At 60.5% G+C, this 57,671-nt stretch carries 48 protein-coding genes and 1 tRNA gene (2 of these 49 running past the window's edge); 14 read left to right on the top strand and 35 right to left on the bottom strand.

Annotated features, from left to right (window positions below):
- The 9 genes from B9N43_RS17460 to B9N43_RS00515 form a co-directional block, all read right to left on the bottom strand.
- Window positions 1–10,492, bottom strand: the 5' portion of a protein-coding gene (locus tag B9N43_RS17460) for a calcium-binding protein (RefSeq protein ID WP_145840404.1). The gene continues 431 nt to the left of window position 1, outside the view; 10,492 of the gene's 10,923 nt are visible here — the first part of the coding sequence; its start codon is at window positions 10,490–10,492; its stop codon lies beyond the left edge, outside the window.
- 23 nt (window positions 10,493–10,515) lie between these two features.
- Window positions 10,516–11,019 (bottom strand): hypothetical protein, encoded by a 504-nt coding sequence (locus B9N43_RS00550; protein WP_145840403.1) that lies wholly within the window; start codon window positions 11,017–11,019, stop codon window positions 10,516–10,518.
- Entirely contained in the window at window positions 11,001–15,938 is a 4,938-nt protein-coding gene (locus B9N43_RS17280; RefSeq protein ID WP_145840402.1) for a calcium-binding protein, read from the bottom strand. Before B9N43_RS17280 ends, B9N43_RS00550 begins: the two co-directional genes overlap by 19 nt.
- A gap of 25 nt (window positions 15,939–15,963) precedes the next feature.
- Window positions 15,964–16,692: a hypothetical protein gene (locus B9N43_RS00540; protein WP_145840401.1), complete on the bottom strand. Its 729-nt coding sequence runs from the start codon at window positions 16,690–16,692 to the stop codon at window positions 15,964–15,966.
- Between the two features lie 331 nt (window positions 16,693–17,023).
- Window positions 17,024–17,644, bottom strand: coding sequence for a transposase (locus B9N43_RS00535; protein WP_145840400.1), 621 nt, complete (start codon window positions 17,642–17,644; stop codon window positions 17,024–17,026).
- A complete protein-coding gene (locus tag B9N43_RS00530; protein ID WP_145840399.1) occupies window positions 17,631–18,518 on the bottom strand; it encodes a glycosyltransferase in 888 nt (295 codons plus the stop codon). The genes B9N43_RS00535 and B9N43_RS00530 overlap by 14 nt, the downstream gene beginning before the upstream one ends.
- Window positions 18,519–18,649: 131 nt before the next feature.
- Window positions 18,650–19,737 (bottom strand): IS3 family transposase gene (locus tag B9N43_RS00525; protein ID WP_145840398.1). Its coding sequence is split into 2 segments (ribosomal slippage): window positions 18,650–19,476 and window positions 19,476–19,737, totalling 1,089 coding nucleotides; the frame shifts between segments, so codons are not numbered across the junction.
- Window positions 19,738–19,795: 58 nt separating this feature from the next.
- Entirely contained in the window at window positions 19,796–20,095 is a 300-nt protein-coding gene (locus tag B9N43_RS00520; RefSeq protein WP_145840397.1) for a hypothetical protein, read from the bottom strand.
- Entirely contained in the window at window positions 20,080–20,835 is a 756-nt protein-coding gene (locus B9N43_RS00515) for a radical SAM protein (protein ID WP_186453904.1), read from the bottom strand. The genes B9N43_RS00520 and B9N43_RS00515 overlap by 16 nt, the downstream gene beginning before the upstream one ends.
- 492 nt (window positions 20,836–21,327) lie before the next feature.
- On the opposite strand from B9N43_RS00515, the gene B9N43_RS17275 reads away from it, so the two are divergent.
- The 3 genes from B9N43_RS17275 (at window position 21,328) to B9N43_RS00500 (ending at window position 23,313) form a co-directional block, all read left to right on the top strand.
- Complete coding sequence (locus B9N43_RS17275) at window positions 21,328–21,573, top strand: hypothetical protein (protein WP_145840395.1); 246 nt, start codon at window positions 21,328–21,330, stop codon at window positions 21,571–21,573.
- 145 nt (window positions 21,574–21,718) lie between these two features.
- Window positions 21,719–22,828: a DUF2325 domain-containing protein gene (locus B9N43_RS00505; RefSeq protein ID WP_222428769.1), complete on the top strand. Its 1,110-nt coding sequence runs from the start codon at window positions 21,719–21,721 to the stop codon at window positions 22,826–22,828.
- Between the two features lie 29 nt (window positions 22,829–22,857).
- Window positions 22,858–23,313 (top strand): bacterioferritin, encoded by a 456-nt coding sequence (locus B9N43_RS00500; protein WP_145840393.1) that lies wholly within the window; start codon window positions 22,858–22,860, stop codon window positions 23,311–23,313.
- 122 nt (window positions 23,314–23,435) lie between these two features.
- On the opposite strand, the gene B9N43_RS00495 is transcribed toward B9N43_RS00500, so the two are convergent.
- The 10 genes from B9N43_RS00495 to B9N43_RS00445 all read right to left on the bottom strand — a co-directional run bounded on the left by B9N43_RS00495 (window position 23,436) and on the right by B9N43_RS00445 (window position 34,361).
- Entirely contained in the window at window positions 23,436–23,792 is a 357-nt protein-coding gene (locus B9N43_RS00495) for a DUF2149 domain-containing protein (RefSeq protein WP_145840392.1), read from the bottom strand.
- Window positions 23,789–24,268, bottom strand: coding sequence for a MotA/TolQ/ExbB proton channel family protein (locus B9N43_RS00490; RefSeq protein ID WP_145840391.1), 480 nt, complete (start codon window positions 24,266–24,268; stop codon window positions 23,789–23,791). Before B9N43_RS00490 ends, B9N43_RS00495 begins: the two co-directional genes overlap by 4 nt.
- 243 nt (window positions 24,269–24,511) lie before the next feature.
- Window positions 24,512–28,468, bottom strand: a complete 3,957-nt coding sequence (gene cobN, locus B9N43_RS00480; protein WP_145840389.1) for a cobaltochelatase subunit CobN — start codon at window positions 28,466–28,468, stop codon at window positions 24,512–24,514.
- Between the two features lie 63 nt (window positions 28,469–28,531).
- Window positions 28,532–30,775, bottom strand: a complete 2,244-nt coding sequence (locus tag B9N43_RS00475; RefSeq protein WP_145840388.1) for a TonB-dependent hemoglobin/transferrin/lactoferrin family receptor — start codon at window positions 30,773–30,775, stop codon at window positions 28,532–28,534.
- A 179-nt stretch (window positions 30,776–30,954) separates the two neighbouring features.
- The gene (gene hemP / locus B9N43_RS00470; protein WP_261379361.1) at window positions 30,955–31,137 is read right to left on the bottom strand and encodes a hemin uptake protein HemP; all 183 of its coding nucleotides are present in this window, start codon (window positions 31,135–31,137) and stop codon (window positions 30,955–30,957) included.
- Window positions 31,124–31,513, bottom strand: coding sequence for an ExbD/TolR family protein (locus tag B9N43_RS00465; protein ID WP_261379360.1), 390 nt, complete (start codon window positions 31,511–31,513; stop codon window positions 31,124–31,126). Before B9N43_RS00465 ends, hemP begins: the two co-directional genes overlap by 14 nt.
- Before the next feature lie 43 nt (window positions 31,514–31,556).
- Window positions 31,557–32,276, bottom strand: coding sequence for a MotA/TolQ/ExbB proton channel family protein (locus B9N43_RS00460; RefSeq protein ID WP_145840386.1), 720 nt, complete (start codon window positions 32,274–32,276; stop codon window positions 31,557–31,559).
- Between the two features lie 3 nt (window positions 32,277–32,279).
- Window positions 32,280–32,975 (bottom strand): energy transducer TonB, encoded by a 696-nt coding sequence (locus B9N43_RS00455; RefSeq protein ID WP_222428768.1) that lies wholly within the window; start codon window positions 32,973–32,975, stop codon window positions 32,280–32,282.
- Window positions 32,968–33,255, bottom strand: coding sequence for a hypothetical protein (locus tag B9N43_RS00450; protein WP_145840384.1), 288 nt, complete (start codon window positions 33,253–33,255; stop codon window positions 32,968–32,970). Before B9N43_RS00450 ends, B9N43_RS00455 begins: the two co-directional genes overlap by 8 nt.
- A 1,031-nt stretch (window positions 33,256–34,286) precedes the next feature.
- Window positions 34,287–34,361: transfer RNA gene (locus B9N43_RS00445), tRNA-Val, on the bottom strand.
- Window positions 34,362–34,504: 143 nt separating this feature from the next.
- Between B9N43_RS00445 and folD the strand changes: the two genes are divergently transcribed.
- From folD to B9N43_RS00400, 9 genes are all read left to right on the top strand, one after another.
- A complete protein-coding gene (gene folD / locus B9N43_RS00440; RefSeq protein WP_145840383.1) occupies window positions 34,505–35,380 on the top strand; it encodes a bifunctional methylenetetrahydrofolate dehydrogenase/methenyltetrahydrofolate cyclohydrolase FolD in 876 nt (291 codons plus the stop codon).
- Window positions 35,377–35,886, top strand: a complete 510-nt coding sequence (gene purE / locus B9N43_RS00435) for a 5-(carboxyamino)imidazole ribonucleotide mutase (RefSeq protein WP_145840382.1) — start codon at window positions 35,377–35,379, stop codon at window positions 35,884–35,886. The genes folD and purE overlap by 4 nt, the downstream gene beginning before the upstream one ends.
- A gap of 23 nt (window positions 35,887–35,909) precedes the next feature.
- On the top strand, window positions 35,910–37,043 hold the full coding sequence (locus B9N43_RS00430) for a 5-(carboxyamino)imidazole ribonucleotide synthase (RefSeq protein WP_261379426.1): 1,134 nt from the start codon (window positions 35,910–35,912) through the stop codon (window positions 37,041–37,043).
- A 174-nt stretch (window positions 37,044–37,217) separates the two neighbouring features.
- On the top strand, window positions 37,218–38,204 hold the full coding sequence (locus B9N43_RS00425) for an L-threonylcarbamoyladenylate synthase (protein WP_261379359.1): 987 nt from the start codon (window positions 37,218–37,220) through the stop codon (window positions 38,202–38,204).
- A gap of 52 nt (window positions 38,205–38,256) precedes the next feature.
- Window positions 38,257–39,453 (top strand): DNA polymerase IV, encoded by a 1,197-nt coding sequence (gene dinB, locus B9N43_RS00420; RefSeq protein WP_145840379.1) that lies wholly within the window; start codon window positions 38,257–38,259, stop codon window positions 39,451–39,453.
- A gap of 14 nt (window positions 39,454–39,467) precedes the next feature.
- Window positions 39,468–39,677 carry a hypothetical protein gene (locus B9N43_RS00415; RefSeq protein WP_145840378.1) on the top strand — a complete coding sequence of 70 codons (210 nt, stop codon included), beginning with the start codon at window positions 39,468–39,470 and terminating at the stop codon, window positions 39,675–39,677.
- A gap of 55 nt (window positions 39,678–39,732) precedes the next feature.
- A complete protein-coding gene (locus B9N43_RS00410) occupies window positions 39,733–40,410 on the top strand; it encodes a Crp/Fnr family transcriptional regulator (protein WP_145840377.1) in 678 nt (225 codons plus the stop codon).
- A gap of 120 nt (window positions 40,411–40,530) precedes the next feature.
- On the top strand, window positions 40,531–42,903 hold the full coding sequence (locus B9N43_RS00405; RefSeq protein WP_145840376.1) for a PhnD/SsuA/transferrin family substrate-binding protein: 2,373 nt from the start codon (window positions 40,531–40,533) through the stop codon (window positions 42,901–42,903).
- A 188-nt stretch (window positions 42,904–43,091) separates the two neighbouring features.
- A complete protein-coding gene (locus tag B9N43_RS00400; RefSeq protein WP_145840375.1) occupies window positions 43,092–43,289 on the top strand; it encodes a DUF2892 domain-containing protein in 198 nt (65 codons plus the stop codon).
- Between the two features lies 1 nt (window position 43,290).
- On the opposite strand, the gene B9N43_RS00395 is transcribed toward B9N43_RS00400, so the two are convergent.
- The 12 genes from B9N43_RS00395 to B9N43_RS00340 form a co-directional block, all read right to left on the bottom strand.
- Window positions 43,291–44,067, bottom strand: a complete 777-nt coding sequence (locus B9N43_RS00395; protein WP_145840374.1) for a TatD family hydrolase — start codon at window positions 44,065–44,067, stop codon at window positions 43,291–43,293.
- A 158-nt stretch (window positions 44,068–44,225) separates the two neighbouring features.
- On the bottom strand, window positions 44,226–44,420 hold the full coding sequence (gene iscX, locus B9N43_RS00390; RefSeq protein WP_145840373.1) for a Fe-S cluster assembly protein IscX: 195 nt from the start codon (window positions 44,418–44,420) through the stop codon (window positions 44,226–44,228).
- A gap of 112 nt (window positions 44,421–44,532) precedes the next feature.
- Window positions 44,533–44,880 (bottom strand): ISC system 2Fe-2S type ferredoxin, encoded by a 348-nt coding sequence (gene fdx / locus B9N43_RS00385; RefSeq protein WP_145840372.1) that lies wholly within the window; start codon window positions 44,878–44,880, stop codon window positions 44,533–44,535.
- Window positions 44,877–46,745 (bottom strand): Fe-S protein assembly chaperone HscA, encoded by a 1,869-nt coding sequence (gene hscA / locus B9N43_RS00380; protein WP_145840371.1) that lies wholly within the window; start codon window positions 46,743–46,745, stop codon window positions 44,877–44,879. Before hscA ends, fdx begins: the two co-directional genes overlap by 4 nt.
- Window positions 46,746–46,908: 163 nt before the next feature.
- Window positions 46,909–47,451: a Fe-S protein assembly co-chaperone HscB gene (gene hscB / locus B9N43_RS00375; RefSeq protein ID WP_145840370.1), complete on the bottom strand. Its 543-nt coding sequence runs from the start codon at window positions 47,449–47,451 to the stop codon at window positions 46,909–46,911.
- Window positions 47,451–47,771, bottom strand: a complete 321-nt coding sequence (iscA, locus tag B9N43_RS00370) for an iron-sulfur cluster assembly protein IscA (protein ID WP_145840369.1) — start codon at window positions 47,769–47,771, stop codon at window positions 47,451–47,453. Before iscA ends, hscB begins: the two co-directional genes overlap by 1 nt.
- Before the next feature lies 1 nt (window position 47,772).
- Window positions 47,773–48,156, bottom strand: coding sequence for a Fe-S cluster assembly scaffold IscU (iscU, locus tag B9N43_RS00365; protein WP_145840368.1), 384 nt, complete (start codon window positions 48,154–48,156; stop codon window positions 47,773–47,775).
- A 98-nt stretch (window positions 48,157–48,254) separates the two neighbouring features.
- Window positions 48,255–49,469 (bottom strand): IscS subfamily cysteine desulfurase, encoded by a 1,215-nt coding sequence (locus B9N43_RS00360; protein WP_145840367.1) that lies wholly within the window; start codon window positions 49,467–49,469, stop codon window positions 48,255–48,257.
- A 27-nt stretch (window positions 49,470–49,496) separates the two neighbouring features.
- On the bottom strand, window positions 49,497–50,654 hold the full coding sequence (locus B9N43_RS00355; RefSeq protein ID WP_145840366.1) for a cysteine desulfurase family protein: 1,158 nt from the start codon (window positions 50,652–50,654) through the stop codon (window positions 49,497–49,499).
- 25 nt (window positions 50,655–50,679) lie between these two features.
- Window positions 50,680–51,168 (bottom strand): Fe-S cluster assembly transcriptional regulator IscR, encoded by a 489-nt coding sequence (gene iscR, locus B9N43_RS00350; protein ID WP_145840365.1) that lies wholly within the window; start codon window positions 51,166–51,168, stop codon window positions 50,680–50,682.
- 74 nt (window positions 51,169–51,242) lie between these two features.
- Window positions 51,243–52,001 (bottom strand): serine O-acetyltransferase, encoded by a 759-nt coding sequence (gene cysE, locus B9N43_RS00345; RefSeq protein WP_145840364.1) that lies wholly within the window; start codon window positions 51,999–52,001, stop codon window positions 51,243–51,245.
- 83 nt (window positions 52,002–52,084) lie between these two features.
- Window positions 52,085–52,840, bottom strand: a complete 756-nt coding sequence (locus tag B9N43_RS00340) for an RNA methyltransferase (protein WP_315904554.1) — start codon at window positions 52,838–52,840, stop codon at window positions 52,085–52,087.
- 26 nt (window positions 52,841–52,866) lie between these two features.
- On the opposite strand from B9N43_RS00340, the gene B9N43_RS00335 reads away from it, so the two are divergent.
- The gene (locus tag B9N43_RS00335) at window positions 52,867–53,664 is read left to right on the top strand and encodes an inositol monophosphatase family protein (protein WP_145840363.1); all 798 of its coding nucleotides are present in this window, start codon (window positions 52,867–52,869) and stop codon (window positions 53,662–53,664) included.
- A gap of 27 nt (window positions 53,665–53,691) precedes the next feature.
- On the opposite strand, the gene B9N43_RS00330 is transcribed toward B9N43_RS00335, so the two are convergent.
- Window positions 53,692–54,618 carry a LysR family transcriptional regulator gene (locus tag B9N43_RS00330; RefSeq protein WP_145840362.1) on the bottom strand — a complete coding sequence of 309 codons (927 nt, stop codon included), beginning with the start codon at window positions 54,616–54,618 and terminating at the stop codon, window positions 53,692–53,694.
- 102 nt (window positions 54,619–54,720) lie between these two features.
- Here B9N43_RS00330 and B9N43_RS00325 point away from each other — a divergent pair, with 102 nt between their 5' ends.
- A complete protein-coding gene (locus B9N43_RS00325) occupies window positions 54,721–55,515 on the top strand; it encodes a ferredoxin--NADP reductase (protein WP_145840361.1) in 795 nt (264 codons plus the stop codon).
- 88 nt (window positions 55,516–55,603) lie between these two features.
- On the opposite strand, the gene B9N43_RS00320 is transcribed toward B9N43_RS00325, so the two are convergent.
- The 3 genes in view from B9N43_RS00320 to B9N43_RS00310 are tightly spaced (at most 30 nt apart) and all read right to left on the bottom strand, a layout consistent with a single transcriptional unit that may run on beyond the window.
- Complete coding sequence (locus B9N43_RS00320) at window positions 55,604–56,779, bottom strand: lipid-transfer protein (protein WP_145840360.1); 1,176 nt, start codon at window positions 56,777–56,779, stop codon at window positions 55,604–55,606.
- 3 nt (window positions 56,780–56,782) lie between these two features.
- Complete coding sequence (locus B9N43_RS00315) at window positions 56,783–57,211, bottom strand: MaoC/PaaZ C-terminal domain-containing protein (protein WP_145840359.1); 429 nt, start codon at window positions 57,209–57,211, stop codon at window positions 56,783–56,785.
- A 30-nt stretch (window positions 57,212–57,241) separates the two neighbouring features.
- Window positions 57,242–57,671: the final stretch of a bifunctional MaoC family dehydratase N-terminal/OB-fold nucleic acid binding domain-containing protein gene (locus B9N43_RS00310; protein WP_145840358.1), read on the bottom strand. The gene runs 533 nt beyond the window's last position; 430 of the gene's 963 nt are visible here — the last part of the coding sequence; the start codon falls outside the window, past its right edge — the gene reads right to left on this strand; the stop codon is at window positions 57,242–57,244.

Here is a 57,671-nt window from a genome sequence, read left to right as displayed (position 1 = left end):
TACCGGCAGCGCCGTTGAGCGTATTGGCACCGCTGTTCCCGATGAGGATGTTGTCCAGCGCATTGCCTGTTCCCGCCAGCCCGCGGGTTCCCGTCAGAGTCAAATTCTCGACATTTGCCCCCAAGGTATAAGCAATGCTCGATTGAACCGTATCCGTGCCCTCATTGGCATTCTCGGTCACGACATCCCCGGCTCTCTCGACGACGTACGTATCATCGCCAGTCCCGCCAATCAGGGTATCCGCGCCCGTACCACCGTCCAGAATATCGTTGCCTGCTCCACCGGTCAGCGTATTGGCGCCGCTGTTCCCAATGAGAATGTTGTCCAACGCATTACCTGTGCCAGCCAGTCCGCTCGCCCCGGTCAGGGTCAGATTCTCGACATTCGAGCCCAAGGTATAGGCAACACTTGACTGCACCGTGTCCGTACCTTCATCAACCTCCTCAGTGACCACATCGCCCACGTTGTCCACCACATAGAGGTCATCGCCCAGACCGCCAATCAGGGTGTCGGCCCCCGTACCACCGTTCAGGGTGTTCGCGCCACTGTTGCCGATCAGTGTGTTGGCCAGGGTATTGCCTGTGCCATTGATTGAAAATTCACCCGTCAGAATCAAGTTCTCAACGTTGCGGTCCAACGTGTAGGTAATGCTCGACCTCACCGTATCGATACCCTCATTCGACGATTCGGTGACAACATCGCCCGCATCATCAACCACGTATGTGTCATCGCCCGCATCGCCAACCATCGTGTCGGCACCAGAGCCACCATCCAGGTAATTCGCTGCATTATTGCCAGTGAGCTTGTTATCCAATGCGTTCCCGGAACCATTGATCGCCGAGGATCCCAGCAGGGTTAGATTCTCGACATTATCGGGCAGCACAAAGCTGATGCTCGACTGCACCGTATCCGTACCCTCGTTCTCGTTCTCGGTAACAACGTCGCCCACATCGTCAACAACATAAGTGTCGTTCCCTGCTCCACCAGCCATGGCATCGGCACCAGAAGCGCCATTGAGCGTATTGGCCCCGCTGTTCCCAATGAGAATGTTGTCCAGCGCATTGCCCGTCCCCGCCAGACCGCGAGTTCCAGTCAGAGTCAAATTCTCAATATTTGCACTCAAGGTATAGGCAATGCTCGATTGAACCGTATCCGTGCCTTCATTGGCATTCTCGGTCACCACATCGCCGGCGCTGTTAATCACGTAGGTGTCGTCCCCCAGACCGCCTATCAAGGTATCCGTGCCCCCGCCACCATTCAGGGTGTCGTTACCGGCGCCTCCCGTCAATGTGTTGGCGCCGCTGTTTCCAGTCAGAATATTGTCCAGCTCATTACCTACTCCGGTGAGTTTGGCCGACCCTGTCAGGGTTAAATTCTCAACATTCGAACCCAGCGTATAGCTGACGCTCGCTTCCACTGTGTCAGTACCTTCACTTGCGCTCTCGATGACCACATCGCCCACGTTGTCCACCACATAGAGGTCATCGCCCAGACCGCCAATCAGGGTGTCGGCCCTCGTACCACCATTCAGCGTGTTGGCGGCGCTGTTTCCAATCAGTGTGTTGGCCAGCGTATTGCCCTTGCCGTCAATCGCCGTGGCACCCGTCAAAATCAAGTTCTCAACATTGCTGCCCAACGTGTAGGTAATGCTCGACCTCACCGTATCGACACCCGCATTCGACGATTCGGTGACAACATCGCCCGCATCGTCAACCACATACGTGTCATCGCCCGTACCGCCAACCATCGTATCAGCGCCAGAGCCGCCATCCAGGATGTCGTTGCCGCCCGCGCCTGTTAACGTGTTTGCGGAATTGTTGCCAGTCAAAAGATTGTCAGAGGCGTTTCCTGTGCCACTGATCGCGGCAATCCCCGTCAAGGTCAGGTTCTCGACATTCGTACCCAATGTATAGGTAATGCTTGACCGGACCGTATCGATACCTTCATTCGGGTTCTCAGTGACGACGTCGTTACCACTGTCGACGACATAAGTGTCATCACCCAACCCGCCGATCATGGTGTCGCCTCCCGTACCACCATCGAGGAAGTCGTTGCCATCAAGGCCAGAGAGTTGATCATGACCTCCCAAGCCACTAATGACGTCATCACCGGCAGTACCCACCAGCGTGTTGCCCAGATCGTCACCCGTAAGAAGACGAGCGACAAGATCGATTTTTGTCCAAACGGTGCCATCGCCAAATCGAATCTGCTCAATCTTGTGAGCATCATCGATAAACCAACCTGACAGGATCAGCCGATCAGCTCCGCCGTTCAAGGCGAGCAACAAATTATTCTGATCCTGGGTCACAACAACGTCCGATGGACTCACTCCATCAGAAAAACGGACCGTATCAATGCCACCCGATGCATCTATATCATTAACCGTATCGGTCCCTGATCCAGGCCCGAAGAGATAGACATCACTTCCCCAGCCCCCTTCCAAAGCGTCATCACCGCTGCCGCCATCCAGGGTGTCGTCACCTAATCCACCATTCAGATAATCGTTACCATCATCGCCTTTGAGGTAATCATTTCCATCCAATCCGTACAGTTGGTCCGCGCCACCTCGTCCACTAATCGTGTCGTCCTCACCGGTTCCAATGATCGTATTGTCTTGATCATCACTGGTATATAAAGCATCGACCAGATCTTGCTCATTCCATATCGTGCCATCGCTGAATTGAACTTGCTCGACTTTGAACTCAGGTCCTCGGAACCAACCCAATAATGTCAAACGATCGGTACCATTGTTCAAGCTCAGGTACAAATCTTCGGTGCTTCTGGTGACACGAACATCGAACGGAGAAACGCCGGCTGCCATCCTGACGGTATCCACATTCCCTGCGGTAGCGTCGTACTCATAGACCTCATCCTGGCCATAGCCAGAACCGAAGCAATAAATATCGTCCCCTGAACCACCGTTCAACCTGTCATCGCCGCTGCCTCCATCCAGGGTATCGTTGCCCCCGTATCCATAGACCCAATCCCGGCCGGCATGGGAACTCAACGTGTCATCTTTTGAACTGCCATAGAGCGATTCATCGGCGTCCGTTCCCTCCGTTCTGGCAAGCGCCTTGACAGCAGCTAAATCCCACACTGCTCCATTTGCAAATTTGATTTCCTCAATGGACGCCAGCACAGCGGCTTCCATCCCTCCGCCATATCCCCCACCGTAATAAAGCGGACTTCCTGAAAAATATTGGGCAATATCGACACGCCCTTGGCCGTCAGCCAGTAGTAGAGTGAGGTTGTCTCGCCCATTAACGCCTGCCAAAACAGAAACCGATTCCGGTGTGATTCCGTTGCCAAACGTCAGTGAGTCCATGTCCTGCATCGATGGATCGTCCCCTTCCCATATCAAATCCCATCCATCCCCGGCATTGAATTGGTAGGTATCGTTCCCGTCTCCGCCCTCAAGCCTGTCATTACCCGCCAAACCCGCCAATACGTCATCCCCTGACGTGCCCATCAGATGATCGTCACCCGTGGTAGCGATGGACGTCAGCGCCTGAAGGTGTGCGATATCCCACTCCGTTCCATCCGAAAAGACAACTCTTTCTATCCTGGAATCATTGTTGGCAAACCAACCCGCAAGGGTCAAACGATCGTTGCCATGATCAAGGTCCAAATACAGATTCTGCTGATCGCGAGACACATGAACGTCCGCCGGGGTCGTCCCCGCTTCCATATGGACCGTATCAAGATTTCCGACAGTGCTGTCGCTGTCGGAAATATAGTCATGCCCAAAACCCAGGCCGAATATGTAGATATCGTTGCCCAGTCCTCCGTATAGATAATCATTGCCGGCGCCGCCCTTCAGGACATCGTTGCCGCCATTCCCCAAGATAAGGTCATCCCCGCCAGCTCCATCAAGGATGTCGCCGTCCTCTGTTCCAAATAGCACGTCACTCAATTCACTCCCGGAATTTGCCATAGCTCGCATTGTCGCCTGTGTCCATCGCGTGCCATCGGAAAACTCCACTTCTGTGTTGCCGAGTGTCACTCGGTCGGCGTAGTGGTTCAAACCAAGGTAGAGAATCCCATTGCCGTAGAACTTAACATGAACATCCGACGGCAGTACGCCTTCTGCCAAACGGACCTTATTGATAGCACCATACGTTGCAACAGCGTCAACAATGACGTCCTGACCCGAGCCCGGCCCAAACAGGTATGTGTCACTACCGCCCCCCCCTTCGAGATAATCATCACCAGAGCCACCATCCAGTACATCATTCCCTTCGCCGCCATAGAGTCGGTCGCTACCGACGCCACCTAGCAAAGTGTCATTGCCTCCCAGCCCGTATATTGCGTCGTTGCCACCCAAACCTTCCAACACATCATCGGCGGAAGTACCTGTAACAATGTTATTTCCTTGCCCGACGCCAGCCCGCAAAAGAAGCCGAGCCACATCCCAAACCGTGCCATCGCCAAATTCGATACGTTCAACCTTGTGGGAATCCGTGGACATCCATTCCGAAAGCGTCAGCTGGTCAGCCCCACCGTTCATACGCAGGTAAAGGTTGATCGAGTCCCGATCTACCGTCACTTGTTCGGGCAAGACCCCGTCGGTCATTCGTACCATATCCCCGCTTCCTGCCGTGTCTGACACAGAGTCCCAGCCGGAGCCTAATCCGAAAAGATAGGTATCGTTTCCCTCGCCACCATACAGAAAGTCATTTCCGGTGCCGCCGTCCAAAACGTCATCGCCGCCCTGGCCGTAAAGCACATCGTTCCCACTCAGTCCACTGATAGTATCGTTGGCTGCTGTTCCAACCAGCACATCGTCGCCGTTGGTGGCGCTAGGCATTCGAGCCAGGATATCGGGCTCTGTCCATTCGGTACCATCGGCAAAGACCAATCGCTCGACTTTAGTCGAACTGCTAAACCAGTTGGTCAATGTAAGTTGGTCGGTGCTGGTATGCAAGCTCAGGTACAGATTATTCAAATCCCGCTTGAATGCCACATCTGCTGGCAATACCCCTGCCGCCAGCCGAAGCGTATCCACGTTGCCGGGCGTAGTGTCGTAGTCGTAGATCGAATCTTGCCCGGCGCCTGATCCAAACAAGTAGATGTCATTGCCGACCTCCCCTTGCAACGAATCATTCCCGGCACCGCCATCCAGGATATCCTCCCCGCTACCACCATAGAGCCTATCGTTGCCCGCCCCACCACTGAGTGTGTCATTGCCTGCATTGCCATAAACCAGATCATCGCCAGCCAGCGCATCCACCACATCAGCACTGTCAAAACCGTAGATGACATCGCCAGCCTCGGTTCCCAGCAGCGACCTCGCCTTCACAGCGGCCAGATTCCAGGTCGTGCCATCGGCAAATTGAATCGACTCGATGCCGTAGGGATTGAAGGCACCGTCGTAGGCAAAGTAATTGTGGACCGTAATCTGATCCTGGGCGCCCGCAACCTTCAGGATCAGATTGATTCCCTGCCGGCTCACCACTACGTCGGTCGGTGATATCCCTGTCTTGAAGCGCAGAACATCCTGTTTCCCCTGCGTCGAGTCGTAGCTGGATATCGTGTCCTGCCCATCATCCCGACCGAACAGATAGATATCGTTGCCGGGGCCACCGTCCAGATTATCGGTTCCGCCACCGCCCACTAGTGAGTCATTACCGTCTTCGCCACTGAGGTGATCATTTCCCGTGCCACCACTGAGCGTGTCGTTCCCGGCTCCACCGAGAATTTGATCATTGCCGCCCAAGCCATCCAGCACGTCATCCGAAGCAAATCCATACAGGCTGTCGTCACCCTCCGTCGCCAACAGCGACTTGGCTTTTACCGCCGCATAGTCCCAGGCGGGCGATCCATCCTCGAACTGAATCGATTCGAGGCCGTAGGCATTGAAGGCCCCGTCGTTGGAGAAATAATTCTGGACCATGACCTGGTCCTGGGTGCCCGCAATCTTCAGGATCAAGTTGTTCGATTGCCGGCTCACCACCACGTCGGCCGGCGCGATTCCCGTCTTGAAGCGCAGGACATCCTGCTTGCCTTGCGTGATGTCGTAGTTGGATATCGTGTCCTGTCCATCGCCGCGCCCGAACAGATAAATATCGTTGCCGGCATCCCCACCGAGATAGTCATTCCCTACCCCACCGCTGAGCGTATCGTTTCCGCCTTGACCATACAGCGTGTCGTTCCCTCCACGACCCTCCAGCACGTCGTCCGAGCCAAACCCATACAGGGTGTCGTCGCTCCCCGTCGCCAGCAGCGACTTGGCTTTTACCGCCGCATAATCCCAGGCAGGTGATCCATCTTCGAATTGAATCGATTCAAGGCCGTAGGCATTGAAGGCCCCGTCGTTGGAGAAATAACTCTGGACCGTGATCTGGTCCTGGGTACCGGCAATCTTGAGAATCAGGTTGTCTGATTGCCGACTCACCACCACGTCGGCCGATGAGATTCCCGTCTTGAACCTCAAAACGTCCTGTTTGCTGGTGTTCCACTCGTAGCTCGAAATCGTGTCCTGTCCGTCGCCCCGACCGAACAGATAGGTGTCATTGCCGGTATCCCCACTAAGATAGTCATTCCCTATCCCACCGCTGAGCATATCGTTCCCTGCCCCGCCATAGATATGGTCATTTCCACCCAGGCCATCGAGTACGTCATCCGCTGGGGTCGCCTGAATATAGTCCGAGTAAGCGGTCGGTATATTAGACAAGGCTTGCATCGCTGCTGCATTCCATTCCGTACCATCGGCAAACCGCACCCGTTCAATTTGATACGAGTTTCCCGAAAACCAGTTTTGCAATGTCAGCCAGTCCGTACCATTGTTCAGCCTCAGATATAGATTGCTGACATCGCGGGTCGCGACCACATCGTCCGGCACAACTCCATCCAGCATCTGGATCGTATCGACATTGCCAAAAGTAGAGTCAAGATCGTTAATCACATCTTGACCGGAACCGAAGCCAAATCGGTAGATATCGTTACCAGCACCGCCGTACAGGATGTCATTTCCGGCCCCTCCATCGAGAACGTCATCGCCACCCAACCCTTCGATCACATCATTCCCACCCAATCCTGCAATCACCTCTGCCGAGCCGTATCCCCGAATCCGGTCATCCCCCTCGGTCCCGATAGGCGGCAGCAAGTCCCTGATAGCCGTAAAGTTCCAACTCGTTCCATCGGTAAACTCGATCACATCCAATCGGCTGAATGCGGTGCCATCATTGGTGAAATATCCTGCCACAGTGATTCGGTCGCCGCTGTCCTTGATCGTCAGGATCAAATCATCCGCATTGCGTTCCAGGGTCAGGTTGCCCGCGACAATACCGTCACCCAGCTTCAGTACATCGTGCTTGTTCGCTGTGACATCCTGACTCCAGATCGTGTCCTGCCCACCACCCCGGCCGAAGCGGTAGGTGTCGTTGCCCGCACCTCCGTCTAGCAGGTCGTTGCCGGCACCACCTTCCAGGGTATCGTTGCCGTCCTGGCCGTAGAGCCGATCGTCACCATCGTTACCGAGCAGATGGTCGTTGCCACCTGCACCCTGGATGACGTCATTACCGCCCAAGCCCGCGATAGTCTCATCCGTGCCATCCCCGGTCAGTTGGTCGTTACCCCACGTCGCCACCATGCCGCGCCAAGCCAGATTGGCGACATTGACAACGTCCTCGCCATAGCTCGCCAACGCTGCCTGGAACGACAGCGTGTCAAGTTCATTGAGCTTGTTGGTGTAGGTCAAATTAGTAATGAACGCCGACAGTTCTGCCTTGCCTTGTTCCCGATTCGCCGCGAGTTTTCTGGCAATCAGTGGTAGCACTCCACTCAGGTCGCCGGTCACCGCACCGGTCGTGGGGGCGATGTTGTAGGCGATGGCGTCGTAAAGTTCCTTAAACTGCGTTTGCTGCATGAGCTGGGCGGCGATGCCGCTGGCAAATTCGTCAAAGGCCTTGAGCAGGATAGCCGCCGCCGGGCCGTGAGGGTTGGGGTCTTTCTCTTGCCAGCACCAAGTACCTTCGTAGCCTTGGCCGAGTAGGGCTTCCATGGCGTAGAGCTTCCGGGCATCGCCGATGGGGTTGTTGTAAATCTTCGTCGTAGCACGGCTCAAGGGATCTTTGTCTTCAACGCCTGCCCAGGCATAGATGATCTGGGTGATGAGATTTTCTCTTGCCAATGGGTCGGCTTCGCTGGCGAATTGGCCGATCAGATCTTTAAGCCGATCGCTGCCTTCAGCTTCCTGCTTTGCCATGACCTGCCAGAGACTGCCGACGTTGCCCATGCCGGCGACGTTGGGCAGGGTGCGAATGTCCTCGGGAACGTCGAGGGGGTGGTCCTGCCGGGTGCTGGCGGGGTTGGTAAGGAACCAGACATCTTCGGCCTGACCGCTGCTGCCGGCGGTTTTGGTGTAGGTGCTTTGTTGGAGGTGCTGGTTACCGTGGGTGTCGGTGTTTGGGGTGCTGACGTAGGCGGTATTGAGGCTTCGGATGCCGGCGGCTTCGAGGGTCTTGAGTTCGCCAGCCTGGCTGATGCCGTCGCTGTTGGTGTCTTGCCAGAGTTTGATCTCTTGCCAGGCGGCATCCTGGAGATCGATCTTCTCATCGCGGTTGTCGTCGAGGTCGGCGAGGGCCAGAAAACCGTTGGCGGCAAGACTGCCATCCTTGAGGCGGGTCTGGTTGCCGAAGAGTTCGGCACCGGTGCTGATCTTGCCGTCCTGATTGAGGTCGCGCACCAGCAGGCCGTCGCCGGAGCTGACCCAGCCAGTGCGCTGGGCAAAGCCGTTGCCGTCGTAGTCGAAGTAAGCGCCTTCACCGATGCCCCGAGTGGCGATGCCGTTGCCGTCCAGGTCGAGGACAATGGGGGAAAGGGTGGCTTCGGCTTTGTCGAAGGGAGCTTTGAGGGGGGGATTGCCGGGGTCGTCGGGATCGCTTTCTTCTTTGAGTTCGAGACCGAGGTCGCCGGAGCTGAATTTTTCAATGACGAGGGGATCGTTGATCTGGAGGGTGGTGCCGGTCAGGATATAGGTGTTTCCCTGGTTATCGTGGTAGGCAGTTTCGCCTTTGTGGCGGGTGGCGAGGGTAAGTTGCTTTCCGTTGAGATAAACGGTGCCTTTGCCATCCGCGTCTCGGATGGTGTCGCCTTCTTCCGCGTAATACGTATCGGTGCTGTTCCCTGTTTTGGTGAGGCTGCTTTGCTGTCCATCCGCAGTATGGATGGCAGTTTTGATCGAGGTGGGATCGATACCGTTTTCGGCCTGGACGTTCAGCGTCGAGGTGGAAACGCCCGAGGGAAGGCTGATGTCGATCTGGGCATTTTCAACGTAGACGGTGACATCGATGGTGGCCGTCGTTCCGTCGGCGCTGATGTCGAGCAGAGTTTTATCTACGCGTTTCTGGGATACATCGGGATTGCTGAGACCTTGGTAGCGGGTTATTTCTTTCCTTACGCTTCCGTCGGCATTTGTCCAGGTGTGCTCGACCGTTTCGGTATCGCTCCCTGTGGGCGTGACCGTGATTTTGCTGCCGTCGTAGAGGGTAAATTCAGTGCCGGGTGCGGAAGCATTGTCCTGAAAATTAGTATTCGATAGACGAACATCGTTGTAGTTGAAACCGTCCTGATAACTGACATTCCACTGTGTGCCACTATAGTTGTCGTATTCCTCAGAGTGAATCTTGATCACGTTGACGAGATTTTCTGGGGTAACGGAATAATCGAATGCCCGATCTGCCGGAACGTCGCTAACCGTCAGGCCAGCATTCTGAAAGTAGCGGGTTGCCGCCTCCAGTGAGATTGCACCGATACCTTCGATATTGGGGTCATAGCCACCACCAATATCGCCGTGATTACCGTACATACCGACGGTGGTGACCCCAGGCTGGCTGTAATTCGAGAAACTGAAGAAATTGCGGTATTCGTTCAACGCCTTGACAACGACCACATTGCTCACGTTGGGCGCAAATGCCAGGTTTCCACTGACCCCTTCGGTCACAGGGTCGAAGATCACGCCGCCACAAATGCCAACCTGACCAGGCGGAACCAGCACCTTGCCGTTGTCGTTTGGGTCGATCACGCCACGCTCGTACACCAACTGGCTGAAAATGGCCGCCGAGGCTCCACCACGACTAAAGGAGGTGAGGGCAATTGATACGGGTTTTCCGGGGTTGGCTTTGACCCAATTGGAAGCTTCAACGGCAAACTGCGTATAAGCCAGATCCGCCGTATTTATGACCTGTTGAGTCACGGCAGAGGGCAACCAGGAGGAATGCCGCAAGGCAGCCGATGTACCAGGACCGGGGTAGTAGCGTGCCTTAAGGTTATTGCTCTGAGTGACCTGATTGAACAACTGCCACACATTGGTGCTCTGTTCACCCAGCAGTGCATTATCTTGATCGTTGTTCGTGCCGTCGAACGCAGCGAAGAACACAAACTGGTTGCTGGCCACGCTTTGCGCAGCACCGGTAATAGTCTGCATTACCTGCACGTTGTGATCGTAGATGCTCTGGACTTGCGTTGGGTTGAGGTCGATCTCTGTCGTCATGGTGTTTACTCCCCAGCAGGAATTCAGTTTTTTGGTGAATCGGGATAGATCGTCAGAATGTGGCGAAAGGACCACTTACTGGGACCATTAGGTGGTTCGTCCTTGGCACGTTTTTTGGGTGTGATGAGGTAGACATAGAGTTGTGGCCCACGAACCAAAAAATAGATTTCTGAGCCTCGAATATCTTTGGAAAGGCGATTACGCAAGTCGATGGTTTCTTCAAATACCTCACCCGTGGCCTTCAATCGCCATTTGACGTATAGGTCATCGCCTCTCCGTATTTCTCCAAAGATGCCCTTCCCTTGACTCACCCTACCGAGGCTTTGTCTCTCCGACTTGCCATAGTACGAAGTGCCATATCGGTAATCGAGTAATTCGGCCTCGGGGCTGTCGTCGATGAAATCAAAAGCGAAGCCGTGGCTGACCAGTTCCGGTGTGCTGGCGCAACCCGCCAGCACCATCACCGCGATGACAGCGATCAGCCAGCGTAGAAATTGATGTGGTCGTTTCATGCCGAAACCTTCCATTGCTTCTCATTCGCTGCATCGACCCAATCCTGGGAATACGTATTGCCATCACTCTCTTGCTGAACTATGACTTGCCAAAAGCTGCCACCGGTGCCCATGCCAATAATGTTGGGCAGGGTGCGTATTTCTTCAGGAATACCGATGTGGGAGGATTGCTGGATGCTAGTGGGGCTGTCGATCGAAGCCAAAGGGGTCAGAGACATTTCATCCTCGAACTGAATCGATTCGAGGCCGTAGGCATTGAAGGCCCCGTCGTTGGAGAAATAATTCTGGACCGTGATCTGGTCTTGGGTACCCGCAATCTTCAGGATCAGGTTGTCCGATTGCCGACTCACCACCACGTCGGCTGACGCAATTCCCGTCTTGAAGCGCAGGACATCCTGCTTGCCTTGCGTGGCGTCGTAGTTGGATATCGTGTCCTGGCCATCGCCGCGCCCGAACAGATAAATGTCATTGCCGGCATCTCCACTGAGATAGTCATTCCCCGCTCCGCCACTGAGCGTGTCGTTTCCGGCTCCACCGAAAATCTGGTCTTGGCCTTCACCACCCGACAGTACGTCATCGCCGGCCAATCCACTGATTCGATCATTTCCGCTGAGTCCGTCAAGAATGTCGTTCCCAGCCATGCCATCAATGACATCGTCCCCCGCCGTCGGCGTGTTTGCCATCGCGATGAGTTGAGCGGTATCCCAAACAGTGCCGTCGCCGAACACAACTTGCTCCACCCGGTAGGTGTCGCCCTGAAACCAATTGGAGATCGTCAGCCGATCCGCACCGCCATTGACGCTGAGATACAGATTGTAATAGTCACGAGAAACGGTAATGTCGGCAGGCAAGACGCCATCAGCGATTTGAACCGTATCGACATTGCCCGCCGTGGCATCGAAATCAACTATCCGGTCTTGCCCTGCGCCGGCTCCGAAGCGGTAGGTATCGTTGCCGCCTTCACCATAAAGGGTGTCATTGCCGGCGCCTCCATCGAGAATATCGTTTCCGTTCCCTCCATAAAGCTGGTCGTTGCCGCTGCCGCCGAGGATGAAGTCGTTACCCGCCAACCCCTTGATCTGGTCGTTGCCGCCAAGCCCATCGAGCGTATCGTCACCGGCGGTTCCCTCGAAATAGTCATTCCCTGCCGAAGGCGTATTCGCCGTGTTCTTCAACGTTGCCACATCCCAAACCGTGCCGTCGCCGAATACCACCTGTTCCACCCGATAGGCATCGCCGCGAAACCAGTTCGACAGGGTCAATTGATCCGAGCTACCGTTCAGACTGAGATACAGATTGGACGCATCACGCGTCACCGTCACATCCGTCGGCGCCACGCCATCGGCCATGCGCACCTTGTCCAAATTTCCAACCGTCGCGTCGTTCTCAATGACAACATCTTTCCCCGCCCCGGGGCCAAAGCGATAGACATCGTCGCCCACCCCGCCTTCCAGAGTGTCGTTGCCGCTCCCGCCGTCCAGGGTATCGTTGCCCGCCAATCCCTTGATCGTATCGTTGCCACCCAAGCCGTTGAGTACGTCGTTGCCGGCAGTGCCCTCGAAATAGTCGTTGCCCTCCGTGGGCGTATTGGCGAGCGCCTGAATCTGCACCGCATCCCAGACCGTGCCATTGGCAAAGACCACCTGCTCGACCCGATTGGCGCTGTTGGCGAACCAATTCGAAATCGTCAGCCGGTCATTGCCGCCGCTCAGCGTCAGATACAGGTGATTTGCATCACGCGAAACCTTGACATCCCCGGGTGACAGGTTGCCCGTGATGAGCACCTTGTCCACATTCCCCGCCGTGGTGTCGTAGTCATAAACGGTGTCCCGTCCGGAGCCCGAGCCAAAGACATACACATCGTTTCCTGCGCCCCCCGTCAGAGCGTCGTTTCCGTCCGACCCGGCCACAAACCAACCGCCGCCGGGCGTTACATAGCTACCTGCCGTTGCCGCGGCCATGACGCTGTTGCCGGTGAAGTCCAGCGCCGTTCCGTAGAGCCCGGCATAGGCCGATCCACTCACGCCCTGCTTGAGTGCCGCTGCATCCAGCGCCACCCCATCCGCCTTGAGTTGCGCCAACATCAGGGTGGCGAACAGGGCGTCGTCCTGATTGGTCACCGCATTGAGATGGGTCAGCAGCGAAGTCTGCAACTGCGCAGCATCCGTCACCACGAAGCGATCCTGGTTGAGGGAGTAATAGGCACCGGCAATCCAGTCCTTCGCCGTAGCCTGGATGGCGAAGCTCAGGGCTTCCCGTTGGACAAAACGCTGGTAATTCGCTTCGATGTAGGCCGTGTCCCAGGCCCGGCCGCCGGGATTGATGGCGCCAAAGTTCGCGGCCTCGATGGCCGCCTTCTGCACGCTCTGCCCCATCAGGGTTTCCAGTATCCAGACCTTGTCTTCGGTGGTCAGGGTGGTACGCGTGACACCCTTGGCGGCATGGGCTGCCGTCAGCCCGGTCCATTGGGCCAGGAAGCTGTCGAAGTGCTTGAGGATGCCGTCGCGGCCCTGGGCGATGAGATCGGTGGCCGCCTGCTTGAGTGCGGCGCTCTCCTGATAGGCGATGGGCAGGCTCTTGACATTGCCGTAGCCCCGCAGCCAGGGTAGATCGAAGATGTCACCCTCCAGGCTGGGCGGGAGGTCCAGGGGGCGGTTGGGGTTGGCGTTGGTGAGGGCGGAGTTGTAGGCGAACTCGATGTCGACAGCGAGGTGTTCTTCGCCGTTGCGGGTATAGCCGGCGGTGGCGACGATGGCGTTGCCGTTGGGGGTGCGTTGCGAAGCGGCGGCGGCAATGGCGTCCAGAGCGGTGATGCCCAGCTCGGCGAGGGTGTGCAGTTCGCCACTTTGGCTGATGCCGTCGCTGTTGCTGTCTTGCCAGACGCGCAATTCGCCGAAGAGGGGATCGGCGGTATCAATGATGCTATCCTGGTTGCTATCCACGAGTTCCCGGAGGCGGTCGAAGGCGGTGTGGGCGGGGTCGGTGCCGAAGAGTTCGTTGCGGTCGTCGATGACGCCGTTGCCGTTCATGTCCATGGCGACGAGCCCGTCATCGGGCGCGAGCCAGCCGGACTTTTCCGCAATGCCGTCGTTGGTGAGATCGAAGTAGACGTTGGAAGTGGCCAGTCCGATATCGTCGATGATCCCGTTGTTGTTCAGGTCCAGAGCCAGGGGGCTGCTGGAGACGCGCAGGGCGTTGTTGGGGTTGTAGCCGGGGGGCTTGGGGCTGCCCTTGGGGTCGTTGGGATTTTCTTCTTCGTCGAGGTAGATGCCGAGTTGGCCGTTGGCGAAGCCTTCGATGGTGAGCGGGTCGTTGATCGACAGCGTGGTGCCGCTGAGGGTGTAGGTGTTGCCGACGCTGTCCTGGTAAGTGGTTTCGCCGGGCTTGCGGGTGGCGAAAGTCAACTGTTTGCCGTGAAGGTAGATGGTGCCTTTGCCGTCACTGTCGCGGATGGTGTCGCCTTCGTCGGCGTAGTAGGTGTCGGAACCCGATCCGCCATCCAGGATGTCGCCGCCGGCGTTGTCGTCGCCGTGGAGAATGTCGGCGCCGGCGCCGCCGAGCAGGGTGTCTTGGCCGGCGCCGCCGGTCAAGGTATCGGCACCATTGTCGCCAAGCATGAAGGTGCCTTGGTTCTTGCTGTCGGTGGCAGTCATGCCAGTGGTGCCGACGGCGATACTCCAGTCGGGGAGATCGCTAATCTTTTGCCGGATTAGGCCGACGTCCGTACCCAGGAATGAGAGGTTGTCCAGATAGCTGGAGAAGAACTGGACATAGCCTTTGGCGGTGGTGATGTCGCCAGTGATTTCCGTGGTGTCGAATTGCAGGCCGCCCGTGATGGCGGTGAAGAGTTGCTGTTGCTGCTTGGGTGGCAGGCCGGAGTTTTCTGTGTAGTAGCGCTCCATGGCGAAGGCGACCAGGGCCTTGACGAGGTCACGGTAGCCTCCCGTGCCGCCATTGGCGGTGACCACCTTGTCCAGATCGGCGGTGAAACGATCCAGCATGGCATCGCCGCCGGGAGGAACGCCGGAGACTCCGCCGACTTCGTGGCGGATTAGGTGGTCGAGGAGGTTTCTTTCTCCTGTGTTGGGGTCAGTCTCGCGTTTGAAGAGACCACTATCGAAAATCATCCCCAACAGTTCCGGCAGTCGACTGGTCATCTCCCGGAAGGCATTGCTCTCAATGAAAGAGGTCAGCAAGGCCTGAGAATGAAGGTCAAACGGAGCGAAATAATCGCCGTGAGTCAGGGACAGTGGGCTCGTGCCGATAGTGCTCAACGGCAGCGCTCCCAGAAACTCTCCATCTACCCGGATATTGCTGACCAGGCTGGCATTGGGTATACCGCCATAGGTTTCGCGCAACGTCAGGAAATTGCTCAGGCTCCCTACCAGGGCATCGCGTGCGGCGATCTGTGCGGCATCGGTGAGACTCTTGTTGAGAAGGTATTGCTTGAGATCGGCCGCAACGTCTGGATGCAGAAGGCTGGATTCCGCCGATTTAGCGAAAGGCGCCTGATCGAAGGTGACGGCCTGCCGGTTGAAGAACACACCCATCAGGGCGGCAAGGCCGCCTCCCAGACTGTGACCGGTGAAAGTGATATCGGCATTAAGATTGGCTGCCCGGATGGCTAGGTAGTAGTCCGCAGCCTGTGTGAGTTGGTTAGAGCCAAAGCCTGTCGCCAAGCCAAAATTGGCAAACTGGTCAATGGTCAATAATCCGTCCGTGCCGGCATAGGAGATGACGATTTGATTTGGATTGTCGATATTCCTGAACGCAACTGCCTCGAAGCCGTCCGTTGTGGGGAATCCCGGATTCAGTGGATCAGGCGCATGGAAAAATTCTGTCCATCCCGATGAGATGGGAAACTGATTCACGGAAGCACGATTTGACTGGTAGGCCCGGCCCGCCATCAGAGCGTATTCGATATCGGTCGTCATGATTTATTTCCCCTTGAATCCGCGATCACTTGGAATTGGTTTGCTTGCGTTGCAGCTTTTTATCCAGCCAGTCCTGCGCTAAAGGCCACCAGTTGTAGTAAAGCGGTTTTCCATCTACCTCTGGCGCGATCAATTTCCCCGTTGCATCGGACGGTATCGGACAACTCGTTGAACCCTCACCGCCAACTGGCTCTCTCAGGATGCTTTTGTATTCGGGTTGAGTCAGACTGCTATTGATCCTTTGGATTCGCTCTGTGGACAGGGGGCTAAACTCCAGCATGCCAACGTGATTATCCGGCGATGAAATTATTAGGTTGGGCTTTTTGATATCGGTAGGTAGTTCTTGCAGCGCAATGCGCTGCCACTTATCGTTGTCGCGCCTGAATACAACGTAAGGTGGGTTGGGACGACCCCATTTGTTATAGGCAAGGCACCCCACAGGAGTGGAAATTACATAGGTCACGCTTTGAACAATATCCACAGCTAGAGGCGTTAAGTCCGCTAGGCCGACGTCTTCGCTGAATTCGCTTTTCCAGGTAAGACGTTGGTCCGTTCCAGGGACATCCCAGATCAAGGTTTGCTCTTTGATCGGTGGCTGTTGACCAATTTCGTGCCGACCGCCTCTCTTCACGGATCGATCAACCACAATGGTTTTTCCATCGTGCAGCAGAACTTCCTCTTTCCAACTGTTTCCGCATGCGCTCATGCTAGTTCCCATCATCAACAGCACTCCGAAATTGACCATCTGCTTCAACGAAAAACTACCAGATCTCACGCCGCAATCCTCCATTTACCTTTTACATACCCGTAATAGATATTCCGAACGGTAGCAGTCATTCCATTAGGAAGTAAATATGACTATGTCTTTTACATTAGGCCAAAGGGGTCAGGGACATTTCGTTTTTCCTTTTCCATTGCAATTTTTTTCCAATATCAAAAGCCAAGCCCTTGTTGGTCTGTGAGAGAGGCTTGTAGTTCTTTCGTTTCTCCCACTGATCGACCGCGTTTTCCAGTATTGCGACGTATGCTTAGCTGGGCGCAAATCGATTCTGAAAAGCGCTCATTTCCCAGCGGCATTCCAAGTCTCAGAGCTTCTCGGATTTCACACGCGGCTCCGCATCTAATTGCGGGTGAAACAACGCCCGATAGGCTTGGCAGCGTCGGTCCTGCTGGGTATCCAAAGCTAGGTAGAGCGGATGTGGGGTAAGGCGTGGGTCTGTCTTTAGTAGGCCGTTGGCGTGATAGCTTGTTCGTCCCCACTTACCGGTATTGCGCCGTATGCCCAACCGAGCACAGATCGTTTCGGCGAACCTTTCACTACCAAGTGGCATGCCCAGTTTCAGCGCCTCGCGAACTTCGCAGGCTGCCTCCGCGTCCAGTTTCGGTCGAAACAGTGCCCGGTAGGCTTGGCGGCGCAATGCAGCATCGGCGTCCAGTCCAAGGTAGAGCGGGTGCGGGGTCAGGCGGGCGTCGGGCTGGGCCAATCCGTTGGCCCGGTAGCCCGACCAGCGGTAGTCGCCAGGGTCGGCAACCATCGCAGCCCGTACCGGATTCAGTTCGATGTAGCGCATGCACACCAGGAGATAGGTTTCTGCCTGAACCACGCTCGATTTGTAGCGGCCTTCCCACAGGCTGCCCGTGCGGCGGTAGAAGCGATTGGTGTATTGCACATAGCCTTTCAGCATTGTTTTTTTAATGCAGTGCATCGCGCTTCATCCCGGTGTATGAGGAATGGCCCCGATCGACTTCTTGGCCTACCGCAATTCCGAGGTCTTTATTCAGGATTGCGTTCGCAGCCCGTTCCGCAGAGTCTTCGGGTGTGTCAGCCAGATGGCGCAGCGCGAATTCCTTGGCTGACTTTCGGTATTGGGGATTGGTAAGAATATGCTCCATCGCAACTGAGACACCTTTCTTATCTGTGCCCGGTTCCAGCAAAATCCCAGCGCCAAGGGATTCCACGCGCTTGGCGTTCAGGTATTGCTCCACGGTTGTCGGAATCAATAGCAGCGGTACCCCGGCCAGTAATGATTGCGCGATGGTGCCGGCCCCACCATGACAGAGGGTCAATCCGCTTTGGCGCCCGAGTTCGGAGAATTCAACCGGGTGTGCTACGACCTTGAGCAACGGTGATTCGTACTTCTTGATTTGCGCTTCATTGATGCCGGGGATGGCGCAAATGGCGGTAATGCCTGATTCCGTCAGGGCAGAAAGCACCGGGATACAGCATTGATGTGCGGGGCGGAGATAAACCATGGCCTTTCGCTCTGCTTCCGTGGGCCACCTGATATCCGCAGCCTGGCCGACGCCGTGGATTGAACCGAGGTAGATACCTTTATTCCTGGATGGGTAGGGGTCCAGCTCCGGAAAAGTCGTGAGCAGCGGTTGGGAGGGGAACAGTTCGAGAAGCGTGCGTAGTGGAATTACGGATAACGATTTGCACACCTGGTTGGCGATGGCCAATACTCGATTTTCGGAATTTACAAGCTGCTCAGCCGCGTGCTGTTCCCAAGGACGGATCGAAGGAAAGGGAGTTTCAGCCGGGGGAATCTCAAACCCGGAACCTAGCGCAAAACGCTTCAAGTCATCTACGTGCGCAGCCAGCAATGCGGTAGGTGCGTGATCCGCAATCACAACGTCACAGCGGGTCAGGGTGTATAGCGTCAGCCATGCCTTGGTAATCCCCCCATTTCTAAGGGCGCCCGGAAGTAGAGTCACGCGGCCATGGCCAACCGCTGCTTTGGTGTGAATCCGCCCAATGCCATGTGTGGGCGATGGTGATTGTAGTGGTCCATCCACTGGGTAGCGAACAACCTGACCTCATCAAGGTCTTCCCAGTAGTACTGCGACAGCCATTCGTAGCGCACGGTGCGATTGAAGCGTTCGACGTAGGCGTTCTGTTGCGGCTTGCCAGGTTGGATGTAATCCAATCGAATCGCGTGTCTACCAGCCCAGGCCTGGATCAGCCCACTGATATTCTCCGGACCGTTATCACACCGAATGACAGCAGGGTGTCCGCGCCATTCGATGATCTGGTCCAGCGCCCGGATGACACGGGCCGACGGCAGGGAGAAGTCGATCTCCATGCCCAGTGCTTCCCGGTTGAAGTCGTCAATGACATTGAACAGACGGAAGTTCCGACCATCCGCCAACTGATCATGCATGAAATCCATCGACCAGACAGCATTGATGGCCGCAGGCACCACGAGCGGTTCCGGCTTTTCCCGCTGCAGACGCTTCTTGGGCTTGATCCGCAGGTTCAGTTCCAACTCCCGGTAAATGCGATAGACCCGTTTGTGATTCCAGCGGTAGCCCTTGACGTTGCGCAGGTACAGATAGCACAGGCCAAACCCCCAGTTGCGTTGATTGCTCGTCAGCCGCACCAGCCAGTCCGCAATCTCGGCGTTCTCGGCGCGATGCTTGGCCTCGTACCGGTAGCACGTCTCGCTGATGCTGAAGATTTCGCAGACCAGTCGAATCGATGCCTGCCTGGCCTGCACGACTTCCTTGGCCATCTCGCGCCGGCGGGATGGCCTCACCACTTTTTTGCCATCGCCTCCTTGAGAATCTCGGCCTTGAGGCGCTCCTCGGCGTACATCTTCTTGAGCCGGGCGTTCTCCTGCTCCAACTCCTTCATGCGCGCGATCATCGACGTATCCATGCCGCCGTACTTCGCCCGCCACTTGTAAAACGTCGCCGAGCTGATTCCCAGGTCCCGGCATATCTCCGGCACCGCCAGCCCAGATTCCGCCCTCTTGAGCGCCTCCATGATCTGGCTGTCCGTGAATTTCGACTTCTTCATGCAGAACTTCCCCTTTCGAGAAAATTCTACTTCCGACCACCTTCAATTTCAGGGGGGATTACCCCTTGACCATGCCCAACAGTGTCAAAGGGCTACCCCAGCCTTCCGCCACCAGCAGTTCCGCGTAGTTGGCTGGCGGCCGTGCCAGGCGGGGTGGTGTTATGCAAAATGGCGCTTGAACGTAGGGAAAGCATTGTCTGCCCAGCAGTTCGGCAGCGGCTTTTGTATCGCGCACAGCAAACAGAACCTGATGCCCCTTGTTCCGAAGCTTGATCGCCACCGGTATATCCCGCGCCAGGTGCCCATAATTCGCGCCCAGTTCCCAGGCAAAGAGGAATCGGGTCATTGCGACGCCCATTCAATTTCCCGGCATCCTGCACAGACGACGGGCACTTTTCCAACCGCAAATTCTTCCTGCATTACCTGGATGGACTGAAATTCGTTGGCATCCTTGATATAAGCACAAGGCATTCCAATGCCATCAATGTTGAAGAACCGCACATTGGGCTGGGTGATATACCGGCATGGACGAGGCCTACCGCTCGTAGCAGGAATACTGATTGGAATTGAGTAGTTTCGCCGGTAATCGGCTTTGGTCTGCAAGGGTTGGACAATGTGCCGCTTTATTCCGAGTCGACCGAGATATTTTCGCAGTGACTCCAGTGACTGCCCCATGTCTACGGTGTGTATGGATACTCTGTCTGGGCCTGCGACAGCGGCTATATGCTCCACATTTGAAAGGACTCGACTGAGTTGACGACGACCAACTCGCTCTGCTTCGTCGGCATCCACGGTATCCAACGAAATACCGATCATGGGGAAGACAGTAGGCAAGTTTCTCGATTTAGCCAGGCTGCCGTTGGTGATTACATAGGGAATATGACCCGCCTGCCAGACTTTGGCGGCTAGACTGAAAAACTTTGGGTGAACAAGCGGTTCTCCTTCACCTTGCAGAGAAACCACATGCTGTCCTATTGGTAATTTTTGGAGTAGTGCATCGAATAGAGCCATCGACATGCTACGTCCCTGACTCTTGGGGCTAGCACAATAAATGCAACGAAAATTACATAGCGTCGTGATCTCTATCTGGATGAACACATGCTTCCTTCTATGACAAATAGACGCCTATTCCCCTTGATGGGCGAGATGCTCATCGTTGAATAATTCGCATGATCATGCTTCCGAATTCAAATAGTATTAATTTCGGAAGCATTTTCTAGTGATCATGGATAATGCAAAAAGAATACTTGTCATTGGCATTGCAGTCAATCACTGTCGAAAGATATATGACTAAGGCAATGCCAAAAGGCTTTGACTGAGTGCGCCATTGTCATGCTGACCTAGATTTCAGACTCCTTTACTGTTTGCCTTCAGAACATCAAAGATGCGCGACCTAGGTTCGGTAAGCCGCTTTCCGACACTCAAGCGGCAGCGCTTTTCGAGAAGCCACGTCGCAATACCAAGCAAGACATCGTTCGCCATGCGTTAAGTACTCGAGGGGAGGGGGCGCAAGTATTCTTCCAGACTGCCTTTTATTGAAAATAATTCTCATTTATAATTTTGCTCATGTCCACTTCGCAGGAGGTTCGCATGGAGCGCTCACCTATTTCGTCTGCCTGCCAGCACGCCTTGCTGGCTCGTAGCCCTGTCGGGCATGTGTCTATGTGCCCTGAATGCGGGATCGTGCATGTTTCACTCAACTGCGTCTCGGTCCGGCTGGAGGTCACGGCCTTCCTGGCATTGGCCGAAATGCTGTCGAAAGCGCAAAAACGCTTGCACAGTGCCGAGCCACAGGAAAGCCACTGCGGCAACGGTCAAGCACCTGTCGTTCACTGAAAACAAGACTGTCAAGCAAGGAGGTCGCATGTGTGATGAATGCTCCACCACCCTTCTGGCAACCAACGGGTCGCGGCGGCGGCGGCTTTGGGACCTGCCACACCAGTGCCACTGTCCAGTGGTTGGCGTGTGCTTTCCGCTAACCATGCTGCGCCATCTGGTCAACAAGGCACTGGGTGGTAAGGCTATCGCGGATGACTACGAGGTCCATGTCGGCGCAGTGGCTGAATGCACGCAACGCAACCGGCTTTCAGAGTTGCTGCAAAAGGATCTGGAAGCGCGGTACGCCAGGGCCATTCATGCATTCAAGGCCGCCAAGAATACAAAGGCTGTGGCGGACCTGTGGGCAGATGCGGTACTCAGAGGCGATGTCGCTGGCGCATTCTGGGCCACGTTGACGCACCCTTGCTGCGACGAAGTGCTGCAAGAGGTGGTTTTGAGGGATATGCACATGCTGCAACACCAAGCAGGGGCTGCCGTCCGTATCGACGTGACCAAGTTCAATGCGCTGATCAAGGAAAATGGCGTTCTGACTCGAGAACTGGGCAAGGCTCAGGAGCGTTGCACCCGTGTGATCTCGGAAAAATCTGTCGAAATTGAGAAACTCAACGCCCAGTTGATGCAGCAGCGAGCTATTGCCATCAATCAGGAATCTCGAATTTCATTCCTTACGCAAGACCTGGAGCAACTTAAATCATCGCTGCCCGACTTCGAGAATGCTTCAAGATTGCGCAAAAAGTTTGAACAACTCACTGCCCGCCAAGCCGAGCTGGAGGCGCACAATGCGCAGTTGCGCCAGCAGCTCGGCGAAATGCAGCGCTCGCCGAGTCCGCGCGAAAAAGAGAGTACGCTTGTACTGGCGGCCGAGCGTCAGAGCGATGCCGTCAAGGAAGTTCCCATCACCTTTCATCTTCGGGAAAAGACGGTTCTTTGTGTCGGCGGTCGCAATGGAAATGTGGCGAACTATCGGGATGTCATTGAGAGGGCTGGCGGACATTTTGCTCATCACGACGGTGGGCTGGAGGACAACCAGGGCGCACTCGACTCCGTACTGGCCGCAGCCGACCTGGTCATCTGCCAAACTGGCTGCATCAGTCACAATGCCTACTGGCGTGTCAAGGATTTCTGCAAGCGCACAGGCAAACAATGCGTTTTTGTCGAAAACCCCAGCACTTCCTCGTTGACACGTTCCCTGCAACAAATTGCCGCAAGAAACGCGACCGCAAAACTCACGGAGAATCCATCCATCTCGTGATTTCATCCGCCATCAAAAAGGAGACCATCATGGACGAATCCAAGAACAAAGCAGCTATCGATGCCCTCAACCGCATCATGGAACTGGAACTTGCTGGTGTGGTGAAGTACACCCACTATGCGCTCATGGTGTACGGCTATCACCGCATTCCGATCGTGTCCTGGATGAAAAGCAACGCTGACGAAAGTTTGGCCCATGCACACAAAGCCGGTGAATTGGTCACGCTGCTGGGCGGGCATCCTTCGTTAAAAATTGGCTCCTTGCTGGAAACCGAAAAGCACGATATCGGCGACATTCTGCGCGAAAGCCTGGAACATGAGAAAAGCGCTCTGGCCGCTTACTATGGCTTACTGAAAATCGTGGAGGGCCACTCAGTGCTGCTGGAGGAGTATGCCCGCGATATGATCGTCAATGAAGAACTGCACCAGGACGAAGTCAACAAGATGCTGCGCCGTCCTGGGGAAACCGCCGCGTTCAAGGAATAAGCTGGCTGGCCGGTTTTACTCGTTTCTCTCGGTGAATTTTTGAGAATAAGGAGATTGGCCTTCGGCCAATCTCCTTGACACCCATCAAAGGTGCCAACCATCGGGAACGTAATCAAAATCCATCAAGGGTTGTTCGCGTTGGTCTGTTGGGCTTCGTCCTCTGGAACATAGACGATCGACCCATCTTTCATGCGATACGCGACGCCCGCCTTCTCTCCTTCGCCCTGACCGATCGATCCGCTCGCCTTGTAGTGCTCGATCTTTTCCCCCTTCTTGACGATCATCTCCATGGAGGGCTTTCCCGGATCGGCGATAACGGTGACATCCTGCTTTGAAAAGGCGTTCAGCATCGGGTTTTGCGCAACGGTGACGAGCAGGGCCGCGATGATCACAAGAAAGATGTCGATCAGGTTCACGACGGAGAGGATCGGATCCTCGCTCTCCGGTTCGTGTAACAGCTTGAGTTTTCCTTGACTCATGCCTTGCTCCGTCGGTTTTCGATGTCGAGAATCTCCTCGGCCAGCCAGCGCCGGCGCACGTTCACCACCCAGTAGGTGATACTGGCGGCGATCAACGCAAGGATTACCGCGGAGAATGCGACGGTCAGGTTTTCGGACACCGAAGCCATATTCCCATCGGACAGGGATTTCAACGCCGGACCCATGGGGATCATCGTGGCCACGAGACCCATCATCGGAGTCACCCGGCTGGTAATGCGGGGCGCTTCCAGGAGTCGATGGGCAAGAAGGTCCAGGCTATCGGCATCAAGAGACGGTGAGGCCTGCCATGCCAGAAGCAGAGGACGACCTCTGCCTTGACGGCGGCGCCAGGCATCCATGGCAAAAGCCCCTAGAACCCAAAATGCGTAGAGGAAAAGCAGAATGATCAACGCCAGTACCGGGAACAGAAATACCTGGCTCAGGCCATACATGGATCGTTCAAGAAAGCTCGACATGGAAATATCCTTTCGTTATCAGATGCGTGTAGCGTAAAACTCGACGATCCGCTGGAGGTCGAGCGGAAAACTTTTGCTTCTCGATGAGCTGCTGGCCGTACTCGGATTTGCGGCTGGCCCGCTTGAGGACGCCGTGTCGTCCAGGCGGATGGGCTCGATTGCCGGGCGACTTTCGTGTCAGACCCGTAAGACCACTCCCCAAGGCGCGGACGATTCCGAGTCGGGGTCCGGTATGACGCGGCATCAGATTCTTCCTTCTGAAGAGAAATGTGTTGGGACTACCGGCCGTGCTTGTCGCCAAGCACCTCCTGTGAGCGCCAGCAGCAGTAACGCCAGCCCGACGTCGGTGGTCGGATCATGGGGCTGCGACGCAGGAGGGGCCACCTTCTCCAATTGCATTCCGCGAACAGGTGGCGGCGCGGGTGGCGGAAGAGGTTTTGCTGCCGCAGTTTGTTTGGTTTGCGCGGAAGAAGAGAGGGGCGAGGTGGGCTGCGCGAGCCCATAGCCAACGTAGTGGGAGAACTTGTCGTTGTCGCTCTTGACGTCGAACCGCTGCGCCAGGTCCTTGTAGCGCCGCTTCAGCTCATCCAGGGTTGCGGCATCCGTTTGCCAGTATCCTTGACGAGCCGCTTCCAGCATGCGCTCCATGACTTGGGCCAGGGCGGCGGGATTGTCGCGTTCGAACCATTGGCGTATCCCAAGCTTGTGTTTGTCCCGAACATAGACATCCACCAACTCCTGCCATTGGTCATCCCGTACGATTTCACGGGCGACGGCGGTCCACCCCCAGAAATTGTTGGTGGCGTCCAGGACTTGCAGGGTGCCTGAATAGCCTTCCGCCATCAGTCCCTTGATATAGCCGGGATGAAACTGACGGGTCGCCATTTCCTTGGCGAGGAACTGGGCCGCTCCTTCCACTGTTCCGGCGCCGTTGCCGCGTAGATTGGAGATGTAGAGCTCAGGAGCCTTTCCATCCAGGTGACGTACCGCGAGGGCGATGCCACCCAGGTATTGGAAGGGGTCGTCGGTGGTCAGCATTCCGTAGAGGTTGGATGTCCGGGATAACACCGCGCCTTCGGTGCCTTTAAGGTGCTCGGCGTAGAGGTTGACGCCGGGGAGGGTCTTGCCCCACTCCTTCTCATAGGTGCCGACGGCATACTGCATTTTTGAAAGATAAAGCTCCGCGAGCTTGCGGTCTCCCTCTTTCTTCCCTTGCCAAGTATCTGTCGCCAGGGCCGCATCATCCAAGCCGGTCCCGTAACTACCTTCTCCGGAGGTAAAGATGCGGGTTTGCCCTGCCCGCAAGGCGACATCCGGGGCGAGACCGCGCTGTTCGAGTCGCTGGGCGATCGCTCGAGAATTGGCCGCTACCGGATTGTCGGGCTCGTCGGCCTCGGCCGCCAGTTTTGCGGCCAAAGCCAGCCACTTCATGACGTTGGGAAAATGGTCGCGATACAGGCCCGTAGCGGAAAGAACCACGTCAACCCGAGGGCGCCCCAATTGGTTGCGGGGTATGAGTTTGACGCCCGTTATTTGGCCACCCACATCCCATTGCGGCTCCACACCCAAGGCCCAGAATGCCTGTGCCTCCAGCAGACCCATGTGGCGCATGGTTTCAACAGACCACAGCGCAAAAGTGAGTTTTTTAGGAACCTTGCCGCTCTGTCGGCGATGGGTGGCAAGCAAGTTCTCCAGTGCCTCTTTACCCGCGGCCCAGGCTTGTTTGGTGGGAACGCGGGATGGGTCGAAGCCGTACAGATTCTTCCCCGTGGGGAACGCGTCCGGGTTTTTAATGGGATCGCCACCGTACGACGTTTGAAGGTACTGCCCGTTCAACACCGTCAGCAGGCCATGCAGTTCCTCCTGGGCGCCGAGATTACGGTACCAGACGCGCGCTTTTTCAATGCCTTCCTTGAGAATCGGCGACAGTCCCGCGGTGCTGGCGTCGGAGGCGAGATAGGTCCGCAGGAATCGATACGGCTCGGTACCGGCGATCTTTTCATAGTCACCGACCAGGGCTTCGTCCGCATCCTCGGGCTTGACGCCAGCATGGAGGGCGGCCGCCTCCCAAAAGGGTTTACCCAGCATCATCAGCACGGTCCCCACGCGATGAATGTCCTTGGGCGCTTGACCGAAGGTATGCAGTCCTGCGGGCTGCGCCGTCTGCGACAATTCGTGGAGATGGCCGTGGAGTTCATCGATGAATGTCGGGAACTGGGCTTTGATCCGCTCGGGCGTCCACCCCATATCCTTATCGATGCGCTCCTTGGCGACGCCGGAGATCACGTCGGCCTTGAGCTTTTCCTTCACGGCGCCTTCGTCCTGGGCCAGCCAGGCATGCAGCAGATCGTGCAGCCTGGTCAGGGCATCGTGCAAGCCCGCGGGGCTGAAGGGCGGCGTCTGGTGACTGATGACCACCGCGCGGCCTCGGCGCTTGGCCTGAATGGCCTCACCGACGTCATCCATGATATAGGGGTAGGCCACTGGCACGTCTCCGACAGCCAGCATCGGATAGTCGTAAACGGACAGGCCGCGCTCCTTGCCGGGGAGCCACTCCTGGTTCCCATGGGTACCGTAGTGCACGAAGGCGTCTGCGCCAAAACCACCCTGCGGCGCGTTGGGTTTCTGGCGAGCCCATAGATAGACCGCCAGGTAGAAGTGGGAGGGGCCCGCCTTCATGGAGTGATAGATGGCCTTTTCTTTCCCTTCCCACTTTTCACCGCGCGGAGGCTGGCTGAAAAGCGCCACCTTGCCCAGCTTGAGGCGCGGAATGACGAAATAGTCCCGGCCATTGCGTCGAACCACCATCGCTGATTTCTCCGGTTCCCCCCAGCGATCCAGCATTTCCTTCTTCAGGAAAACGGGTTGCTTATCCAGCCAGGCGCGATAGTCGACGACGGGAAACAACTCGGCCAAGTCGTCCCGCAAGAGTCCATCGATTTCGCCATCCCGGTAGTACGGAGCCAGGAGGCGCTGCAAGAGATTGGTCAATTCCTTTTCTCCCGGGACGGCTGTGTCGAAGCCTTCGGCCTTCATGAAGGAAAGGGTTTTGACCAGGCTGGCCGGCAGGTTCATGAAGGAAGCCGTCAGGTTTTTCTCACCCGGCGGGTAGTTCCAGTAGATCACGGCGACCTTTTTGTCCTGGTTGGACAACCGCTGGAGGCGGACGAGATTCAGTGCCTTGTTCACCACCGCCGCCGCCTGGGGCGCAATGGATACCAGTTGCTCGTCCCCCTTGCGGACTGCCCCGGCGATCTGGATATCGGTAACGCCGGCATATTCCGCCTGGGCCAGAAAGAACGGCACGTCCATCAGGTTGATCCCTCCGGGATCGGCGGCCCAGTCTGCCTCGTCGCCCCGCCGGTAGGGAATCGCCTGGATGACCGGGATGCCGAGACCTTCATAGATTTTCCTGCGCCCTTCGGCATCCAGCATGATCTGGGTGTTGATCACCACATCCGCAATGGGTTTTCCCTGCAAGGTCAAAGTCGGCGACAGGGTATCGTGACCGTTCAGTGTGCTGTAGACGGGAAGCGGAAGAACCCCGGCGGCTTCGATGCGGGCGATCAGGTCGTCGATGAAGGCCGTTTGTTCCGCTGAAATGTACTGCTGCAGCATCGCAATCGCGATCGTTGGAGGCCGGTGCGCGGGATCGACGCCTTTCCAGCGCAGATAAGCGGCCGGATCCGTAAACACCAGGCCGGGCGCCTTGGGGTGATAAATACCCGCCTTGGGGAAGATGATGGGGGCCTCGATATCGGAAGTCGTCTTGCCCTGGAGTTGGGCTGTTACCGTGCGGAAAAAGCCTTCGAAATTACGGCGACCTCCGTTTGCGTAGTAGCTCACCAATCGTTTGGCGACGTCCTTTGGGATTCCCTGCCAGGAAGGGTTGCTCTCCCACGCCCACAGGAAGGGAGCCTTGAGACCCGGCAGCGCCTTGATCAGGCGGCCGCGTACATAGTCCTCTTGATAACTGTCGATGACGACAAGGTCCTGACCGCGGAAAAGTCCGGCATCGACGTCAGCCGGCAGCTTCTCCACATAGCGAAATTCAACGGTATGGCCCAAGGGACGTGCGACTTCGGTCAACAGGCGGAACTTTCCGGCTGGCACGTTCCCGGTGGCAATGAAAAGGATGTTTCCCGCCCAGGCAGGAAAGGCTGCCAGCGCGAGCAGCAGTAGTAGAAGCTTCTGTTTCATGGTTACCTGAGCGTCCTCCCTCCAAGGCCAATGGCCTTGGAGGGAGGACAACGTTGCTGCACGTCAGAAATCCGCCTGGATGGCGAAGCTAAGGGTGCGACCCGGCTGCGAGTAGAAGTCGACGCCGGCTGGGCGGGTTGCATCGGCCTGGCGGATATCGCTCCACAGCCAATGCTTGCGATCGAAGAGATTGCTGATGGCGACGGTTGCACGCAGGTTGCGGTTGAATTTGACCCAGGCAGATAGATCGACGACGCTGTAGCCGGGCGGACGGAACCAAACGCCGCTACTGTCATCCACTTGATCCTTTTTGGAGGCGGCCCTCAGTCGGCCTTCCAGGCCCCAATGCCCCGCGTCACGAGCCACGATCAGGCTCAGCCGAGTCGGTTCCACGCTATTGATGGGGGCGCCGGTATCTTCGTTGGCTCCTTTGGCATAGGCAATGGAACCGTCGGCCCGCCATCCCGGCGCGAAGTCCCAACCACCACGCAGCTCTGCGCCATGGATACGGACCCGGCTCAGGTTCTGCGACATATAGGTCACCGCGATGCCGGGGATGCATTGCGGACTGCCAGGACAGCCAAGCCGGACACTGTCGATGAAATCCTTGTATCTGTTGTCGTACAGGGCGACTTGGCCACGAAGAGCCCCTTGCTGGTACTTGAGTCCGACTTCCCCTCCAATCCCGGTCTCGGGCTTCAGGTCCGGATTCGGTGTGATGCCGTAGCTTTGTACCGTATTCCGGAAAGCGCCATTGACTTCGTTGTAGTTCGGCGCCCGGAAAGACCGGGCGATCTGGCCATATGCGGCGAAAGCCGGGGTGAATCGCCACATGGCGCCGAGCTTGGGTGACCATGAGCCGTCGTTCTTGCTGGCGACCTGGCGACCAATCGCCGTAAGCACGGATTGCGCAAGCGCATCGGGCTCGGGTTTGAGCGTGCGCCGGTCGTAGCGTATCCCCGGCGTCAGGGAGAGCGCTCCTCCGGCAAGCCCGGAAACCTCGTCCTGGAGAAAGAGTCCGATGGTGTTCGTGGTGCCATTGGCAAAGTCGCGTTGGGGGAAGATATCGCCTGCGAGCGTTTTGGTGGAGGTTCCGCTGGTGAGGTTGTAGACCGTCGCATCCCGGAAGTTCTCGGTCTTCTGGCGGGAGTAATCGATGCCGCCGGTTACCAGGTGCGTCAGCTCCCCGGACTTCAGCATTTTCTCGAGCTGGAGACTGGTGCCGGTCGTGTCTTGACTGAAGGTGAAGTACTGCTGGATGTAGCAGTTGTTGGTTCCACCCGCCGAGGCCGAACACGAAGCGGAGGTGCTGGTACGACGTTGGTCGTTGTGGTTCCTGGTTTCGGCATCCTGGTGGTAAACCCGGGCCAGCAGGCGGTCGTACAGGCCGTTCTCCGGCTTGTGTTCCCACTCCACGCTGCCCCTGAAGCGACGCGCATTGTCGTCACCCTGCATCCAGCTCACCCTGGGCAGGGAGGTGGACAGCCGATACACGTCGGTACCGATCGACTGATCGCGTCCTTCCAGACCCAATGTCACCTTATGGCCGGCGGCGGGCTGGAATATCCATTTCGCCAGGACCCCTTGATCGTCGATCGACTGGGGATTGGCCTTGGTCCGGGTCGCGGAAATCGTGTTGTCGCTGCCCTTGCCATCGGTCTCCTTTGCGGTCGCACTGGATACGCCGATGAGGAATTCCCCCGCGTCACCCCGGAAGGCGCCCAGGGCCGTGAGACGCCGCTCGCTGTTGGCACCCAGCACGCTTGCACGTACCCGGCCCCCGGATTGTTCTCCAGTAGCCAGGATGTCGCTGGGGTCGAGGGTCAGGAACCCGATGACGCCGCCGATTGCATCGGAACCGTACAGGCTGGACGACGATCCGCGCAGAACTTCAACGCGTTTGAGGAAGTCGGGAACCACCGAGAGCGGGGCGCTCATGGTGAAGTTGGTAGGGCCGCCGCCGTTGTAATAGTCCGTCAGGCGTACCCCATCCACCAGTTGCATGACCCGGTTGTCTTCAAGGCCGCGAATGTTGGGGCGTGTCGCCCCGAATCGACGGGCATCACGGGATACGGCCAAATCAGGATCATCCACAAACAGATCCGCTTCATTTGCAGGCAGGCGGCGGTCCATCTGGTCGCGGCCGATGCTTGTCACGGTCGCCGGAACGTTCGCCGCCTCCGTTTCATAGCGGGTTGCGGTGACCACGATGTTCGAGAGCTTTGTATCAGCCAGGGCGGCTGATGCAGGGATTGCGATCGCAGCCAGCGCTAGCGCGATCTGCTTTTTCTTGCGGTGGGGCGTCATGCGGCAAAACCTCCATTTCAAAATGTCGGAATGGCTGGCTGCCTTGGAGCGTCCCCCTAGGTGGCTGGCTTGTAACGGAAGACTCCGTCGGTCAGGATTTCATTGATGAATGATGCTTTTGGTATGTTGCTTTGGCGAATCGTGCGGCCGCGCATTTACCATCGTTTTTTGTAAGGCGGTTACTTGGTCAGGATCAGTTTGTTTTCGCGGGTAATCCGCAGGCAGTAAATTTGGTCCCTATGGACGATCCGTATCTCTTTTTCTCCGCCAAACAGGTCTTTGGAGGAAAGCATTGGAATTGCCTCTGTAGGCCTTTTAGGCGGCATGGCGGGCGTCATTTTGTGACCCTTACTGTTCAGCATGATCACTCCCGGGCAAGGTGACGAATCTGAGATGGGCGGCTCCCGCTTTCCGCGCAGCGGCAAGAAACGCGGCGATGTGTTCGTATGCGGTCGCCCGATCCGCTGACAGATGGATATCCGCCTGAGGCGTCTTGGATGCAATGGATTTGAGCTTGCCGGGGAGTTCAGCCGCCGCGATCGGAACACCATCCCAGTACGCCTGCCCATTGATATCAATGGCGACCCTGACTATTTCAGGCTTGTGTTCGACGGCGGCAGACGTGACGTGGGGCAGATCAATCTTGACCGCTTGCACGAGGAGCGGCGCCGTCACCAGCATGATGACCAGCAGCACGAGCATGACGTCCACCAAAGGAGTGGTATTGATTTCACTCATGGGCCCTGGGGATTCGCCGCGGACGAAGCTGCCTATCGCCATTTCAGTTCCCCTTTGGCGCAAGGTGAGCCCGTTGCGGCTGATGGTGATGGTAGTGTTTTCCCCTCAATGGGCGCCCCGTCATGAGAAAGGCGTGCAAATCGTGAGCGAACGCGTCCAAGTTGGCGAGCAGCACGCGATTGGAACGTGTGAAGGCGTTGTAGGCAAACACGGCGGGCAGTGCGACCGCCAGCCCCGCTGCCGTCATGATCAACGCTTCACCGACGGGACCGGCCACCTTTTCCAGGGAGGCTTGGCCTGAAAGACCGATCGCCGACAGTGCATGGTAGATCCCCCAGACGGTACCGAACAACCCAACGAACGGCGCTGTCGCACCCGTGGTCGCGAGCCAGGTCAACCCGCTTTCTATGTGTCCCTGGGTGTGCGCATACTGCTGACGGAGCGCTCGTTCGATCTGCTCGGAAGGATCGAGACGGGTCGCCAGTGCTCCCCCGGTGTCACAGTGGTCGGCGCACTCCTTGGCTTGCATGGCCATTTCCTGAAACGGCCCATTGCCCAGGCTATCCATGCCCTCTTGGTAAGCCTGTGCCTGCCAGAACTTCTTTACGATACCCGCGGCCTGACGAAGCTTCCAGCCTTCCCAGATCTTTGCCAATATCAGATACCAGGATATGAACGACAGAAATGTCAGCGTGACGAGAACGATCTTGGCGACGGCGTCGCCCATCGTCCATACGTTGACCAGAACTTCTGTAACAGCCATGACTTAGCCTTCTAGATTGAATACGACGAGAACGGTGACCCAGCTCTGAACCGGCATGCTGCCTTGGCGGGCCGGTACGAATCTCCAGCGCCGAACGGCCTCCAGCGCGGCTTCGTCCAGCCGACGGCTTCCCGAAGATGCCTTGAGGGTGATCGACTCGGGCTGTCCCGCTGCATTGACGAGCACTTGCAACTGCACCTCCCCATGCTCGCCCAAACGTCGCGCATACGAGGGATACACGGGTTTGGGGTTGTTCAGGTAGTCGGCGTCAAAACGGGCCGGCACCGTCATCAGGGCTTCCGATGCTCGAGCAGTGGCCGTATTGGACGGGGGCGGGGAGGCCGTTGGATTTTCGATGGCCTCCGCTTGCTGCGTTGAGTGCGTGTTGCTGACCGTTTCCACTGCGGAGGAGGTTGGCGTGGACTTGGCCACCGCCATAGGCACCGAGGCGAGTTTGTAGGGCTCCGTGGATTCGTGACGGACCGCCGGGGCTATTGTCGAATCGGCCTCGACAACGTCTACCGCCATCGTTACCGCGTCCGTCAGCTGATCCGCGTGTTGTGCCGCCGTGGTGGCAAGCAACCCAGCGACAGCCAGATGGCCGCCGGCGCTTGCAGTCGCAATCAATGCTCTGCGAAAGCCGGCCGAGGCTATCCACGAGTGACTCTGGGACAGGCCGGGAAACATATATTCAGACATGCGCGCCAACATACGATGGCGTTGGTTTGGTCGAGTGAATACGCCCTATACCCTTGGCTTGCATCCAGTTACTCGTGAGCGCATCGAAATCATTGCACTGCAGCGTTTCGACCAGCTCTGCCGCCTGAGTGCGGAGGGAATCTTCAACGTTCTCATCCTCCGCCAACCGACAGAGGATAAGTTCGGCAAGATAAAGCGATTGATGGCAGCCGAACTCCAAGCCCCGCGTCAAATGGGCCAGTAGAGCCGCAATCGTTCTGTAGGGGGTAGGGGCATCCATGCAAGTATCTCCCGTGCAATGTCATCCATGAATGGCTGGCTTGCACGAGGCTGGCTTGCCCTGCGGTTAAAGGAGGCGACCTCGAGTAACCATGATTTGGGGAAGCTTGAAGCCGCCCTCAATTGATAATAATTATCATTAATATAATTTGAACTGTCAACACTTCTCCTCGTCAATCCGGCATTTCCGGCGCCGGACATCGTGGAACGGGTCGAAGCGGGAGCGCAGCCGATCGGACTGGTCTCGAAGGTCCTGCGTTGATTCTTGCCCTTGCCCAGCGTGGGGACGCGCAGCGGCGGGCATTGGGATTTTCTTGACCGCCTGCAAATCCCGATAGAGACCGCACCCTGGCGTGGTTGTGATTTCCGGACGAGTGCTCAGTCCAGCGGCGAATCCCGCTCAAGCGAAGAAATAGCCCAACGCGCGATACCGAAACAGGAAAAAGGACAAATCAAAGCAGGATCCGAACGGCCACACGCGATGACATGGACGTGGGAGGCCTTGAACAACGGAGTCGAAGGGTCGTCGCCGATACCGATCAGGATAAGCGTCTTGCCGCCGTCACTGCTTCGGCGCATGGAAACCAGCACCCAGCCCGAAGACAAAAATATCCAATACGGCAACGAATGGTTGCAGTCAAGTTTGTCGCGGAGAAATCTAGAGATGAGACAAGCTCAAACAGGTTGAATCGTTTTGCCCAATACATTGGAACAGTGGTTATTACTGTCGTAATTTCGTTCGTATTTTTCTTTGCGGTAATTCCAGCGAGTGGATGGGCGGCAGGTCAATCTGACTCCGGGGATGGCGGGCTGGACCACGATTGGAGTCAAATCCGGATCGGCGTCGAGATCAACCAGACCCGCATCGCCAGAGGCGGGACGACAGGGACGGAGGCGAGGGTCAGGGTTGGTGTGGTAGGGGCCAAGGACGGGCCAAAGCAAAAAGGCCCGCCAAAGCGGGTCTTTTTACACCTGGATCTACACCGGAATTTGCTTTGGGTTTCGTTGCCGCCTTGAAACCCACACCATTACTGGTGGGTGGTACAGGGATTGAACCTGTGACCCCTGCCGTGTGAAGGCAGTGCTCTACCGCTGAGCTAACCACCCGTCGAAGAGGACGCGCATTAGACCATATTCGGTGTACCGGGTCAAATCGAGCGCACTCGATTATCGAGCGGTTATTGACCCGGCGTCTGGACGATGGGGCGGCGAACCCGGATAATCCGCCCTTTTTCCCTGACCGGATCATCATGTCTGCCAGAATCATCGACGGCAACGCCCTTTCCGCCACCGTGCGGGGGCGGCTGGCCGAGCGCGCCGCGGCCCTCACGGCCCGGGGCGTCACCCCCTGTCTCGCCGTCATCCTGGTCGGCGAGGATCCCGCCTCCGCCGTCTATGTGCGCAACAAGGTCGCCGGCTGCGAAAAGGCCGGGATGCGCTCGCTCAAGGACACCTACCCGGCCGACGTGGATCCGGCCGTGGTGCTGGCGCGCATCGCCGAACTGAATGCCGATCCCACGGTGCACGGCATCCTGGTGCAACTGCCGCTGCCCAAACAGTTCGACGCCGACGCGGTGCTGGAAGCCATCGCCCCCGAGAAGGACGTAGACGGTTTCCATGCCGACAACGTGGGCGCCTTGATGCAGGGCAATCCCCGCTTCATCCCCTGCACACCCTACGGCGTGATGGAAATGCTGAAAAGCGAGAACGTCCCGCTGAAGGGCGCCGAGGCAGTGATCGTCGGCCGCAGCAACATCGTCGGCAAGCCGATGGCGATGCTGTTGCTGGCCGCCGGCTGCACGGTCACGGTGTGCCATTCGCAAACCAGGGACTTGGCCTTCCACACTCGCCGCGCCGACATCCTGGTAGCCGCCGTGGGCCGGCCGAAGATGATCACCGGCGACATGGTGAAGCCCGGCGCGACGGTGATCGACGTCGGCATCAACCGCCTGCAATCGGGGCCGGATGCGGGCAAGCTCTGCGGCGACGTCGACTTCGCCTCGGCCAGGGAAGTCGCCGGCCTGATCACCCCGGTGCCCGGCGGCGTCGGACCCATGACCATCACCATGCTGCTGGCCAACACCCTGGAATCGGCGGAACGGGCCGCGGCGGAGGCCCGGCCATGAACCCGCATCCCCTGGTCGGCATCGTGATGGGCTCGGATTCCGACTGGCCCACGATGCAGGCGGCCGCCAGGATTCTGGAAGAGTTCGGCGTCCCCCACGAAGCCAAGGTGGTGTCCGCCCATCGCACCCCGGACCTGCTCTTCGACTACGCGGCGACCGCTCGGGAGCGGGGCCTGCGAGCCATCATCGCCGGCGCCGGCGGCGCCGCCCACCTGCCGGGCATGCTGGCCTCCAAGACCATCGTGCCGGTGCTGGGCGTGCCGGTCCAGTCCAAGGCCCTGAACGGCCTGGACTCGCTGCTCTCCATCGTCCAGATGCCCCGCGGCATCCCGGTCGCCACCTTCGCCATCGGTGAAGCCGGCGCCGCCAATGCGGCCCTCGCCGCGGTGGCCATGCTGGCCGCCACCAACGACGAGCTGGGCCGGGCGCTTTCCGAAAAACTGCTCGCCTTCCGCGCCCGTCAAAGCGAGAAGGTGATGCAGATGAGTCTCGACGCCCCGCAATGATCCTGCCTCCCGCCACCCTCGGCATGCTCGGGGGCGGCCAATTGGGCCGCTTCTTCGTCATGGCCACCCATGAGCTGGGCTACCGGGTCATGGTGCTCGACCCGGACCCCCACAGCCCGGCAGGCCGCATCGCCGACCATCACCTGGTCGCCGCCTACGAGGATTCGGAGGCCCTGGCGCGGATGGCGGACCAATGCGCCGCCGTCACCACCGAGTTCGAGAACGTGCCGGCGCAGACCCTGGCCTATCTGTCCAAGTTCCTTCCCGTGCGTCCGGGGGCCGAGGCCGTCGCCATCTGCCAGAACCGCATGGCGGAAAAAGGCTTCCTGCGCGACCAGGGCCTGCCCCACGCGCCCTATGCCGAAATCCACGCCGAGGCGGACCTGGCCGGCGCCGACGGCGCGCTGTTTCCCGGCATCCTCAAGGTCGCCCGCTTCGGCTACGACGGCAAAGGCCAGGCTCGGGTCGCCAACCGGGAGGAGGCGCTGGCCGCCTTCCGCCAGTTCAAGGGCGAAGCCTGCGTGCTGGAGCAGATGCTGTCCCTGGACTACGAGGTTTCCGTGGTGCTGGCGCGGGACGAGAACGGCCGGGTGGAATGCTTCCCCACCGCCGAGAACAGCCACCGCCACGGCATCCTCGACGTGACCCGGGTGCCGGCGCGCACCTCGGTCTGCATGGCGGGCGACGCCGAGGAGTTGGCGGCCCGCATCGCCGCCGGCATGGACTATGTCGGCACCATGGCGGTGGAGTTCTTCATCTCGCGGGGCCGTCTCTACATCAACGAAATGGCGCCCCGCCCGCACAACTCCGGCCACTACACCCTGGACGCCTGCGTCACCAACCAGTTCGAGCAGCAGGTGCGCGCCCTCTGCGGCCTGCCGCTGGGCTCGCCGCGAGCCCACAGCGCGGCGGCGATGGTGAATCTGCTGGGCGATCTGTGGTTCCAGCACCCCGATCACCAAGGTCACCATGCCCGGGAGCCCGACTGGGCCAAGCTCCACGCCATGCCCGACCTCAAGCTGCACCTCTACGGCAAGCATCACGCCCGGCCGGGACGCAAGATGGGGCATTTCACGGTGATCGGCGCGGACCCGGCCCAGGTGCAGCGGACCGCGCTGGCAGCGCGCCGGGCCATCGGCATCCGCGACGACGAGTGAGTCTAACCGCGCATGGAAGCCAATTTTCCACCCCGTCCCATGGAATACGCGAAAAGCAAGAAGGCCCACCCCCTCCCGGCCTCCCCCTCTCCGGGGGAGGTGACGAAATCGGCTCGCTACGCTCGGATATTTGAGCCGCTGCTTCGATTCGGTGTTTCGTCGTAACACATGACCATGGATGAGTTGGAGCGCGCCGTTCTCCTGCTGCGGGCCGGCGAACTGGTCGCGATACCCACCGAAACCGTCTACGGCCTGGGCGCCGACGCCGCCAACCCGGCGGCCGTGGCCCGCATCTTTGCCGCCAAGGGCCGTCCCGCCGACCATCCGTTGATCGTGCATATTCCCGACGCCGGTCACCTGGAGCGCTGGGCACGGGACATTCCGCCCGCCGCCCGCGCCCTGGCCGCCGCCTTCTGGCCCGGCCCCCTGACGCTGATCCTGAAGCGCCAGCCCACGGTCCCCGACGCCGTCACCGGCGGTCAGGACACGGTGGGCCTGCGCGTCCCCGGCCATCCACTGGCCCGTGCGCTGCTTGCCGCCTTCGCCGCGGCCGGCGGCAGCGGCGGCATCGCCGCGCCCTCGGCCAACCGCTTCGGCCGCATCAGCCCGACCAGCGCCGACCACGTGCGGGAAGAGCTGGGCGACAAAGTGGCCCTGATCCTGGACGGCGGTCCCTGCGCGGTCGGCATCGAATCCACCATCGTCGACCTGTCGCGGGGCGCGCCCGCGATCCTGCGCCCCGGCGCCATCACCGCGGCCCAGATCGCGGCGGTCCTCCAGGGCGCCCCGGTCGACGCCGATACCGGCAACGCAGCTGCGGCTGCGGCCCCACGCGTCTCCGGCTCGCTGGAGGCCCACTACGCCCCCGTCACGCCGATCCGGCTGGTGGCGCCGGCGGACCTGGAGACCACCGCGCAGGCGCTGCGCGCCCGGGGCCAGCGCCCGGCGCTGCTGACCCTGATGCCGGGCGCCGATGACGACCGGCTGGCCGCCGGCGCGGATGCCGCCGCGTATGCCCACAACCTGTACGCCGCCCTGCGGCAGCTGGACCATCTCGGCGCCGACCTGATCCTGGTGGAAACGCCCCCCGCGACGGAAGCCTGGCAGGCGGTCCACGACCGCCTGGGCCGGGCCGCGGCCGGCGCAACGGGAAAACCCTGAACGGCAGGTGGCGCCCGCCCGCAGTCCCGCCCCAAGGCTGTCCGCCATCGCCATGAACGAGACCGCCCCCCGCCGCATCGCCCACCTGGACATGGACGCCTTCTATGCCTCCGTGGAACTGCTGCGCTACCCGGAACTGAAGGGCCTGCCGGTCGTCATCGGCGGCCGCAGGATCGATCAACCGACGACGCTGCCCGACGGCAGCCGGTGCTTCGCCCGCCTGCGGGACTACGTCGGCCGCGGCGTGATCACCACCTCCACCTATGAGGCACGCGCGCTGGGCGTGTTCTCCGCCATGGGCTTGATGAAGGCCGCGCGCCTGGCGCCGGATGCCATCCTGCTGCCGGTGGATTTCGATGCCTACCGGCAGTATTCCAGGCGCTTCAAGGCCGCGGTGGCGGCGATCGCCCCCGAGATCGAGGACCGCGGCATCGACGAGATCTACATCGACCTCACCGCCCTGCCGGGCGATTCCCTGGAGATCGGCCGCCGCATCAAGCAGGCGGTGCGGGAAGCCACCGGCCTGTCCTGTTCCATCGCCATCGCCCCCAACAAGCTGCTGGCGAAAATCGGCTCCGAGTTGCAGAAGCCGGACGGCCTGACGATCCTCGTCGAAGACGACATCCCGCGCCGCATCTGGCCCCTGGCGGTGAGCAAGATCAACGGCGTCGGCCCCAAGGCCACGGAAAAGCTCGCCGCCCTGGGGGTCATTGCCATCGGCGACCTGGCCCGCGCCGACCCGGCGCAGCTTCAGGCCCACTTTGGCCGCGGCTACGGCGAATGGCTGCACCGGGTCGCCCGCGGCATCGACGAACGCCCGGTGATCACCCATTCCGAGCCCAAGTCCATCAGCCGCGAAACCACTTTCGAGCGCGACCTGCATCCGCGCCAGGACCGTCCGGCCCTGAGCGCGGCATTCACCGCCCTCTGCGAACAGGTCGCCAACGATCTCGCGCGCAAGGGCTACGTCGCCAGAACCGTCGGCCTCAAGCTGCGCTTCGACGATTTCCACACCGTGACCCGCGATCTGACCCTGCCGCACCCCGTCGGCGATGCGGCGATGATCCGCCGTGCCGCCGGCGCCTGCCTGAAGCGGATCGTGCTGGAGCACAGGATACGGTTGCTCGGCGTGCGCACCAGCAGCCTCTTCCCCGTCGGCGAAGTCGCCGACCTGGCGCCGGCGGAGGAATCCGTCCAGGGCGAACTGGAGTTGTTCACCCACCCCGAACCGCCGACACCGGGCGCATGACAATGCAATCCGGAATGGATGAATCCCGCCGCAACTCGCCGCCGACCTGCGCCGGCTGCATCCACTTCTACATCACCTATGACCCGGCCTTTCCCTACGGCTGCCGCATCATGGGCTTCAAGAGCCGGCGCCATCCCCATTACGAAGTGAAGGAGGCGACAGGGACGACTTGTATGGCAAGAAAGATGGCACCTCGACAGGCACCGGAGAATCAAGCCAGGTGACCGGCTCATGGGCAGCCATGCGACAAGCCCGTCATTCCATGCCATCATCGCGGCCATGAACGCCATACCCTCCGGCACCGCACCCCGCGCCGATATCGAATCCCTCTACCCGGTCTTCGCCGCCCTCCCCCAACCGCTGCGGCAGACCTGCCTGAGCGTCGGACAGAGCGTGCGCATTCCGGCCGGCGGCATCCTGTTCGACGCGGGCCAGCCCTGCCCCGGCTTTCCGCTGGTCCTTGCCGGCACGGTGCGGGTGATCAAGGCCGCGCCCAATGGCCGCGAACTCCCCCTCTACCGGATCTTTCCAGGCGAGTCCTGCATCCTCAGCTCCGGCTGCCTGCTGGGCGGCCAGCCCTATTCGGCGCGCGGCATCGCGGAAGTCGATACCGAATTGCGGCTGCTGCCGTCCGCCCTGTTCGATGAATTGATGGCCACACCGGCATTCCGCGAGTTCGTCTTCAAGCTGTTCGCCGAACGCATGGCGGATCTGATGGCCCTGGTCGAGGAAGTCGCCTTTCGCAAACTGGACCAGCGCCTGGCGGCCCTGCTGCTGGGCCGCGGCCAGACCCTGCACCGCACCCACCAGCAACTGGCCGACGAGTTGGGCAGCGTGCGCGAAATGGTCAGCCGTCTGCTGAAGGGATTCGCCGAGCAGGGCCTGGTCCGGCTGGGGCGGGAACAGATCGAGATCCTCGACCCCGAGGGACTGCGCCGCCTCTCCGCCCAGCGTTGAGGCCGTTCCGCGCCTTACGCACGGGAGGCCCGCTGTCGGACGGATCTCACCCTGGTAATGGCGATAGGCTTACAATTGTCAGTTGAATAAACCGTCCCCGGAAGTCAATCAGTGACAGCGATGCTGCGTATCATTCTGCTGTGGGCGGTGTTGCCATTCGCTGCGGCCCATGCCACCGATCCGGTGAGAATCGGCGTGCTCGCCTTCCGCCCCAAGCCGCAGACCCTGGCCCAATGGCAGCCCTTGGCGACAGCCCTCAAGAAGGCGCTGCCCGGGTATGACATCCAGGTCCAGGCCCTGACCTATGATGAATTGAATCAGGGTGTCGCCGCGCGGCAACTCGACTTCGTCCTCACCAATCCGGGGCATTACGTACTGCTGTCGCGCCGCAACCGCCTGTCGTCGCCCCTGGCCACACTCGCCACCGCTGGGGACGGCGTCCCCAGCGGACTGTTCGGCGGCGTGATTTTCAGCCGAGCCGACGCACCGTCCATCGGCACCCTGGCCGACCTGAGGGACAGGACCATAGCCACCGCCAGCACCGAATCTCTGGGTGGGTACCAGATGCAGGCCTACGAGCTGTTGAAGGCCGGTATTCGCCTGCCGGCCGACGCCAGGCTGCTGAGCACCGGCATGCCCCATGACAAGGTTGTCGAGGCGGTGCTCTCCGGCCAGGCGGACGCGGGGTTCGTGCGCACCGGACTCCTGGAGGCCCTGGCGCGGGAAGGCAAGCTGGACATGCGCCGCATCCGGGTGATCAACCGCCAGGCGTTGCCCGGAACCACGGTGCAAATATCCACCCGCCTGTATCCGGAATGGCCCTTCGCCGCCCGCTCCGACCTGGATGAAGACCTGGCGCGGCACGTGACGGCGGCACTGTTCCTGCTCGAACACGACACCGCCACCACCAAGGCCATGCAGGTACGCGGCTTCCTGGTGCCGGCCGATTACATGCCGGTGGCCGACCTGTTGCGCGGACTGCGGATGCCCCCCTTCGACGAAGTGCCGGAATTCACCCTGGAGGACATCTGGAACCAGCACCGCTGGCCGATCGTGCTGCTGCTTGCGTCCTTTGGACTGATCGCGCTGCTGGCGGTACGACTGCTGCTGGTCAATCGGCAGTTGGCCGAGGAACAGCGCGTCGTACTGCGTCAGCGGCAGGAACTGCAGGAAAGCGAGCAGCGCTGGAAGTTCGCCCTGGAAGGCTCCGGCGACGGCGTGTGGGATTGGGACATTCCCTCGGGCAAGGTGTTCTTCTCCAGGCGCTGGAAGGAAATGCTGGGCTTCGCCGAGCACGAGATCGGCGACGACCTGTCGGAATGGGAAAGCCGCATCCGGTTCACCGACAAGGCGGCAACCCTGCGCGCCGTCCAGGACTATCTGGACGGCAAGACGCCGACCTATGTCAACGAGCACCGGCTGCGCTGCAAGGACGGCAGCTGGAAATGGATCCTCGACCGGGGCGTGGCCGTCAACCGCGACCAGGACGGCAAGCCGCTGCGCATGATCGGCACCCATTCCGACGTGACCCGGCGCTACCAGGAACAACTGAAGCTCGGCCAACTGCTGATCGAGCAAAAAGCCATGCTCGACAATCAGTTGGTCGGCATCGCCACGGTGCGCAACCGGGAAATCCGCTGGGCCAACCCGGCCTTCGCCCGGATTCTCGGCTACACCCCGGAAGAATTGCAGGGTATGACGACCCGACAGTTCTATCCCGACCAGAAAAGCTATGAATCATTTGGCGAGACCGCCTACGGCGCGCTCAGACGCGGCGAGCGATTCCGGACCCAGCGCCAGTTGGTGCGCAAGAGCGGCAGGGCCATCTGGGTGGACATGAACGGCGTCCTGATCCATCCGGAAACGGACGAGTCCCTGTGGGGCTTCCTGGACATCACCGAACTCAAGAATGCCGAGGAACAGATCCGCAATCTGGCGTTCTACGATCCGCTGACCCGGCTGCCGAACCGCCGCATGCTGCATGATCGGCTGAGCCAGACGCTCGCCACCTGCCATCGCAGCGGCCGCCACGCCGCGCTGATGGTGCTGGACCTGGACAACTTCAAGTCCCTCAACGATACCCACGGCCATGCGGTGGGCGATCTGCTGCTGGTGGACGTGGCACGGCGATTGAGGCATTGCGTGCGGGAGATGGACACCACCGCGCGCTTCGGCGGCGACGAGTTCGTGGTGATGCTGACCGACCTGGATGAAGATCCCGATGCCGCCACCGCCCATGCGGGCGTGGTGGCGGAAAAAATCCGCCTGGCACTGGGCACCCCCTACCAATTGAGTATCGAACATGAGGGAAAACCGCCCCTGACGGTGGAGCACCACTGCACCGCCAGCATCGGCGTGGTGGTCTTCGGCAGCCACCAGGACAACCAGGACGATCTCTTCGAGTGGGCGGATGCGGCCATGTACCGCGCCAAGGAGGAAGGCCGGAACCGGGTGCACTTCCATCGTACAGGCGACGGCGCCACATCCGGCTGAGATTCGACTGAGACCCACGCCATCGGAATACTGGGTGACTTTGGTTACAGACCGCCCCCGGCGCCGCGTGTTTGAATCGGACCGTTTCAATCAATGAACCCGCCCGAAACCGCCGCTTTGCGGCGATCTTCCCTCAAGGGGCAGGAAAATTCGGGGCGGCCCTTCGTTTTATCGAGAGGAGATGCATCATGAAACTCAATGTCGGCGGTATCGATCGCGTGCTTCGGATTCTGGCGGGACTGGCCCTGATCGCCTGGGCGCTGATGGGCGGCCCGGTCTGGGCCTGGATCGGCGTAGTGCCCCTGGCCACCGGGCTGGTGGGTTTTTGCCCGGTCTACCCCTTGCTGGGCATGAACACCTGTCCGATGAAAAAGACGGGCAAATAAATCACGATCGTATTACTGACAGGCCCGGCAGGGTCTGGCGGGCGTTACAGGAGGTGGCCACGGCCACCTCTTTTGTATTCAACCGGCGTAATTGCGCCAAAACCGCAGCGATCCGGGGTAGTTCCGCCGGTTCATTGCGGCCGCGTCCCAGCCACTCGGGCGGAATGTCCGGCGCGTCGGTTTCCAGCACCAGCGCATCCAGCGGCAGCGTGGCGGCCAGTTCGCGGATGCGCAGGGCGCGGGGATGGGTCATCGCGCCGCCGAAACCCAGCTTGAAGCCCAGCTCGATGAATGCGTCCGCCTGCTGGCGGCTGCCGTTGAAGGCGTGGGCGATGCCGCCGACCACCGGAATGCGGCGCAGGTGCTTGAGCACCAGATCGATGGCCCGCCTGACGTGGAGGATCACCGGCAGCTCCGCCTCGCGGGCGATCTCCAGTTGCGCGACGAAGAAGCGTTCCTGGCGCGCGTCGTCGCGGGACTCGACAAAGCGGTCGAGACCGATCTCGCCCACCGCCAGAGCCGGCTCCTGGCTCAAGGTCCGGCGCAACGCATCGAGATCCTCGTCCCGGGCGCGATCCACGAACAACGGATGGATGCCGTAGGCGGCGCGACATTCGAGATATTCCCGACACAGGGCACTCACCGCGCCGAAGTTTGCCCGCTCCACCGCCGGCACCACCAGTGCGCCGACTCCCGCCGCCCGGGCCCGGACCAGCACCGCCTCCCGGTCGGCGTCGAACTCGGCGGCGTCGAGGTGGCAGTGGGTATCGATCAACACCCGCTTACAGTGAAACAACAAAGTCGTAGTCGACTGAAACGACCGAGCGTAGCGAGCAGATTGGCCACCTTCCCCGCGAGGGGGAGGTCGGGAGGGGGTGGGCCTTCTTGCCATTCACGCATTTCATTCTCGGTGTGTGAAGCTGGATACCATGCGCGTTAAGCCACCTCGTCGATCCACGCCTGCTGGATCGCTTCCAGTTGCTTCTCGCCGCAATGCCGCTGATCTTCCTCGAAGCCCGGCAATTCCATCACCCAGCGCATCAGATCGACGAAGTTGATCCGGGTGGGGTCGACCTCGGGGTGGCGCTCGATCAGTTCCAGGGCCACGTCGAGCGAATCGGTCCATTTCATTCTGCCACCTCCGTAGGGCCGCCCCAAGGAGGGGGCAAGTCATACACTTGGAGCGGGCAAAGCCCGCGAACAACAGTCACCCTCTTTCTCGGAAAGGGGGATGGGGGGATAGTCATTTCCTGCCGCCCCCTTCTTTGGCCATGTTGATGGTGTACTTGGGAATCTCGACCACCAGCGGCGTGTCCTTGATCACCGCCTGACAGGACAGCCGCGACGTGGGCTCCAGGCCCCAGGCCTTGTCGAGCAGGTCGTCCTCCTCCTCCTCGGCCGGGTCCAGGGAATTGAACCCCTCGCGGATGACCACGTGGCAGGTGGTGCAGGCGCAGGACTGCTCGCAGGCGTGCTCGATCAGGATGTCGTTCTCCAGCAGCGTCTCGCAGATGGTGTCGCCGGGCTCGCCCTCGATCACCGCGCCGTCGGGGCACAATTCGACATGAGGCAATACGATGATCCGCGTCATGAGCCCAGTTCCTCCACCTTGCGTCCGGAGAGCGCCCGCTGCACGTTCTTGTTCATGCGGCGGGCGGCGAATTCGGCCGTGCCCTTGCTCAGCGCCTCCATCGCGGAATCGATGGCGCGCTTGCTGTCGCCGATGATCACCGACTGGAGCTTGGCGATGCAGGCATCGACGTGGGCCTTCTCCAGGGTCGACAGCAGCTCGGCATCCTCCCGCAAGGCCGACTGCGTGGCCTCCAGCAGGCGCTGGGCCTCCACCTGAGCCTCGCGCAGCGCGCGACGGAAGGCATCCTCCGAGGCGTGGCTGTAGCCGTCCTTGAGCATCGCCGCGATCTCGTCGTCGGACAGGCCGTACGATGGCTTGACCTCGATCCGCGCCTCGTGGCCGGTGGTCTGTTCGCGGGCGGTGACGGAGAGCAGGCCGTCCGCGTCGACCTGGAAGGTGACCCGGATGCGCGCCGCCCCGGCCACCATCGGCGGCATTCCGCGCAATTCGAAGCGGGCCAGGGAGCGGCAGTCGGACACCATCTCGCGCTCCCCCTGCACCACGTGGATCGCCATCGCGGTCTGGCCGTCCTTGAAGGTGGTGAACTCCTGGGCGCGGGCGATCGGAATGGTGGAGTTGCGGGGGATGATCTTCTCGGTCAGCCCGCCCATGGTCTCGATGCCCAGCGACAAGGGAATCACGTCCAGCAGCAGCCAGTCGTCACCGGCGGCGCGGTTGCCGGCCAGGAGGTTGGCCTGGGTGGCGGCACCCAGGGCCACCACCCGGTCCGGGTCCAGGTTGTTCAGCGGCTCCTGACCGAAGAATTCGCCCACGGCGCGCTGGATCTGGGGCATGCGCGTGGCGCCGCCCACCATCACCACGCCCTTCACTTCATCCGTCGTCAGCCCCGCGTCCCGCAGCGCCTTGCGCATCGGCGCGATGGTCTTCTGCACCAGGGTGCGGGTGATCTCGGTGAATATCTCGGTGGTCAGGGTCACGTCCACGTATTCGCCGCTGGAAAGCTTCACGGTGATCGGCGCGGTGCCATGGTTGGTCAGGTATTCCTTGGCCTCCCGAGCCCGTGTCAGCAGCAGGCGCGCATCGTTCGGCGACAGGGGCGCGAGGCCGGCCTGCTCGATCACCCAGCAGAACACACGCTGATCGAAATCGTCGCCGCCCAGGGCGGAGTCGCCGCCGGTGGCCAGCACCTCGAACACCCCCTTGGCAAGCCGCAGGATCGAAATGTCGAAGGTGCCGCCGCCCAGGTCGTAGACCGCGTAGAGGCCCTCGGCGCCGTTGTCCAGACCATAGGCGATGGCGGCGGCGGTGGGTTCGTTGAGCAGGCGCAGCACGTTGAGGCCGGCGAGCTTGGCCGCGTCCTTGGTGGCCTGGCGCTGGGCATCGTCGAAATAGGCCGGCACGGTGATCACCGCCCCGGTCAGCGGACCGCCCAGGGCCGCCTCGGCCCGTACGCGCAGGGTGCGCAGGATATCCGCCGACACCTCGACCGGGCTTTTCACCCCCTGGCAGGTGCGCAGCCGGACCATGCCCTCGCCATCGATGAAGTCGTAGGGCATGGTTTCGATGTGGGCGATGTCGCGGCGTCCGCGGCCCATGAAGCGCTTGACCGACACCAGGGTGTTCTTGGGGTCCGCGTCCTGGCCCGCCTGGGCCTCGAAACCGACGGTGACGGCGCCGCTCGCGCCGTAGTGCACCACCGAGGGCAGCAAGGGCCGCCCCTGTTCATCCTTGAGGATGCCCGCCACGCCGCTGCGGACGGTGGCCACCAGGGAATTGGTGGTCCCCAGGTCGATGCCGATGGCCAATCGGTGTTCGTGGGGGGCGGCGGCCTGCCCCGGTTCGGAGATTTGCAAAAGTGCCATGTACGTTAGCGTGAAACAGTCAATTGAAACGGCAGGTCAAACAGTCGAGCGTAGCGAGCCAACGCCGTCACCTCCCCCGGAGAGGGGGAGGCTGGGAGGGGCGGGCCGTTCTTGCCCTCCACGTATTTCATGCGCTGGTGCGGGAGATCAGTTGCCATGAGTGTTACGCCCCGCTCGCTTCGAGGGCTTCGTCTATTTCGTGCAACAGTTTTTCCTGGAACATCAGCTGCCGGACCCGTACGCCGGCGTCGGCATAGTTCCGTTTCGCATCCAGCGCCTGGCCCAGGGCCGCATACTGGGCCTTCATCTCGCCGCGCAGGCGCGCGTGCAACTGCTCCAGCCCCTCGACGTCGCCGTCCTCGCGGGCTTCCTCGACGGACTCGCGCCATTCCATCTGACTGACCAGGAACTCCGGCGCCATCGCGGTGTTGCGCTCCACTTGCGGATCGTGGCCGGCCAGTAGCAGCAGATAATGGGCACGCTGCAGGGGCGACTTCAGGGTCTGGTAGGCCTCGTTGGCGCGCGTGGCCCACTGCATCGCCACCCGCCGGTCCGCCTCGGTCAAATGGGCATGCTTGTCCGGATGCACCCGATGCTGCACTTCCAGATAGCGCCGATCCAGTTCCGCCAGGTCCAGGCCGAAGACGCGGGGCAACCCGAACAGGGAGAAGTGATCCGCAGTCAGTTGCAAATCCTCACTGGTCATCACACCTGGAAGCTTTCGCCGCAGCCGCACTGATCCTTCACATTGGGATTGTTGAACCTGAAGCCCTCGTTCAAGCCCTCCCGCGCGTAGTCCAGCTCGGTGCCGTCCAGATAGGGCAGGCTCTTGGGATCGACCAGCACCTTGAGACCCTGGCTGTCGAACACCACGTCGTCCTCGTTGGCGGCATCGGCGAACTCCAGCTTGTAGGCCATCCCCGAACAGCCGGAGGTCTTCACGCCGAGGCGCACGCCGATACCCTTGCCTCGCTTGGTCAGGAAGGCGACGACGTGACGGGCGGCGCTTTCGGTCATGGTGATCATGTCAGCCTCCCTGCTTCTTCTTGTAGTCGGCCACCGCCGCCTTGATGGCGTCCTCGGCCAGGATCGAGCAGTGGATCTTCACCGGCGGCAGCGCCAGTTCCTCGGCGATCTGGGTGTTCTTGATCTCCAGCGCCTGCTCCACCGTCTTGCCCTTGACCCATTCGGTGACCAGGGAAGAGGAGGCGATGGCGGAACCGCAGCCGTAGGTCTTGAACTTGGCGTCCTCGATGACGCCGTCCTGACCCACCTTGATCTGCAACTTCATCACGTCGCCGCAGGCGGGAGCGCCCACCATGCCGGTGCCGACGCCCTCATCCTCCTTGGAGAAGGAACCCACGTTGCGCGGATGTTCGTAATGATCGATGACCTTTTCACTGTAAGACACTTTAACTCTCCTTCTAATCAGTTGCCCCCGCCCTCGGGGTGGGGGTTAGGGGGAGGGGAATTGCCCGCCCCCTTGGGGCAGCGCATTGACGCCCCGCGTCAATGCGCTGCCCACTGGACGGTGTTGAGATCGACGCCGTCCTTGTACATTTCCCACAGGGGAGAGAGCTCCCGCAACTTGTTCAGCTTCTCGTGCAGCAGTTTCACGGTGAAGTCGATCTCCTCCTCCGTGGTGAACCGCCCCAGGCTGAAGCGGATCGAGCTGTGCGCCAGTTCGTCGGAGCGTCCCAAGGCGCGCAGCACGTAGGACGGTTCCAGGGAGGCCGAGGTGCAGGCGGAGCCGGAGGAGACGGCGATGTCCTTGATCGCCATGATCAGCGACTCCCCCTCCACGAAGTTGAAGCTGACATTGAGGTTGTGCGGCACCCGCTGCGTCAGGTCGCCATTCACATAGACTTCCTCGATATCCATCAGGCCCTTCAGCAGCCGATTCTGCAAACGCCGGATGCGCTCGTTCTCGGTGCCCATCTCCTCCCGCGCCAGGCGGAAGGCTTCGCCCATGCCGACGATCTGGTGCGGCGCCAGCGTCCCGGAGCGCAGACCCCGCTCATGGCCGCCGCCGTGCATCTGGGCTTCCAGCCGGATGCGGGGCTTGCGCCGTACGTAGAGTGCGCCGATACCCTTGGGACCGTAGGTCTTGTGCGCCGAGAAGGACATCAGATCCACCGGCAGGGTGGAGAGGTCGATCGGCATCTTGCCGGTCGCCTGGGCGGCGTCTACATGGAAGACCACGCCCTTTTCCCGGCACGCGGCGCCCAGTTCGGCGATCGGCTGGATCACGCCGATCTCGTTGTTCACCGCCATCACCGAGGCCAGCACGGTATCGGGGCGCACGGCCTGCTTGAACTGGTCCACGGTGATCAGCCCGTCCTCGCCCGGCGTCAGATAGGTCGCCTCGAACCCTTGGCGCTCCAGTTCCTTCACGGTGTCGAGCACGGCCTTGTGTTCCGTGGCCACGGTGATGATGTGCTTGCCCTTGGTGGCGCCATAGAAACGCGCCGCGCCCTTGATCGCCAGGTTGTTGGACTCGGTCGCGCCAGAGGTCCAGATGATGTCCTTGGCGTCCGCATTGACCAGCGCCGCCACCTGTTCGCGCGCCTCCTCCACGGCCTTTTCGGCTTCCCAGCCGTAGGCGTGGGAACGGGACGCCGGGTTGCCGAATTTTTCGGTCAGGTAGGGAATCATCTTCTCGGCCACGCGCGGGTCCACCGGTGTGGTGGCCGAATAATCGAGATAGATCGGAAACTTCAGCATCTCATCGCTCCAGGTATTGCGGCCAGCTCAAGCGGAAATGGCCGTCAGGTTCAATAGTTGTTGCTTCAGCGCGGCCAGGGCCGCCAGAAAGCCATGGATCTGCGCTTCGGTATTGGCGCTGCCCAGGCTGACACGCACCGCCCCCTTGGCCAGTTCGGGCGCGACCCCCATCGCCAGCAGCGTGGCCGACGGTTGGTGATGCGCGCTGGAACAGGCCGTGCCGCTGCCCACCGCATACCCGGCCCGGTCCAGGCGCCCCACCAGGGTCTCGCCGTCCAGGTCGGAAATCGCGAAATACACGGTGTTCGCGACCCGCTCCGCGCCAAGGCCGAAGACCTGCGCACCCAATGCCGCCAGCCCTTCGATCAGTTGACCGCGCAGACGTACCAGGCGCTGATGTTCCACCGCCAGTCCCGCCGCCGCCAGTTCGCAGGCGACGCCGAAACCCACCATCGCCGCCACGTTCTCGGTGCCGCCGCGCAGGCCCCGCTCCTGGCCGCCGCCGGCGATCAGGGGGGACAGTTCCAGGCGCTTGTCGACCACCAGGGCGCCGATGCCCTTGGGGCCGTGGATCTTGTGGGCAGAGATGGTCATCGCATGCACGCCGGCGCCGTTCAAGTGACGGAAGTCCAGCGGCAGCTTGCCCAGCGCCTGCACCGCGTCGGTATGAAACCAGGTCCGCCCCGGCTTGGCCTGCGCCGCCAGGGAAGCCACGTCCTGGATCACGCCGGTCTCGTTATTCACCAGCATCACCGACATCAGCGCCGGCTTTTCCTCCAGCGCACGGACGAAATCGGCCGCATCCACCCGCCCGTCCCCATCCACCGCCAGTTCCCGCCGGCGCCAGCCATGCCGTTCCAGTTGCCGGGCCGGTTCCCCCACGCTGGGGTGCTCCATCGCCGACACCGCCAGCAGGCCCGGCTTCATGGCAAGCGCCGCGCCCTTCAGGAACAGGTTGTTGCCTTCGGTGCCGCCACTGGAAAACACCACTTCCGTGGGATGCGCGCCCACGGCGGCGGCCACCCGCTGCCGCGCCTCGTCCATGGCCTTCAAGGCCGACCGGCCGTATTCATGGCGGCTCGACGCATTGCCGTAGCTTTGCGCGAAGTACGGCGCCATCGCCTCCATCACCGCCGGAGCAACCGGCGTCGTGGCGTTGTGGTCGAGATAGGCGGGCGCGAACATGGCTCAAATCACCGCGGCTGTCGGATCAGGCGGCAACGCGGCTCTCGGCGCGGCGGGTGACGCGGCGGCTGGGCCGCTGGTCCTGCAGCACCGCTTCCGTGCCCGACTCCCGGCGCTGTTCCTGAACAAGGGACTCCAGGGAAACGCTGCCAAGATAGTCGTACATCCTGTGGTTCAGGTTGGTCCACAGGTTGTGGGTCATGCAGGGCTTGCTGTTGGCGCAATCGCCCTTGCCGCCGCATTGGGTGGCATCCAGCACCTCATCGACGGCGCGAATCACGTCGGCGACGGAAATCGCCCCCATGTCGCGCGCCAGACAATAGCCCCCCCCCGGACCGCGCACGCTGGTCACCAGCTTGTCGCGGCGCAGCTTGCCGAACAACTGTTCCAGGTAGGAAAGGGAAATCTTCTGCCGTTCACTGATACCGGCCAGGGTGACCGGGCCTTCGTGCTGGCGCAGGGCCAAATCGATCATCGCGGTTACGGCGAAACGTCCTTTGGTCGTCAATCTCATCGAACACCTCCGTCAGGCTCAAGGTCATTGAGAATAGTTGATCTATAGGGTCAACTTTATTTAATCCGATAATTTCAGTCAACTATTTTCGAGAGGTAATTTGGATCGAACCTATCGGCCGTCTCCACTTCGCCACTGACCGCTATCCCCGCCCGCTCCAGCGAACTCAGCAGAAAAGCGATACGACGGTCGGTTTCGACGGCATGGTCGAGCAGGCCGTGAATGGCGCGCGCCAGCGGGTCGTCCGCATTGGGCGTCACGCCATACGCCGAAAATCCCATCGCCTGCGCCTTGGCTTCGCGCGCCTCGTCGCGGCCGCCCGATTCGATCACCCGCGCCGGGTTGCCCACCGCCGTGGCGCCGGCCGGCACCGGTTTGACCACCACCGCGTTGGACCCGACCTTGGCGCCATCGCCCACCGTGAAACCGCCCAGGACCTGCGCGCCGGCGCCGATCACCACGCCCTTGCCCAACGTCGGGTGGCGTTTGGCGCCGCGGTAAAGAGAGGTGCCGCCCAGCGTCACCCCCTGATAAATGGTGCAATCGTCGCCGATTTCCGCGGTCTCGCCGATCACCACGCCCATGCCGTGGTCGATGAACACCCGCCGCCCGATGACGGCGCCGGGGTGGATTTCAATGCCGGTGAACCAGCGCCCGAACTGGGAGATGAAACGTCCCAGCCAATACAGTCGCCGCCGCCAAAACGCGTGGGCCAGCCGATGCAGCAGCAAGGCATGGATGCCCGGATAGCAGGTCAACACTTCCCATCCCGACCGCGCCGCCGGATCCCGCGCCGCCACGCTGGCGATGTCTTCTCGCAAACGTTTGAACAATTTGAGGTATCTCCCTAGGGTACAAGGGGATTATAGCGATCCGAAACAAAAAACCTACCAATTCACTCGGTTTTTATCGACTGTCACGGCGTCTTGCCCATCAAGGCGGCCAGCAGGCCGCGCAGGATATTCACCTCCTCCCGCTCCAGCCCCTTGCGGGCCATGAGGCGACGCATGCGCGGCATGAAGCGTTTTGGGCTGGCGGGATCGAGAAAGCCGCTCGTGAGCGCGGCTCGCTCCAGATGATCCAGCAGCGCCTCGACATCCTCGTGGCGCGCGAGCTCGCCGGCACCGAAGACGGCCGGCGGCGGCCCCGCGGCCACCAGCGTCTGGCGCAGTTCGTAGCACAGCACCTGGACGGCCTGGGCCAGATTGAGGGAGGAATAATCGGGGTTTGCGGGAATCATCGCCCAACGCTGGCAGAAAGCCACTTCCTCGTTGGACAGGCCCGCCGTCTCGTTGCCGAACACCAGCGCCACATCGCCGGCGGTGGCGGTGGCGGCCAGCTCGGCGGCGGCCTCGCGCGCCCAGAAGGGTTCCACGCCCAGTTCGCGGCGACGCCCGGTGATCGCCGTGGCGAAGATGGTGCCTTCCAGTGCCTCGGCCATCGACTGGCAGACCCGCGCCTGCGCCAGCACGTCGCCGGCGCCGGAGGCCATGGCTTCCGCCTGGGGATCGGGAAAGGTCTTGGGCGCCACCAGCACCAGCCGGGAGAGCCCCATGGTCTTCATGGCCCGCGCGGCGGCGCCGATGTTGCCCGGATGGCTGGGGCGGGCCAGTACGATACGGATACGATCAAGTAAGGAAGCGTCGAGCATGGTCGGCCTGTTAGAATTCACGGCATTTTCCGCGCTTCACCGAATCCATGCATCCCATACTCAACATTGCCGTCAAGGCAGCGCGCCGCGCAGGGCAGATCATCAATCGCGCCAGTCTCGATCTGGACCAGATCAAGGTCGGCGTCAAGCAGCAGAATGACTTTGTCACGGAGGTGGATCGCGCCGCCGAGGCGGCCATCATCGACATCATCCGCGAAGCCTACCCGGAGCACGGAATATTAGCAGAGGAGTCCGGCGCCACCGGCGATTCCGAGTACCAGTGGATCATCGATCCGCTGGACGGCACCACCAATTTCATCCACGGCTTTCCCCAGTACGCGGTCTCCATCGCCCTGGCCCAGCGGGGCATGGTGATCCATGGCGTGGTCTTCGACCCGAGCCGCAACGAGCTGTTCACCGCCAGCAAGGGGGCCGGGGCCTACCTGAACGAAAAGCGCATCCGCGTCTCGCGCCGCGCCAAGCTGGAAGAGGCGCTGCTCGGCACCGGCTTTCCCTACCGGGCCTTCGAGCATGTCGACGCCTATCTGGCGATCATGAAGGACATGATGCGCAAGACCGCCGGCCTGCGCCGGCCCGGTTCGGCCTCGCTGGACCTGGCCTACGTGGCCTGCGGACGCCTGGACGGCTTCTGGGAATTCGGCCTCGCCCCCTGGGACATGGCGGCCGGCGCGCTGATGATCACCGAGGCGGGCGGCCTGGTCGGCGACCTGAGCGGAGAAGCCGCCCACATGGACACCGGCAATGTGATCGCCGGCAACCCGAAGATCTTCGCCCAGTTGCTGCAGGCCATCGCCCCGCACCTCACCGCCACCCTGAAAGCCTGAATGCCCGCCCCCGGGGCGCCGTGCGCCTCAGCGGATGTAGGGCAATTCGATATCCTCGCTGCTGCGCGCCGTGCCGGTCATTTCATGGCACAGGGCGAGGAAGGCCCGCATCCCGGCGGTCTGGAACTTCTGCCGATGGCGCAGGAAGCTGAACTGCCGACGCAGGTCCAGATCCGGCGTGGCAACGGCCACCAGGCTACCGCGCCGGATCGCCTCCCGCAGCGCGAGACGGGAGATGCAGCCGATCCCGAGGCCGCTTTCCACGGCCCGCTTGATGGCCTCGGTGTGTTCCAGTTCGAGACGTATGTCGAGCGGGCCGGTGTAATGGCGCAGCGCCTGATCGAACGTCTCGCGCGTGGCCGAGCCTTTCTCCCGCAGAATCCAGGGCTCCCGCACCAGTTCGTCGAGGCTGGCGCCGCCGCTGCGGGCGAACGGGTGCTCCGGAGCGCAAAACACCACCAGTTCATCGGCAATCCAGGGGCGCGCTTCCAGGTCCGGGTGGCGGCAATTGCCTTCGATCAGTCCCAGATCCAGCTCGAAATGGGCCACCCGCTGAATGATCGTCGCCGTGTTGCGCACCTCCAGTTCCACCCGGCTCTCCGGTTGCCGCTGCAGGAAATTGGCGACGATCAGCGTGGCCAGATAGTTGCCGATGGTCATCGTCGCGCCGATGCGCAGGTGGCCGATGCCGGCATGGCCCCGCAACAGGTCCTCGATCTCGCCGGCACGATCCAGCAGTTCCACCGCGCGGGGCAGCAATTGGCTGCCGGTCTCGTTCAGATGCAGGGAACGGCCGACCCGATCGAACAGCGGCGCATCGAACTGCCGCTCCAATTCAGCCAAGGAAGTGCTGGCCGCCGACTGCGACAGGGAAAGCGACTCCGCAGCCCGGGAAACACTGCCGGCCCGGGCCACGGCGGTAAAGACTTCCAGTTGGCGTAGGGTGAATTTCATATCTATTTAATGGATTAACTATATAGATATTATCCATTTAACTGATTTATGGCGAAACTACAATGACAGCAATCCCCATTTTCTTTTTGTGGAATCGTCGTCATGAGCAACATCCGAGCAGCAAGCAATCTGGGCACCGAGCGCGTCCTCAGCGTTCGTCATTGGAACGACAGTCTGTTCAGCTTCACCACCACCCGCGACCCGGGACTGCGCTTCATCAACGGCCAGTTCGTGATGATCGGCCTGGAACATGAAGGCCGGCCGCTGATCCGCGCCTACAGCATCGCCAGCCCCAACTACAACGAGCATCTGGAATTTTTCAGCATCAAGGTGCCCAACGGCCCGCTGACCTCCAAGCTGCAGCATCTGAAGCCGGGCGACCCGGTCGTCGTCAGCCGCAAGCCCACCGGTACCCTGGTGCTGCGCGATCTGCGGCCGGGCAAATACCTTTACATGTTCAGTACCGGCACCGGCCTGGCGCCCTTCATGAGCCTGATCCAGGACCCGGAGACGTATGAGCGGTTCGAGAAGATCGTGCTGTTCCACGGCGTGCGGACGGTGAGCGAACTGGCCTACACCGACTTCATCACCAAGGAACTGCCCGACAATGAATTCATCGGCGAGCTGGTGCGGGAAAAACTGATCTATTACCCCACCGTCACACGGGAACCTTTCCGCAACCGCGGCCGGCTCACCGATCTGGTCGAATCGGGCAAGTTGTTCGAGGACATCGGCCTGCCGCCGCTGGACCCGAGCCGTGACCGGGCGATGATCTGCGGCAGCCCCGCCATGCTGGCCGATACCAGCGCCCTGCTGGATGCCCGGGGCTTCCAGATATCGCCCCACATCGGCGTGGTCGGCGATTACGTGATCGAGCGGGCCTTCGTCGAGAAATAAGCTTGACGACATAGAGCGCCGGCCACACAAAAACAAGGGCCTCCCGTCTTTCGACGGGAGGCCCTTGTCGTTTCCGCAGCAGGGCAGCTTAGGCCATCTTGCCCAGAATGGCGCCGCCGGTGGGCACGCCGACACCGGAAGTCACCAGCGCATGGTTGATGGTCTTCTTCGGCTGATTGACCGAAGTACCCCGCACCTGGCGTACGGCTTCGACGATGCCGTTGACGCCATGGATATAGGCTTCCGACAGCTGCCCGCCATGGGTGTTGGTGGGCAGACGGCCGTCGATGCGCAGGGTACCGCCCTTGACGAAATCCTTGGCTTCGCCGGCGCCGCAGAAGCCCCAGGACTCCAGCTGCCACAGCACGATGGGCGAGAAGGCGTCGTAGATCACCGCGGAATCGATGTCGTCGGGCTTCAGGCCGCACTGGGCGTAGGCCATGTTGGCGGCATGGGTCATCTCGGGCAGGCTGCCGATCTCGGGGCGGTAGAAGGAAGTCATCTCCTCCTGGTCCTTGCCGGAGCACTGGGCCACGCCGCGAACCAGCACGCCGGGCTGCTTCAGGTCGCGGGCGCGCTCGGGGGTGGTCACGATCACGGCGGAGCCGCCGTCGCTTTCCTGGCAGCAGTCGAGCATCTTCAGGGGTGCGCAGATCTTCTTGGAGGCGTCGTAGTCCTCGCGGCTGAAGGGGCGCTGGTAGAAGAAGGCCGCCGGGTTGTTGACCGCGTATTCGCGGGCGGAATGGGCGACTTCGAAGAAGGCGTCGGGCGTGCAGCCGCTGATGTGCATGTAGCGCTGGGTGAAGGTCGCCACCCAGGAGGCCGGCGTCAGGAGGCCGAAGGGCATGTACCAGCCGTAGTGGATGGCGCTGCCGGAGATCAGGGAGCCGGAGACGCCCTGGGAGTAGCGATGGCCGGAGCGGCCGTTCAAGGCGCGATAGACCACGACGGTCTCGGCGATGCCGGTGGCCACGGCCATGGCGGCCTGGAGCAGGCAGCCGGTGGCGGCGCCGCCGCCGTAGGGCACGCGGGCGAAGAAGGAGAGGTCGTTGCAGCCGAGGGTGCGGGCCACATCCACTTCCTCGTTCTGGTCGATGGTGAAGGTCACCATGCCGTCCACGTCGGAAGGCTTCAGGCCGGCATCGTCCAGCGCCGCCTTGACGGCCTCGGCGGCGAGGGAGAGTTCGGAGCGGCCGGAGTCCTTGGAGAACTCGGTGTTGCCGATGCCGACGATCGCGGCCTTGTCAGAGATATTGCGTTCCATGGATCAAGCCTCCTTGGGCAGAGCGACGCGCACGATGCCGGACATGTGCTTGCCCCAAACGTTGTTGACGCCCTCGACGGACACATCGACGATCCCGCTGGCATCGTCCTTGGCGACCACCTCGCCGGTGACGGTCATCACCACGCCGGGCACGTTGGGCGCGCCCAGGCGCAGGTCGATGCTCCTCAGCGTCGAATCGGGGCCGGCCCAGTCGGTGACGAAGCGGCCCATGAAGCCGTTGCTGGTCAGGATGTTCATGAACACGTCGGGCAGGCCGGCGGCCTGGGCGACCTTGGTCTCGTGATGCACTTGGGTGAAGTCGCGCGAAGCGATGGCGCCGCTGACGATCAGGCTGGTAGTGATGTCGATCTTGAGTTCCGGCAGTTTGTCGCCCACCGTCACGCTTTGATAGCTCAATGTTTTGACGTTCATAGTGAAACCTCGCTATTCCTTGGAGTCCGATCAGGCGGGATAGAACTGGGGCAGATGGGTCTTGTCGTCCACCTTCTCGACCTTGCCCTTCACCTTCATGCCGATATGGACCGCATCGGGATCGCAACCGACGATGCCGGCCACCAGGCGGGTTCCCTCTTTCAGAGTGATCACGCCCGCCACCAGGGGATAGGGATAGCCGGGGAACTGGGGATAGGAAATCTCGGTGAAGCTGAACACTTCGCCTTCGAGCGAGGATTCGATGGAATCCCACTCCAGGGACTGGCACTCGCCGCACATGGGACGGGGCGGATGGCGCAGGGTGCCGCAGCTCTTGCAGCGCTGGATCAGGACCTTGCCCTGATCCACGGCTTCCCACCACCAGCCGTTGTCATGGCCACGCGGCGACTGGATGCGGGTGGGCGCCTTGATCGGGGCCTTGGCGGCCTCGGCGGCCGCC

The organism is Denitratisoma sp. DHT3 (assembly GCF_007833355.1).
Classification (GTDB): domain Bacteria; phylum Pseudomonadota; class Gammaproteobacteria; order Burkholderiales; family Rhodocyclaceae; genus Denitratisoma.
The sequence above is the reverse complement of the archived record's forward strand: the minus strand, read 5'-3'. Positions and strand labels throughout refer to the sequence as shown.

Coding starts and splice junctions, on each gene's coding strand:
- B9N43_RS00550 (WP_145840403.1), bottom strand. CDS start 11,019: ATGGAAGGTTTCGGCATGAAACGACCACATCAATTTCTACGCTGGCTG.
- B9N43_RS17280 (WP_145840402.1), bottom strand. CDS start 15,938: ATGACGACCGATATCGAATACGCTCTGATGGCGGGCCGGGCCTACCAG.
- B9N43_RS00535 (WP_145840400.1), bottom strand. CDS start 17,644: ATGCACTGCATTAAAAAAACAATGCTGAAAGGCTATGTGCAATACACC.
- B9N43_RS00520 (WP_145840397.1), bottom strand. CDS start 20,095: ATGGGCGTCGCAATGACCCGATTCCTCTTTGCCTGGGAACTGGGCGCG.
- B9N43_RS17275 (WP_145840395.1), top strand. CDS start 21,328: ATGGAGCGCTCACCTATTTCGTCTGCCTGCCAGCACGCCTTGCTGGCT.
- B9N43_RS00505 (WP_222428769.1), top strand. CDS start 21,719: ATGCTGCGCCATCTGGTCAACAAGGCACTGGGTGGTAAGGCTATCGCG.
- B9N43_RS00500 (WP_145840393.1), top strand. CDS start 22,858: ATGGACGAATCCAAGAACAAAGCAGCTATCGATGCCCTCAACCGCATC.
- B9N43_RS00495 (WP_145840392.1), bottom strand. CDS start 23,792: ATGAGTCAAGGAAAACTCAAGCTGTTACACGAACCGGAGAGCGAGGAT.
- B9N43_RS00490 (WP_145840391.1), bottom strand. CDS start 24,268: ATGTCGAGCTTTCTTGAACGATCCATGTATGGCCTGAGCCAGGTATTT.
- cobN (WP_145840389.1), bottom strand. CDS start 28,468: ATGAAACAGAAGCTTCTACTACTGCTGCTCGCGCTGGCAGCCTTTCCT.
- B9N43_RS00475 (WP_145840388.1), bottom strand. CDS start 30,775: ATGACGCCCCACCGCAAGAAAAAGCAGATCGCGCTAGCGCTGGCTGCG.
- hemP (WP_261379361.1), bottom strand. CDS start 31,137: ATGCTGAACAGTAAGGGTCACAAAATGACGCCCGCCATGCCGCCTAAA.
- B9N43_RS00465 (WP_261379360.1), bottom strand. CDS start 31,513: ATGAGTGAAATCAATACCACTCCTTTGGTGGACGTCATGCTCGTGCTG.
- B9N43_RS00460 (WP_145840386.1), bottom strand. CDS start 32,276: ATGGCTGTTACAGAAGTTCTGGTCAACGTATGGACGATGGGCGACGCC.
- B9N43_RS00455 (WP_222428768.1), bottom strand. CDS start 32,975: ATGTCTGAATATATGTTTCCCGGCCTGTCCCAGAGTCACTCGTGGATA.
- B9N43_RS00450 (WP_145840384.1), bottom strand. CDS start 33,255: ATGGATGCCCCTACCCCCTACAGAACGATTGCGGCTCTACTGGCCCAT.
- folD (WP_145840383.1), top strand. CDS start 34,505: ATGTCTGCCAGAATCATCGACGGCAACGCCCTTTCCGCCACCGTGCGG.
- purE (WP_145840382.1), top strand. CDS start 35,377: ATGAACCCGCATCCCCTGGTCGGCATCGTGATGGGCTCGGATTCCGAC.
- B9N43_RS00430 (WP_261379426.1), top strand. CDS start 35,910: ATGCTCGGGGGCGGCCAATTGGGCCGCTTCTTCGTCATGGCCACCCAT.
- B9N43_RS00425 (WP_261379359.1), top strand. CDS start 37,218: ATGGATGAGTTGGAGCGCGCCGTTCTCCTGCTGCGGGCCGGCGAACTG.
- dinB (WP_145840379.1), top strand. CDS start 38,257: ATGAACGAGACCGCCCCCCGCCGCATCGCCCACCTGGACATGGACGCC.
- B9N43_RS00415 (WP_145840378.1), top strand. CDS start 39,468: ATGGATGAATCCCGCCGCAACTCGCCGCCGACCTGCGCCGGCTGCATC.
- B9N43_RS00410 (WP_145840377.1), top strand. CDS start 39,733: ATGAACGCCATACCCTCCGGCACCGCACCCCGCGCCGATATCGAATCC.
- B9N43_RS00405 (WP_145840376.1), top strand. CDS start 40,531: ATGCTGCGTATCATTCTGCTGTGGGCGGTGTTGCCATTCGCTGCGGCC.
- B9N43_RS00400 (WP_145840375.1), top strand. CDS start 43,092: ATGAAACTCAATGTCGGCGGTATCGATCGCGTGCTTCGGATTCTGGCG.
- iscX (WP_145840373.1), bottom strand. CDS start 44,420: ATGAAATGGACCGATTCGCTCGACGTGGCCCTGGAACTGATCGAGCGC.
- fdx (WP_145840372.1), bottom strand. CDS start 44,880: ATGACGCGGATCATCGTATTGCCTCATGTCGAATTGTGCCCCGACGGC.
- hscA (WP_145840371.1), bottom strand. CDS start 46,745: ATGGCACTTTTGCAAATCTCCGAACCGGGGCAGGCCGCCGCCCCCCAC.
- hscB (WP_145840370.1), bottom strand. CDS start 47,451: ATGACCAGTGAGGATTTGCAACTGACTGCGGATCACTTCTCCCTGTTC.
- iscA (WP_145840369.1), bottom strand. CDS start 47,771: ATGATCACCATGACCGAAAGCGCCGCCCGTCACGTCGTCGCCTTCCTG.
- B9N43_RS00360 (WP_145840367.1), bottom strand. CDS start 49,469: ATGCTGAAGTTTCCGATCTATCTCGATTATTCGGCCACCACACCGGTG.
- B9N43_RS00355 (WP_145840366.1), bottom strand. CDS start 50,654: ATGTTCGCGCCCGCCTATCTCGACCACAACGCCACGACGCCGGTTGCT.
- iscR (WP_145840365.1), bottom strand. CDS start 51,168: ATGAGATTGACGACCAAAGGACGTTTCGCCGTAACCGCGATGATCGAT.
- B9N43_RS00335 (WP_145840363.1), top strand. CDS start 52,867: ATGCATCCCATACTCAACATTGCCGTCAAGGCAGCGCGCCGCGCAGGG.
- B9N43_RS00330 (WP_145840362.1), bottom strand. CDS start 54,618: ATGAAATTCACCCTACGCCAACTGGAAGTCTTTACCGCCGTGGCCCGG.
- B9N43_RS00325 (WP_145840361.1), top strand. CDS start 54,721: ATGAGCAACATCCGAGCAGCAAGCAATCTGGGCACCGAGCGCGTCCTC.
- B9N43_RS00320 (WP_145840360.1), bottom strand. CDS start 56,779: ATGGAACGCAATATCTCTGACAAGGCCGCGATCGTCGGCATCGGCAAC.
- B9N43_RS00315 (WP_145840359.1), bottom strand. CDS start 57,211: ATGAACGTCAAAACATTGAGCTATCAAAGCGTGACGGTGGGCGACAAA.